Origin of the sequence: Acetobacter persici (assembly GCF_018256955.1) — a bacterium.
GTDB classification, from domain to species: domain Bacteria; phylum Pseudomonadota; class Alphaproteobacteria; order Acetobacterales; family Acetobacteraceae; genus Acetobacter; species Acetobacter persici.
In genome coordinates, this window is sequence record NZ_JAERKU010000002.1 from 401,540 (window position 1) to 458,030 (window position 56,491).

At 59.2% G+C, this 56,491-nt stretch carries 54 protein-coding genes (2 of these 54 cut by a window edge); 39 read left to right on the forward strand and 15 right to left on the reverse strand.

The window, feature by feature from the left end; all coding sequences use genetic code 11:
- From JK199_RS03945 to JK199_RS03955, 3 genes are all read left to right on the forward strand, one after another.
- A protein-coding gene (locus tag JK199_RS03945; RefSeq protein WP_086655402.1) for a dicarboxylate/amino acid:cation symporter crosses the window boundary here: on the forward strand, positions 1–148 show its 3' portion. The gene continues 1,109 nt to the left of window position 1, outside the view; 148 of the gene's 1,257 nt are visible here — the last part of the coding sequence; the start codon falls outside the window, past its left edge; the stop codon is at positions 146–148.
- 93 nt (positions 149–241) lie between these two features.
- Positions 242–883: a LysE family translocator gene (locus JK199_RS03950; protein WP_179194554.1), complete on the forward strand. Its 642-nt coding sequence runs from the start codon at positions 242–244 to the stop codon at positions 881–883.
- A gap of 126 nt (positions 884–1,009) precedes the next feature.
- Positions 1,010–1,708, forward strand: a complete 699-nt coding sequence (locus JK199_RS03955) for an aspartate/glutamate racemase family protein (protein ID WP_212373985.1) — start codon at positions 1,010–1,012, stop codon at positions 1,706–1,708.
- Positions 1,709–1,758: 50 nt separating this feature from the next.
- Here the strand turns inward: JK199_RS03955 and ccmI are convergent, their stop codons facing one another.
- From ccmI to JK199_RS03990, 7 genes are all read right to left on the reverse strand, one after another.
- A complete protein-coding gene (gene ccmI, locus JK199_RS03960; protein WP_025827052.1) occupies positions 1,759–2,490 on the reverse strand; it encodes a c-type cytochrome biogenesis protein CcmI in 732 nt (243 codons plus the stop codon).
- Positions 2,491–2,494: 4 nt separating this feature from the next.
- Positions 2,495–2,971, reverse strand: a complete 477-nt coding sequence (locus tag JK199_RS03965) for a cytochrome c-type biogenesis protein (RefSeq protein ID WP_212360137.1) — start codon at positions 2,969–2,971, stop codon at positions 2,495–2,497.
- The gene (locus JK199_RS03970) at positions 2,965–3,540 is read right to left on the reverse strand and encodes a DsbE family thiol:disulfide interchange protein (RefSeq protein ID WP_077930155.1); all 576 of its coding nucleotides are present in this window, start codon (positions 3,538–3,540) and stop codon (positions 2,965–2,967) included. Before JK199_RS03970 ends, JK199_RS03965 begins: the two co-directional genes overlap by 7 nt.
- Positions 3,537–5,522, reverse strand: a complete 1,986-nt coding sequence (locus tag JK199_RS03975) for a heme lyase CcmF/NrfE family subunit (RefSeq protein ID WP_212373987.1) — start codon at positions 5,520–5,522, stop codon at positions 3,537–3,539. The genes JK199_RS03970 and JK199_RS03975 overlap by 4 nt, the downstream gene beginning before the upstream one ends.
- Before the next feature lie 121 nt (positions 5,523–5,643).
- Positions 5,644–6,204: a cytochrome c maturation protein CcmE gene (gene ccmE, locus JK199_RS03980; RefSeq protein ID WP_212373988.1), complete on the reverse strand. Its 561-nt coding sequence runs from the start codon at positions 6,202–6,204 to the stop codon at positions 5,644–5,646.
- Complete coding sequence (locus JK199_RS03985) at positions 6,201–6,362, reverse strand: hypothetical protein (protein WP_212373989.1); 162 nt, start codon at positions 6,360–6,362, stop codon at positions 6,201–6,203. Before JK199_RS03985 ends, ccmE begins: the two co-directional genes overlap by 4 nt.
- On the reverse strand, positions 6,359–7,147 hold the full coding sequence (locus JK199_RS03990) for a heme ABC transporter permease (RefSeq protein ID WP_077930152.1): 789 nt from the start codon (positions 7,145–7,147) through the stop codon (positions 6,359–6,361). The genes JK199_RS03985 and JK199_RS03990 overlap by 4 nt, the downstream gene beginning before the upstream one ends.
- Positions 7,148–7,313: 166 nt before the next feature.
- Between JK199_RS03990 and JK199_RS03995 the strand changes: the two genes are divergently transcribed.
- Positions 7,314–7,607, forward strand: a complete 294-nt coding sequence (locus JK199_RS03995) for a YciI family protein (RefSeq protein WP_077930151.1) — start codon at positions 7,314–7,316, stop codon at positions 7,605–7,607.
- A 2-nt stretch (positions 7,608–7,609) separates the two neighbouring features.
- A complete protein-coding gene (locus tag JK199_RS04000) occupies positions 7,610–8,026 on the forward strand; it encodes an EVE domain-containing protein (protein WP_212360020.1) in 417 nt (138 codons plus the stop codon).
- Positions 8,027–8,235: 209 nt separating this feature from the next.
- Here JK199_RS04000 and JK199_RS04005 read toward each other — a convergent pair whose 3' ends face one another.
- Entirely contained in the window at positions 8,236–8,571 is a 336-nt protein-coding gene (locus JK199_RS04005; protein ID WP_077930149.1) for a TIGR01244 family sulfur transferase, read from the reverse strand.
- 158 nt (positions 8,572–8,729) lie between these two features.
- Here JK199_RS04005 and JK199_RS04010 point away from each other — a divergent pair, with 158 nt between their 5' ends.
- The 3 genes from JK199_RS04010 to JK199_RS04020 all read left to right on the forward strand — a co-directional run bounded on the left by JK199_RS04010 (position 8,730) and on the right by JK199_RS04020 (position 11,393).
- A complete protein-coding gene (locus JK199_RS04010; protein WP_212373990.1) occupies positions 8,730–9,695 on the forward strand; it encodes a threo-3-hydroxy-L-aspartate ammonia-lyase in 966 nt (321 codons plus the stop codon).
- 247 nt (positions 9,696–9,942) lie between these two features.
- Positions 9,943–10,347, forward strand: coding sequence for a hypothetical protein (locus tag JK199_RS04015; protein ID WP_212373991.1), 405 nt, complete (start codon positions 9,943–9,945; stop codon positions 10,345–10,347).
- A gap of 206 nt (positions 10,348–10,553) precedes the next feature.
- Positions 10,554–11,393, forward strand: coding sequence for a sulfotransferase family protein (locus JK199_RS04020; RefSeq protein ID WP_244285064.1), 840 nt, complete (start codon positions 10,554–10,556; stop codon positions 11,391–11,393).
- A gap of 89 nt (positions 11,394–11,482) precedes the next feature.
- Here JK199_RS04020 and JK199_RS04025 read toward each other — a convergent pair whose 3' ends face one another.
- Positions 11,483–12,187, reverse strand: coding sequence for a hypothetical protein (locus JK199_RS04025; RefSeq protein ID WP_086655394.1), 705 nt, complete (start codon positions 12,185–12,187; stop codon positions 11,483–11,485).
- A 356-nt stretch (positions 12,188–12,543) separates the two neighbouring features.
- On the opposite strand from JK199_RS04025, the gene JK199_RS04030 reads away from it, so the two are divergent.
- Entirely contained in the window at positions 12,544–13,380 is an 837-nt protein-coding gene (locus tag JK199_RS04030; RefSeq protein WP_212373992.1) for an EcsC family protein, read from the forward strand.
- 53 nt (positions 13,381–13,433) lie between these two features.
- Here the strand turns inward: JK199_RS04030 and JK199_RS04035 are convergent, their stop codons facing one another.
- Entirely contained in the window at positions 13,434–13,646 is a 213-nt protein-coding gene (locus JK199_RS04035; RefSeq protein ID WP_212373993.1) for a hypothetical protein, read from the reverse strand.
- A gap of 22 nt (positions 13,647–13,668) precedes the next feature.
- Positions 13,669–14,643, reverse strand: a complete 975-nt coding sequence (locus tag JK199_RS04040; RefSeq protein WP_212373995.1) for a 2-hydroxyacid dehydrogenase — start codon at positions 14,641–14,643, stop codon at positions 13,669–13,671.
- 172 nt (positions 14,644–14,815) lie between these two features.
- Between JK199_RS04040 and aat the strand changes: the two genes are divergently transcribed.
- The 4 genes from aat to JK199_RS04060 all read left to right on the forward strand — a co-directional run bounded on the left by aat (position 14,816) and on the right by JK199_RS04060 (position 18,062).
- Positions 14,816–15,526: a leucyl/phenylalanyl-tRNA--protein transferase gene (gene aat / locus JK199_RS04045; RefSeq protein WP_212373997.1), complete on the forward strand. Its 711-nt coding sequence runs from the start codon at positions 14,816–14,818 to the stop codon at positions 15,524–15,526.
- A 22-nt stretch (positions 15,527–15,548) separates the two neighbouring features.
- On the forward strand, positions 15,549–16,451 hold the full coding sequence (locus JK199_RS04050; RefSeq protein WP_212373999.1) for a DUF4412 domain-containing protein: 903 nt from the start codon (positions 15,549–15,551) through the stop codon (positions 16,449–16,451).
- Between the two features lie 125 nt (positions 16,452–16,576).
- Positions 16,577–17,233: a hypothetical protein gene (locus JK199_RS04055; RefSeq protein ID WP_237591196.1), complete on the forward strand. Its 657-nt coding sequence runs from the start codon at positions 16,577–16,579 to the stop codon at positions 17,231–17,233.
- Between the two features lie 34 nt (positions 17,234–17,267).
- Positions 17,268–18,062 (forward strand): hypothetical protein, encoded by a 795-nt coding sequence (locus tag JK199_RS04060; protein ID WP_212374001.1) that lies wholly within the window; start codon positions 17,268–17,270, stop codon positions 18,060–18,062.
- On the opposite strand, the gene JK199_RS04065 is transcribed toward JK199_RS04060, so the two are convergent.
- On the reverse strand, positions 18,020–21,274 hold the full coding sequence (locus JK199_RS04065; RefSeq protein WP_244984871.1) for a DUF3971 domain-containing protein: 3,255 nt from the start codon (positions 21,272–21,274) through the stop codon (positions 18,020–18,022). The genes JK199_RS04060 and JK199_RS04065 overlap by 43 nt on opposite strands.
- A gap of 38 nt (positions 21,275–21,312) precedes the next feature.
- On the opposite strand from JK199_RS04065, the gene JK199_RS04070 reads away from it, so the two are divergent.
- Both JK199_RS04070 and bcp read left to right on the forward strand, forming a co-directional pair.
- A complete protein-coding gene (locus JK199_RS04070; RefSeq protein WP_212374003.1) occupies positions 21,313–24,453 on the forward strand; it encodes a bifunctional [glutamine synthetase] adenylyltransferase/[glutamine synthetase]-adenylyl-L-tyrosine phosphorylase in 3,141 nt (1,046 codons plus the stop codon).
- 56 nt (positions 24,454–24,509) lie between these two features.
- A complete protein-coding gene (gene bcp / locus JK199_RS04075) occupies positions 24,510–25,007 on the forward strand; it encodes a thioredoxin-dependent thiol peroxidase (protein WP_212374006.1) in 498 nt (165 codons plus the stop codon).
- Positions 25,008–25,256: 249 nt separating this feature from the next.
- On the opposite strand, the gene JK199_RS04080 is transcribed toward bcp, so the two are convergent.
- The 3 genes from JK199_RS04080 to JK199_RS04090 all read right to left on the reverse strand — a co-directional run bounded on the left by JK199_RS04080 (position 25,257) and on the right by JK199_RS04090 (position 28,424).
- Positions 25,257–25,658 (reverse strand): hypothetical protein, encoded by a 402-nt coding sequence (locus JK199_RS04080; protein WP_212374007.1) that lies wholly within the window; start codon positions 25,656–25,658, stop codon positions 25,257–25,259.
- 136 nt (positions 25,659–25,794) lie between these two features.
- Positions 25,795–27,057 (reverse strand): MFS transporter, encoded by a 1,263-nt coding sequence (locus JK199_RS04085; protein ID WP_077930135.1) that lies wholly within the window; start codon positions 27,055–27,057, stop codon positions 25,795–25,797.
- Between the two features lie 71 nt (positions 27,058–27,128).
- Complete coding sequence (locus tag JK199_RS04090) at positions 27,129–28,424, reverse strand: dicarboxylate/amino acid:cation symporter (RefSeq protein WP_237388700.1); 1,296 nt, start codon at positions 28,422–28,424, stop codon at positions 27,129–27,131.
- A gap of 171 nt (positions 28,425–28,595) precedes the next feature.
- Here JK199_RS04090 and JK199_RS04095 point away from each other — a divergent pair, with 171 nt between their 5' ends.
- The 24 genes from JK199_RS04095 to rplP all read left to right on the forward strand — a co-directional run.
- Entirely contained in the window at positions 28,596–29,876 is a 1,281-nt protein-coding gene (locus tag JK199_RS04095) for a DNA recombination protein RmuC (protein ID WP_212374009.1), read from the forward strand.
- A 41-nt stretch (positions 29,877–29,917) separates the two neighbouring features.
- Positions 29,918–30,616: a response regulator transcription factor gene (locus JK199_RS04100; RefSeq protein WP_077931631.1), complete on the forward strand. Its 699-nt coding sequence runs from the start codon at positions 29,918–29,920 to the stop codon at positions 30,614–30,616.
- Complete coding sequence (locus JK199_RS04105; RefSeq protein WP_212374011.1) at positions 30,603–31,988, forward strand: sensor histidine kinase; 1,386 nt, start codon at positions 30,603–30,605, stop codon at positions 31,986–31,988. Before JK199_RS04100 ends, JK199_RS04105 begins: the two co-directional genes overlap by 14 nt.
- 103 nt (positions 31,989–32,091) lie before the next feature.
- Positions 32,092–35,265, forward strand: coding sequence for an efflux RND transporter permease subunit (locus JK199_RS04110; protein ID WP_077930132.1), 3,174 nt, complete (start codon positions 32,092–32,094; stop codon positions 35,263–35,265).
- Complete coding sequence (locus tag JK199_RS04115) at positions 35,262–36,608, forward strand: efflux RND transporter periplasmic adaptor subunit (RefSeq protein WP_086655382.1); 1,347 nt, start codon at positions 35,262–35,264, stop codon at positions 36,606–36,608. Before JK199_RS04110 ends, JK199_RS04115 begins: the two co-directional genes overlap by 4 nt.
- 74 nt (positions 36,609–36,682) lie before the next feature.
- Positions 36,683–38,233 (forward strand): efflux transporter outer membrane subunit, encoded by a 1,551-nt coding sequence (locus JK199_RS04120; RefSeq protein ID WP_408736691.1) that lies wholly within the window; start codon positions 36,683–36,685, stop codon positions 38,231–38,233.
- 105 nt (positions 38,234–38,338) lie between these two features.
- Positions 38,339–38,770, forward strand: a complete 432-nt coding sequence (gene rplK, locus JK199_RS04125; protein ID WP_025826428.1) for a 50S ribosomal protein L11 — start codon at positions 38,339–38,341, stop codon at positions 38,768–38,770.
- A 4-nt stretch (positions 38,771–38,774) separates the two neighbouring features.
- The gene (gene rplA, locus JK199_RS04130) at positions 38,775–39,467 is read left to right on the forward strand and encodes a 50S ribosomal protein L1 (protein WP_077930129.1); all 693 of its coding nucleotides are present in this window, start codon (positions 38,775–38,777) and stop codon (positions 39,465–39,467) included.
- A gap of 285 nt (positions 39,468–39,752) precedes the next feature.
- Positions 39,753–40,277: a 50S ribosomal protein L10 gene (gene rplJ / locus JK199_RS04135; protein WP_077930128.1), complete on the forward strand. Its 525-nt coding sequence runs from the start codon at positions 39,753–39,755 to the stop codon at positions 40,275–40,277.
- A gap of 98 nt (positions 40,278–40,375) precedes the next feature.
- Positions 40,376–40,750, forward strand: coding sequence for a 50S ribosomal protein L7/L12 (gene rplL, locus JK199_RS04140; RefSeq protein ID WP_077930127.1), 375 nt, complete (start codon positions 40,376–40,378; stop codon positions 40,748–40,750).
- 228 nt (positions 40,751–40,978) lie between these two features.
- Entirely contained in the window at positions 40,979–45,151 is a 4,173-nt protein-coding gene (rpoB, locus tag JK199_RS04145; RefSeq protein WP_077930126.1) for a DNA-directed RNA polymerase subunit beta, read from the forward strand.
- Positions 45,152–45,244: 93 nt separating this feature from the next.
- On the forward strand, positions 45,245–49,420 hold the full coding sequence (rpoC, locus tag JK199_RS04150) for a DNA-directed RNA polymerase subunit beta' (RefSeq protein ID WP_212374013.1): 4,176 nt from the start codon (positions 45,245–45,247) through the stop codon (positions 49,418–49,420).
- A 348-nt stretch (positions 49,421–49,768) separates the two neighbouring features.
- Positions 49,769–50,140 (forward strand): 30S ribosomal protein S12, encoded by a 372-nt coding sequence (rpsL, locus tag JK199_RS04155; protein ID WP_025826436.1) that lies wholly within the window; start codon positions 49,769–49,771, stop codon positions 50,138–50,140.
- Between the two features lie 14 nt (positions 50,141–50,154).
- Positions 50,155–50,631, forward strand: a complete 477-nt coding sequence (gene rpsG, locus JK199_RS04160) for a 30S ribosomal protein S7 (RefSeq protein ID WP_025826438.1) — start codon at positions 50,155–50,157, stop codon at positions 50,629–50,631.
- Between the two features lie 91 nt (positions 50,632–50,722).
- Positions 50,723–51,913 carry an elongation factor Tu gene (gene tuf, locus JK199_RS04165; protein WP_025826440.1) on the forward strand — a complete coding sequence of 397 codons (1,191 nt, stop codon included), beginning with the start codon at positions 50,723–50,725 and terminating at the stop codon, positions 51,911–51,913.
- Positions 51,914–52,017: 104 nt separating this feature from the next.
- Positions 52,018–52,326 (forward strand): 30S ribosomal protein S10, encoded by a 309-nt coding sequence (gene rpsJ / locus JK199_RS04170; RefSeq protein ID WP_007282720.1) that lies wholly within the window; start codon positions 52,018–52,020, stop codon positions 52,324–52,326.
- 10 nt (positions 52,327–52,336) lie between these two features.
- Positions 52,337–53,020 carry a 50S ribosomal protein L3 gene (rplC, locus tag JK199_RS04175; protein ID WP_035373726.1) on the forward strand — a complete coding sequence of 228 codons (684 nt, stop codon included), beginning with the start codon at positions 52,337–52,339 and terminating at the stop codon, positions 53,018–53,020.
- 4 nt (positions 53,021–53,024) lie between these two features.
- On the forward strand, positions 53,025–53,639 hold the full coding sequence (gene rplD / locus JK199_RS04180) for a 50S ribosomal protein L4 (RefSeq protein WP_077930124.1): 615 nt from the start codon (positions 53,025–53,027) through the stop codon (positions 53,637–53,639).
- Positions 53,636–53,971 carry a 50S ribosomal protein L23 gene (locus JK199_RS04185; RefSeq protein WP_025826444.1) on the forward strand — a complete coding sequence of 112 codons (336 nt, stop codon included), beginning with the start codon at positions 53,636–53,638 and terminating at the stop codon, positions 53,969–53,971. The genes rplD and JK199_RS04185 overlap by 4 nt, the downstream gene beginning before the upstream one ends.
- Positions 53,972–53,987: 16 nt before the next feature.
- On the forward strand, positions 53,988–54,818 hold the full coding sequence (gene rplB / locus JK199_RS04190) for a 50S ribosomal protein L2 (protein WP_025826446.1): 831 nt from the start codon (positions 53,988–53,990) through the stop codon (positions 54,816–54,818).
- Positions 54,819–54,831: 13 nt separating this feature from the next.
- Positions 54,832–55,110: a 30S ribosomal protein S19 gene (gene rpsS / locus JK199_RS04195; RefSeq protein WP_025826448.1), complete on the forward strand. Its 279-nt coding sequence runs from the start codon at positions 54,832–54,834 to the stop codon at positions 55,108–55,110.
- Position 55,111: 1 nt separating this feature from the next.
- The gene (gene rplV / locus JK199_RS04200; RefSeq protein ID WP_025826450.1) at positions 55,112–55,522 is read left to right on the forward strand and encodes a 50S ribosomal protein L22; all 411 of its coding nucleotides are present in this window, start codon (positions 55,112–55,114) and stop codon (positions 55,520–55,522) included.
- A 3-nt stretch (positions 55,523–55,525) separates the two neighbouring features.
- The gene (gene rpsC, locus JK199_RS04205; protein ID WP_035373729.1) at positions 55,526–56,203 is read left to right on the forward strand and encodes a 30S ribosomal protein S3; all 678 of its coding nucleotides are present in this window, start codon (positions 55,526–55,528) and stop codon (positions 56,201–56,203) included.
- Positions 56,204–56,221: 18 nt separating this feature from the next.
- Positions 56,222–56,491, forward strand: the 5' portion of a protein-coding gene (gene rplP, locus JK199_RS04210) for a 50S ribosomal protein L16 (protein WP_025826454.1). 147 nt of this gene lie beyond the right edge of the window; only the first 270 of its 417 coding nucleotides appear in the window; its start codon is at positions 56,222–56,224; its stop codon lies beyond the right edge, outside the window.

The following is a 56,491-nucleotide window of genomic DNA, read 5'->3' on the forward strand; positions in this document are numbered from 1 at the left end:
AGCCGGGATTACCCTGATCCTCGGCATCGACCACTTCCTCGACATGGCCCGCACAGCCACCAACGTGCTGGGCAACGGCTACGCCGCCGCCATTTCGGCCAAGTGGGAAGGCGTGCTGTCGGACGGCCCGACGGAGGACAGGCTGTAAGAGGCAGGCGTCTGGTATTGCCTGCGCCCTGCTTCTCCGGCAGGTCTTATAGTCAGGCTAAGAGTGGACAATGGATTATTGGGGGGAGCGCTTATGACACTGACACAGGATTTCTCCGTCATTGCTGCCATTACCGCGTTCTGGCTGGTGGCCATGATTGTGCCCGGATTGGACTTCCTGCTCGTGACACGTCTTGCCGTCATGAAGGGGCGGCCAGCCGCCTTGCAGGCCACCTTCGGGATAGCCTCAGGCGTTGCTGTCTGGGGTGTTGCGGGGTTTTTTGGTATTCGCGCGCTCTTTATTGCCGCCCCATGGCTTTATCTGGCGCTTAAAATTGGCGGCGGACTGTACCTGATGACAGTCGGGGCAAAATTGCTGATGAGTAGCTGGAAAAATGAGGGGGAAGCTGGCACGGCGTCTCTCACCACGGACCAGCGCTCTAACAGCTTTTTTGCAGGGTTTCTGACAAACCTGCTTAACCCAAAAGCGCCAATTTTTGTCTCAAGTCTGTTTGCAGCCTCCATGCCTCAGCATGCGTCAATTTATCTTGGGCTGACCTGCGTGGCAGCAATGTTTGTTGTTGCAGTGGTCTGGTTTGCGTTTGTGACGCTGCTGCTCAGTCTTGACCGGGTTTCAGCAGTTTTCCTCAGATGCCGCCGCTGGATTGACCGCTGTGCCGGGGTTGCGTTCATGGCGCTTGGATTGCGGTTTGTAACGGAACGCTCACCGACCTGAAGCTCAGAAGCAAAGCGTGGGTTTTGCAGGAAAGCCGTCACGAAAGCTGGCTGGCGGATGGAGCGTTTTCAGTCCGCGTCTGAGTGTTTAGAAAAGACTATTTTTGCAGCCTAAGAAAGTATTGAGATGAAAAAACTCGGCTTGATCGGCGGAACAGGGCCAGAGTCTACCCTGATTTATTATAAAAAAATTGTGTATGGTGCGAATAAAATTGTGGGAAAAGAATTTTTCCCGAATATCACCATAGAAAGCCTGAATGTTTTTAACGTCCTGAACTTCTGCTCAGAAAAGAAATATGATGATCTTGCACACTACATTCTCAATGGCATTGAGAACCTCGTAGCCGCAGGGTGTGACGTTGTTTCCCTGACGGGGAATACACCGCATATTGTGTTTGATGTGCTGGAAGAAAAATCTCCTGTTCCCGTCGTCAGTATTATCAAGGCGACGTGTGAAGAGGCCAGCAGGCAGGGATTAAAAAAGGTTGGACTGCTGGGCACGCGGTTCACGATGGAAGGGGATTTTTTCAAAAAACCATTCCGGGAAAAAGGAATAGAGGTTTTTGCTCCTGACGCAAAAGATCTGGACTATATCGCGGAAAAAATCGCGCATGAGCTGGAACATGGAATTGTTACGGAAGAAACCCGGTCCGGCTTTTTACAGGTTATTCAAAACCTGATCGCTAAAGAAGGGATAGAGGCTGTGGTGCTGGGCTGCACGGAACTTCCTCTTTTGTTCGACGGTCTTGCTCTTCCTGTTGCGTGTCTTGATACGCTTGAAATCCATGCCAGAGCCCTCCTTGCCGCCATGGATTTATCAGCCTGATTTATAAAAGCTGAGAACGATCAGGAAGAAAGATCCGTCCGCCTCACAGCTTACGGATTATCCTGCTCATGCTCGCCCTCAGCAATGCGCGCCTGCACGGGGCCGCGCCATGAGGCATCTTTGGGGGCGGCGTCCAGTGCCTTGCGGAACAGGTCCAGCGCCTGCGGGGTGACGTGGCTTGCAGCGCGGGTCAGGGCTTCGCCCGTGCGGGCTGCAAGTTCAGGGTCAAAGCTGAGGGAGAGCGCATGGTTCCATGCCTCGGCGGCCTCCGCATAGTGTTCTCGTGTGGCCTCGGCCTGCCCGAGCAGCAGATAGCCCTGCCGCAGGTTGGGGTCTCCTGCCGGGATCATGGCCAGTGCGGCTTTCAGGCGCTGGATAACAGCATCTCCGCGCGTATTCTGCTCATGCTGGGCCACCAGACGCGGGCCGAGTGGCTGCGCGGGCAGGGAGGGCACGCCGTTGGTCAGATACAGGCCGACCGCGGCAACGGGAATCAGCGCAAGCGCACCCCACACGGCCACGGGCGGCAGAACGTCATTCGCCTGCGCGGGGGCCGTATCCGCCACCAGAATACGGCGCTGGATTTCCAGCCGGGCAATATCATGCTCTGCCGGGGCAATCAGGCCGATATCCAGATCGCGGTCAATTTCAGAAAGCTGAGCTTCATGCAGCGCGAGCGCAGCACTCCGTTCATCCCGCACCTGCCGGGTGCGCCGCCAGAGGGGGAGTGCCGCCGGAGCCAGAGCCAGACAGCTTAACAGCACAATGGAAAGCCAGATCATGCGCTCAGTCCTTTGTCAGGTCGGCCAGACGGGCCTTTTCTTCCGCTGTCAGCGGCGGGGGGGCAACGGGGGCCGTGCGTCGGCGGCGATAGGAGAAAAACGCAATGGTCAGGCCCAGCAGCAGGGCCAGCGCAGGCATGCTCCACAGGAGCAGCGTGCCAATGGAAAGCGGCGGGCTGAGGCGGATAAAATTGCCGTAGCGGTTGACCATCCAGTCCATAATCTGGCGGTTGCTCTCGCCTTTGGCCACATGCTCCCGCACAACGCGGCGCAGGTCTCGCGCAAGCCCTGCGCTGCTGTCCTCAATGGATTCATTCTGGCAGACCAGACAGCGAAGCTGAGAGCCAATAGCTTCGGCCCGTGCTTCTTCTTGCGGGTTGGGCAGCATTTCGGACGGATCATCCACTGCGAGAACCAGAACCGGCGCCAGCAGCAGCGCACAGCCAAGAAACAGGGCGGAGAGGCGGCGCAGCATCATGATTTTTTCAGGCTTTCCAGCAGGGGCGCCAGCGTTCCGCGGATGGTGTCCACATCCAGCGGGGCCGCACTATGCCAGCGGATAATACCGCCGGGGCCAATCAGGAAGGTTTCCGGCACCCCGGAGATACCCCAGTCAATCCCCACGCGGCCATCCCGGTCGCTCCCCAGGCGGGTGAAGGGATTGCCGGAATGTTTCAGGAACCCTGCGGCGTTTTCCGGACGATCCTTGTAGGCAATGCCCCACATTGGCAGATCATCCTTCAGGCCCATCAGGGTTGGCATTTCCGCAAGGCAGGGGATGCACCATGAGGCAAAGAAATTGACCAGAACCGGCTGTGTGAGCGCCCGCAGATCCTGCGCGCTGAACCCCTGACCGGGGGCCTGATCCGGCACGCTGAAGTCCGGTACCGGGCGGTTGAGCACCGGGGCATTGATATCATGCGGGTTGAAGGACCCGTGCTGCATGCCGGACAGCATTTTCCAGAATCCCACGCCAATCACGGCAGCGCCAGCCAGTGGGGCGGCCATCAGCAGCCGTCTGCGGGTTATGTTTTCAGGAGGGGTGCTCATACTGCCGTCACCGTATTGGGGGTGGGTTTTGCGCGGCGCGGTGCGCCGACGCGCATCCGCCGGTCGGAAAGGGAGAGCACACCGCCAATCGCCATGATCAGCGCGCCCAGCCACATCCACGGGGCCAGCGGGTTGTAATGCAGGCGCAGCACATAGGTGGGGGCGGCGTCCGTCCCGTGCTTGTCACCCAGCACACCATACAGATCGGCCAGCAGATTGGTGTGGATGGAGACTTCCGTCGTCGTCTGGTTCTGGCTGTTAAAACTGCGCTTGGACGGGTGCATGATAGTGACGATTTTGCCGTTGTGCCGTACCTCAAGAGTGGCAACCAGAGCGGAATAGTTCGGGCCCGGCTCCTGTGTCACGTTGGTCAGCGTCCAGTCGTACCCGGCCAGATGCTCCGTCGTGCCAACCGGCACTTCCACAATTTTATGCTGCGCCTGAGACATTGCCGCCAGCCCCAGAACCGTCACGCCCACGCCAGCATGGGCAATGGCCGTGCCAAAAATGGAGCGGGGCAGCATGCGGGCGCGCTGAAAGCTGCCGGAAAGCGGCATGCGGAACAGACGCACACGTTCCGTCAGGTCCAGCACGGACGAGGCAATGACCCACACCGCCAGCGCGCTGCACAGGATGGGCAGAATGCCGGACATGCCAAACGTAAAGACAGCAAACGCCACACCGGCCAGCAGGGCCGCAATCCACAGCCGTTGCAGTACCGGCCAGAGCTGTGCGCGCTTCCAAGGCAGCATCGGGCCAAAGCCCATGAAGATGAAGAGCGGAATGGCCAGCGGAATGGTCGTGGCGTCAAAGAACGGTTTGCCGACGGAAATGGTGCGGTCAAACAGCAGGGACATGAACGGTGGATACATGGTGCCCGTCAGCACCACGGCGCAGAGGGAGCACAACAGAATGTTGTTCAGCACCAGTGCGCCCTCGCGCGAGATGGGGGCAAACAGGCCACCGGCCGTCAGCGTGGGGGCGCGGTAGGCGAACAGCGCCAGAGAACCGCCAATGACCAGCGCGAGCAGACCAAGAATGAAGATGCCGCGGGCGGGGTCATTCGCAAAAGCATGCACGGAGTTGAGAATGCCGGAGCGAACAAGGAATGTGCCGGAAAGCGAGAAGGAGAACGTGGCAATGGCCAGCAGCACCGTCCAGATTTTCAGGCTTTCCCGCTTTTCCACCACAATGGCGGAATGGATCAGCGCCGTGCCGGTCAGCCAGGGAATGAGGGAGGCGTTTTCAACCGGGTCCCAGAACCAGTAGCCCCCCCAGCCCAGCACGTAATAGGACCACCATGAGCCCAGCGCGATGCCGCACGTCAGGAAGCACCATGCTGCAACCGCCCACGGGCGGACCCAGCGGCCCCATGCGGCATCCACCCGGCCTTCTATCAGTGCCGCAATGGCAAAGGCGAAGGGCACCGCAAAACCCACATACCCTGTGTAGAGAATAGGCGGATGGAAGGCGAGGCCGGGGTCCTGTAGCAGCGGGTTCATGCCCTGCCCATCCATGGGGGCGGGCCAGACACGGGCAAACGGGTCTGATGTGGTCAGGCAGAACAACTCAAACCCGGCGGCAACAGCCCCCAGCACGGCAATAACCCGCGCCCGCAGAGCAGACGGAAGATTGCGCCCGAAGGCCGCCACGGCTGCCCCGCAGATGCCCAGAATAAGCGCCCAGAGCAGAATGGAGCCTTCATGATTGCCCCAGACGCCGGTGATTTTATACAGCAGCGGCTTGGTGACGGCACTGTTGGCCGCAATGTTCTGGACGGAGAAATCATCCGTGACGGCGGCGTTCACCAGACAGAGAAAAGCCGTCAGCAACGCCAGAAGCTGCCCCACGGCCAGCCCCGGCGCGAGCATCATGACCCGTCTGTCGCGCCGTTGCGCGCCGATAAGAGGCAGAATGCCCTGCGCGACGGCAAGGATGCAGGCAAGGGCCAGCGCATAATGTCCGAGTTCAGGGCTCAGCATATCAGAGGAATGTCTCCGGGTGGCGGGCTGTCGGGACAGCGTAAAGGAGTCTGGCAGGGCAGAAGTCCTGCCAGACAGAGGCTAAAGACGCAAAAGACACAACGGGGCGTGGCACAGGAGGTTAGTTGCCAGCCGGGGCAGACGTCGGAGCGGATGTTGCAGGCGCGGCGGAAGGGGCGAGGTCCTTTTTAGCATCCTGCACGGTCATGCTGTTCCAGCTTGCGGCACTGGGCGGGGCACCAAAGCGTGGGTCCCACTTCCCGGATTTTTTCAGGGCTTCCGCGACTTCTTTCGGCATGTAGGTTTCATCATGCTTGGCCAGCACTTCACTGGCGACAAACCCGTCTTTCTGCATGGTGCCAACAGCCACAACACTCTGCCCCTCACGGAACAGGTCGGGCAGAATGCCTTCATACCGCACCGTCACAGCGGCCTGACCGTCCGTCACATCAAAGCGGGCAATGGGGGTTTCCCCCTGTTTTTCCCGCTTGACGGAGCCTGCCACCACCATGCCGCCCAGCCGCACCGTGCGGTCCGCCGGGGGCGCGGACGCCATGACCTGCGAGGGCGTGACAAAGAAAACGATATCTGAGGAAAACGCCTTGAGCATGAGGGCCGCGGCAGCCCCCAGACAGGCAACGCAGGCGATAACGAGCCAGAGGCGACGTGTCTTGCGGGTCATAGAGACGAAGTGGCTCCTGTGGTGCGGTCGGAGGGGCGTTCCAGAACGGCCAGCCGCATCCGGGCCTTTTTCAGGCGAAGGGCTGCCCCGATGGAAAGTGTCAGGGTGATAACGGTGGCCAGACCGTAGCTGGCCAGAATGTAGGGCAGGTGCGTCATGCGGCGTCTCCCGATGCGGAACCGCCCCGGCGGCGCGGGCTGGAGAGCAGGCTGCGGATGCGGCTTTCCATCACGGCGGCCCGGGTGCGGGCCAGCACAATGGCAGCAAATCCCAGCGAGAAGCCCAGAGTGGACAGGGCCAGCGGCCACAGCATGGAGGAGGACATGGTGGGCGCGCCTGTCAGCGTGATGCTGTCCGGCTGATGCAGGGTGTTCCACCACTGCACGCTGAATTTGATCACCGGCAGATCAACAGCACCTGCCAGAGCAAGAATGGCGGCGGCTTTGTAGCCACGCTGCGGATCATCAAACGCGCGGATCAGCGCAATATGGCCGAGATACAGGAAGAACAGGACCAGCACGGAGGTCAGCCGGGCGTCCCACACCCACCATGTGCCCCACATTGGCTTGCCCCACAGGGAGCCGGTGGCCAGACACAGGGCGGTAATGCAGGCTCCCACCGGGCCGATTTCCACCGCGGCCAGATCCGCCAGCGGATGCCGCCAGACGAGGGACAGCACAGCGCAGACGGCAAGCCCCGCATAGCCAGCGGAGGCCAGCATGGCGGCAGGCACATGCACATACATGATGCGGACGGAATCCCCCTGCTGCCAGTCGGCAGGTGAGAAAAACAGTCCCCAGCCCAGCCCGGCAAGGGTGAGCAGCAGGGCCGGCCATGTCAGCCAGGGTTGCAGGCGTGCGCCCAGCTTGAGAAACCGGCCGGGATTGGCATACCGATGGAAGAATGTCCCGGCACGCGCGACGAGGGTCGGTGTGGCGCTCAAATGTCAGTCCGTTCCGTGTCTCAACAATCAGAAGAGCTTGCAGTGGTCTGCGTGCGGGTTCCCGCCCCAGACATGCGCTCGCGCACCTTTTACATCATTCGGCGCATCTTGACACGAGGCAGTTATTCATGGGCGTCCTGTCCCGACAACACAGCGGAGAAAGAACATGTTGTTTGCCATTATTTGCACAGACCGCCCGGGTGCGCTGGAATTACGCAAGGCTACGCGTGAAAAGCATCTGGCTTTTCTGGAACAGTATAAGACGGCGATTCTGTTCGGCGGACCTCAACTTGACGTGAACGGCGCGCCCTGTGGCAGCCTCATCCTGCTGGATGTGCCCGACCGCGCTGCGGCGGAAGGCTTTGCGGCGGCAGACCCGTATGCTGCGGTCAATCTGTTTGAAAGCGTGGTGGTGCGCCCGCTGCGCCCGGTATTCCGTGATGGCGCGCTGGTGGAATAGCCATGGCTTTCTGGTTGATCAAAAGCGAGCCGGATGCCTTTAGCTGGGATGAGCAGGTTGCGAATGATGTCGAGCCCTGGACGGGGGTGCGGAATCATCAGGCCAAAAAAAATCTGGCCGCGATGAAGGTGGGAGACCGTGCCTTTTTCTACCATTCCAACGTGCAGCGCGCGATTGTGGGGGTGGTGGAAATTGTGCGGGAAGCCTACCCGGACCCGACGGCGGAAAGCGGCAACTGGGTCTGTGTGGACGTAAAAGCTGTCGGCCCGATGCCTGAGCCTGTCACTCTGGCGGATATCAAGCAGGATGAGGCGCTGACGGATCTCGCTCTGGTCCGGCAGTCCCGCCTTTCAGTCTGCCCGGTTTCGGCGGAGCACTGGACGCATCTGTGCAAAATGGGCGGCTGGACCGGCAACTGAGGCCTGACTAGCTTGTCGGATGCTGGCCCGAGTGATCAGGCGACGAATTTCCGGACGCACCTGCAGCCGGATGCCCGGCTAGCAAGGGCGGGTTGCTTGGCGGGTACTCTGAAGGCGGGAATAAATCTGAGGACGGCAATAAAAAAGGGAGCATGCCCGTTTGGGGCTGCTCCCTTTTTTTACCGGCTGCTGCCGTGTGTCAGCGCCGTTCAGCCCTGCGTGGCAAGAGCCCAGAGCTGGCCTGCGCGGTTGCCGGAGCGGCAATAGGCGAAAATCGGGCCGGGCAGCGTGTTGAGCGTTTCCTGCATAATGATCACAGCGTCAGAAGACGGGCCCTGACCACCCACCACGGGGATGGACATAAAGGACAGGCCTTCTTTCTGAGCGGCTTCCCCAATGGTTTCAGCCGTCGGCTGGCCGGGGTCTTCACCGTCCGGGCGGGTGCAGAGAATAGTTTTGAACCCGGCGGCTTTAATGGCCGGGATGTCACTGACGGCAATCTGCGGTGCAACAACAAAATCGGGGGACAGGCTGCGATAGTTCATGGTCAATTAGTCCTTTCAGACAGCACTCTGCTCACAAGCGTCCTGACCTTGTAGGCCCGGACACGGCATGCGGGAAGAGGGGGCTGCAATGTCCTGACTGTATGCCTGCCCTGAGGGCTGATAGAGTGCGGGCCAGCAGAGCAGAAGAGGGAAGCGAGATGCAGACGGCACCGGATTTTTCAGACGTTGTGGCAGCCTCTGTCCGGCTGAAAGGGCAGGCGCACCGGACGCCGGTTCTGACCTCCCGTTACCTCAATGCGCTGAGCGGGGCTGAACTGTTCTTCAAGGCGGAAAATTTTCAGCGTGTCGGGGCCTTCAAATTTCGCGGTGCATTGAATGCAATTTTGTCTCTGCCAGAGGCTGTGCGGAGCAAGGGGGTTGTGGCCTATTCCTCCGGCAACCACGCGCAGGGCGTCGCCTGTGCGGCGCAACTGGTCGGGATTCCGGCTGTTATTGTCATGCCCCAAGATGCCCCGGCTATGAAGATTGCCGCCACCCGTGATTATGGCGCTCAGGTAGTGCTGTATGACCGGTACACGCAGGACCGGCAGGCGATTGGGGAAGCCCTTGCCGCAGAACGCGGCGCGACTGTGCTGCCGCCGTTTGACCACCCGGACATTATTGCCGGGCAAGGTACGGCAGCACTTGAACTGTTTGAAGAAACCGGCCCGCTGGATGCGCTGTTTGTGCCGGTGGGCGGAGGTGGTCTGGCGTCTGGCTGTGGACTGGTGGCGCAGGCGGTCTCGCCCGGTTGCGCGGTGATTGGTGTGGAACCTGCCGCGGGGGATGATGCGCGGCAGTCTCTGGCAGCCGGGCGGATTGTGCAGATTGCCGTTCCCAGGACGCTGGCCGATGGCGCACAGACAACCGCGCTCAGCCCGCTGACGTTCGGCCTTGTGAGCCGCCTGCTGCGTGAGATTGTTACCGTGGAGGACGCGACGCTTGTCGCAACCATGCGGACTCTGGCGGAACGGATGAAAATTATTGTCGAGCCAACAGGGTGCCTCGGGGTGGCAGCGGCTCTGGCTGCGGCACCGAGGTGGCAGGGGAAGCGCGTTGGCGTCATAATTTCTGGCGGGAATGTCGATATGGAGCGATTTTCCCGTCTGATACAGACGTATTAGGCCAGACGATTGTTGAAGCCAGTCTGCGGCAGCTAAGGACAATCCCTTAAAACTATACGATCATAGTAGGGAAAAGGCTTGGTTAACCCTCTATTTTAGGAGTAAAAATAAATTTTTGTAACAGCGCGATACGGAGTTTTATGAGTATAGTTTTATTTAATCGCTATATGTGGCTTTAATGTGACAGAGGCGAAGCTGCCTGAATTTCTTCTCGCACTGCATCACAGAACATAAAAGATGGTTTGTGATGATGCCTCCAAAACGCGAAAAAATCCATATAGCGTCCCATATTATTAAGGCGTTGTGCGTGGTGTTGCCAGAAGCGGGCTATGCACAGTCTCCGCAAACGGGCGCTTTGAAGGTCAGTGCACCCCTGACAGCATCATTCTACAAAAAAGCGCCTGATCCTCATTTGTATGATCGGTTCCGTATAGCGGACTCATGGACGCATCTGGGGGTGTTTTCTGTCGAACACAGCACGGAGACCCCGATGTCTTTCGAGCAGGGAACAACCGTGACGCTGGCTTATCCGATTAAGGCTGTGTCGGGGCTGGATTTGGTCGTCAATACTTTTGGCGGGCACAGGCAGACCAGCACCGGGAGCCATGTTGGCTCAGCCGCCGTGACGGCAGGGGTGCGGCTAAAATGGTAAGGGTCTCAGAGCCTTTTATCGTCCGTGCGCGTCCGTTTTGAGTAGACGCGCCGCACGTTAACGATCAGGCGCAGAATGCCGCCTGTTTTCTTTCCAGACACTTGAAATGATCCGCACGTCTTCGCAAAAGCCTCAACGCAGGCTGAAAAAAGCGAATGGACGGACGTTTTTTTAATGAACTGAACAGCCAGTAAAGGTTGCCATTTGTGCCAACATCGTCTGTGCATTTTATGTCCGGTCTGCCGCGCTCCGGCTCCACGCTTCTCAGCGCAATTCTGCAACAAAACCCTGCTGTCCGGCATGCCGGAATCATCACGCCCGTTGCACCCATGATGGTTAAACTCTCCTCTCTGATGGTGGAGGGGGACTATGTAACCGAGTTTGATGAAAATACGCGCAAGCGCCTTCTGAGAGGTGTTTTTTCGCATTATTATTTTGAAAAAAGTTCCGCAGATCCACGCCCGTCCGGGATGATTATTGATAACCACCGGATGTGGTGCACACGGCTGGGGTTGATTGACTATCTTTTCCCTGAATCACGCATCATCTGCTGCGTGCGCAATCCTGTCTGGATTATCGATTCTTTTGAACGTCTTATTCAGAAAGACCCTGCTCTGGGCTCAAAACTTGTGCCGATAGAACAGCGTGGAACATTATATGAGCGTGTTGAGGCCTTAACTGCGCCCAATGGTGTGTTCGGCTATTGCTGGCGTGCGTTGCAGGAGGCGTTTTACAGTACTCTGGCGCATAAGCTGATTGTGGTGGAGTATGACCGGCTCGTGACGGACCCTGAAAGAACAGTGGCCCATATTGCTCGCCTTCTGAAACTGCCTGAGTGGCGATACAATTTTGAGGCAGTGGAATTCAAGGGCGCTTCAGGGTTTGATCAGGCTCTCAATACGCCGGGTCTGCATGAGGTGCGGCGAAAGGTGGCTTATACGCCGCGCAGGCCAATCCTGCCACCGGATGTTGTCGCCCGTTTATCTGGCGAACTTTTCTGGCGCAACCCGGAAAGAAATCCGGGGCGTGCTACCGTTCTGTCCTGAAAATTATCCATGCGCAAAAGGATTTCCGGAACAGCCAATGATCATCATGGCAGTTCCGGAGCCCTGTTCTGGGTGATGTGATCCTGATGTCAGCGATGGATGAAATACAGGTCTGAATACAGGTCTTTCAGCGCGGCTTTGTTGGCCAGACAGCGGCGGACCAGATGCGCGCGGAGGTCCAGCGCCCCCTGCTGCACAATCGGGTCTTTAGACGGTGCATCAAAGGCCGGATAACGCTGGATGCAGGATTTCAGGTCCGGATTGTTCATATCCAGCCCGGCTTCAATCTGCTTCATGGTTGCGTCATATTCCTGCGTGACTTCCGCATCGGAATACCATTCCGTCAGGGCGGACTGCACCTTGTTCTCACGGATGAGGTAGGTGAAGGTCAGGAACCCGTTTTCCGTTTTGCCGTCCGGCAGTTTTGTGCTCAGGCGGCAGACGCGATGGAAGTAGGGCGGCAGGCTGAGGTCCGGCATGGCCGTGGCCCCGGTGACGCTGATGGCCATCGTCGGCTGGAAAGAGGAATCCGGCTTGTCATCCCTGTCCGGCGTTTTGCTGGATTGCAGGCTGTGGTCACGCTGCATGGCTTCCGCCAGAAGCGTGTCATACTGGTGGGAATAACAGAAGGACGGGTCCGTCCGCGCATGTTCCAGCGCGGAGTGATACGCCTGCTGCTGCGGCGTCTGGGCGCACCCTGTGGCGGCCAGAACAGCAGAGACGGAGGCGAGGCGCAGCAGATTTTGCCAGCGGGCACTGCGGGCCGGGCGGGAGGAACGTGGTGTGTGCGACATGGAAAACTCCTGTTGGCGCACAGTCTGCGCCGCAATGGTCTCACGTCCGGGTGTGTAAGATGTTCCGGAGTGTGTGACAACCATTGTCGGGCCCGCAACAGCCGCACGGATGCACGCAGCACCGCTCCGGGTTGCTGGGTGAGACAGGCAACTTTTCCGCCGTTCAGGCTTTTGGGGCAGAGAGGAACATCGCCGTTCAGGAGATGGGAGGCATATGCCCGGCGGGGGGCGGCCTGTGTCGCTTTTCAGGCGGGCTATGCTACACTCTCCGTTACAAAACAGACTTTTAAGGGCGCTGCAATGCGTCCCGTTCCCGTCTTTTATGAGCCGGGAAATGCAGGCAGAGAGGGCGCTAAATGAGTACGCAGGACATGACGGGCAGCGAGATGGTAACGCTCAGGCTCAGTGGTCAGGATCTGGTCGAGCTGGAACAGGCGCTCGTACAGGTTGAGTCCGGCAAGGGCGTTCTGGTGCGGCTGGCGGACCTGATGGGCGGTGCTGTAGGCCATGCCACACGGCTCGGCCTGCGCGGGCTCGGTATGGCGCCGGGGGTGGAAGACAAGCTCCGCGGTCTGGCTGAAACCGCCATTACCCGCGCGTTTGATGTGGCTATTCTTGGCATGCGTAGCCCCGGTGATGCCTTGGCGGAGCCGCAGCCCTGGCGTGGCCCGGCGTTGCAGGCCGCTGTGGCGGTCTCCGGTGCGGTCGGGGGTTTTGCTGGTCTTGCGGGTCTTGCCCCGGATATTGGTTTTACGACGCTGACCATCATGCGGGAAATTGGCCGGATTGCGCGTGAGGAAGGGGAGGATCTGTCTGACCCGGATGCGCGCCTTGCCTGTCTGGAAGTTTTTGCCCTGCGGGCCTTCCCCAATGCGCGTAAGGCGGATGAAAGCGAACTCGGCTATTTCTCCGCCCGTGCGCTGCTGCGGGGCCGCCCGGTGGTGATGCTGATTGCTGAAGTCGCGTCCCATTACGGTCTGGCGCTGGGGCAGAAAGTGTCCGTGCAGCTTATGCCGGTTGCCGGGGCGCTATGCGGGGCATCTCTCAACACCGCGTTCCTGAACCATTATCGCGCATTGGCGCGGGCGCACTTTACCATTCGCCGGCTGGAGCGTGAGCATGGTCCGGTCGTGCGGGATACGGCGGAAGCGCTGCGGGATCAGGTTTCAGCGCGGGGTGGTCGCGTCGCCTGACGCGGCGTCGCGCCGTATAAAAAAAGCCGGAGGGTTTGCCTCCGGCTAGTCTGTCAGGCCGTTTTTTCAGAGTCGGTTCCCTGTGCGGGAGCTGGCTTTTTCTGTTTTTTGGCCGGCGGCGGCTCTTCATCAATCAGCGTGCCGATCAGGGCTACAAAAAGCATCGCCCCACCCACAATCAGACACGTCTGCTGATAGTGGAAGTCGATCAGTCTCACGATAACGCAGACAAGAATGCCGAGCAGGCAGGCCAGTCGTAAGGTCATAGGGCTCTCCGGTTGTGCGGTCTTAGTGCGTGACGGGTGTCACAAGGGGTTTGCCTGCGGCAAGGGCGGCCACGTTATCCAGTGAGAGCATACCCATGGCGGTGCGGGTTTCCACTGTGGCGCTGCCGGTATGAGGAGTCATGAAAATTTTTGGCAGGGCCAGCAGGCTCGGATTGGGGTTGGGTTCATTCTGATACACGTCCAGCCCGGCATTAAACAGATGCCCGGAGCGCAGGGCGTCCAGCAAAGCTGTTTCATCCACCAGTGCGCCACGGGCGGCATTGACCAGCACGCTGCCACGCGGCAGCAGGCCGAATAGGCGGGCCGTCATGAGCGGTGGGGCACCGGGAGTTGCAGGCATATGCAGGCTGAGAATGTTGCAGTGGGGCAGCATCTCTTCCAGATTTTCAAAATAGGTCGCGCCTTCTTCCTGCGCGGGGTCCAGCCTGCGGCGGTTGTGGTAAATCACTTTCATGTCAAACCCACGCGCACGCCGGGCCAGCGCCTGCCCGATGCGCCCCATGCCGACAATACCCAGCGTTTTTCCGGTGACGCGGATACCAAGCATCTCATCCATTTCCAGCGTGCGCCCCCAGCCCTGCTTCATCAGGGTATAATATTCCGCAGCGCGGCGGCAGGCGGCCAGAATCAGCATCATGGTAAGGTCCGCGTTGCAGTCCGTCAGCACATCCGGCGTATTGCAGACCTTGATGCCGCGGGCCAGCAGGGCAGGCACATCCAGATGATCCAGCCCGACGCTGACGGTTGCAACCAGCTTCACGCAATCCGGAATGGCCGCCACATCCGCCCCTTTCAGCGGGCAGTGATGCGTGACCAGCATGGCAAAGGCTGTCTGCTCTTCCGCAAGGGCGAGCATGGCGGCGGTATCCAGCGGCGCATCGGGCGGAGGGGGGGCGATAAAATCACTCTCAATCCGCTTTTCAACAGCGGCTGGCAGCCGGACAGAACGGATCAGGCGAGGGGCTTCGGAAGGCATGGGCGTTCCTTTATTCTGTGTGACAGACTGAGTTCCCGTAGCGGGCAAAGCAGGGCAGACTAGCATGGCCCTTTAGAAAAGCCATGGCGGGCCTATAACGGTGCAGAGGGCTCGGGGATCAGACCGGATTGGAAAAAAGACGCAGGATTGCGGGCGGATTAAAGGAGCAGGCATGACGGAGGCGCTGACACCGGAACTGATTTTAGGCGCGTATGCCGCAGGCATTTTTCCAATGGCGGCGGACGCGGAGGATGAGGAGCTGCAATGGTATGACCCGGACCCGCGGGGCATTCTGCCATTGCAGGGCTTCCATCTGTCCCGGCGCCTGATGCGTACGGTGCTGTCCGGGCGGTTTGAGGTCTCGGTTGATCAGGATTTTCCCGGCGTGATGAAGGCCTGCGCCGCCCCTGCGCCGGGGCGGGAGGAGACGTGGATCAACGGCGAGATTTTTCGGCTTTTCTGTGCGCTGCATGACATGGGTTACGCGCATAGTGTGGAATGCCGGAAGGAGGGCGTTCTGGTGGGCGGGCTGTATGGCGTCGCCCTCGGCGGGGCGTTTTTTGGAGAAAGTATGTTCAGCCGTGCGACCGATGCCTCCAAGGTTGCGTTAGTGCATCTGGTGGCGCGGTTGCGGCTGGGCGGGTTTGTGGTGCTTGACACACAGTTTGGAACAGACCATCTCGCCCGCTTTGGCGGGCAGGAAATCCCGGCCGCAGAGTATAAGTCCAGACTGGAACAGGCTGTCCAGATGATGCCATGTTGGCAGCCTACATTGCCCGCTGATGTGCTGGAGGCTGAAATCCGCGCCCTGCGCGCAGAAACACAGGCGGCGGAAGCCCGGCATGAGGAACGGCCAGCCAACCGGACGGCTGGTCTGGATTGAAAAACAGGAAAGACGAAGACGTATGACACACTGCCAGCCGGCCCGGACGCGCCGTAAGCTGACCTTTTACAGCCTTCTGGCGACGGCCCCGCTGGCGGCAGGATTGCTGATCAGCCAGCCGGTGCAGGCAGCGGACAGTGCCTCTGCGTCCACAGTGGCTCAGGCTCCGCAGGCGGACCATCCGCGCCTGATGCCCGCGCGGGATGCCACCATTGATTATGTTTTTCAGCCTCGTCCGCCGGCAGGCAGTGCGCCCGCTGCTGCTGTCCCGGTCAAGGACCGGCATGTGCAGGTGCTGTTCTCCGGGGATGGCGGGCTGATGCGCATTAACTACATGCTCAGCATGGACGGCCCGGAAAGCCGGGGCGCTGTGATTATCAACCGCGCGGCGCAGGAAGTGATGATTATCCTGAATGACCGCAAGGTTTACACCCGGCTGGTCCAGCAGGAAGTGGCGCGCAGTCCGTTCCTGCTGGATATGTCCATGACGTTTACCCGCAAGGGCAAATCCGAGGTGATCGGCCAGCCCTGCACGCTCTGGGGCGTGCAGTCGGCAGAGGGGAACGGCACAGCCTGCGTGACGGATGACGGCTTTATTCTGGAGCAGGATGGCGTGGATGTGGATGGTCTGAACGGCCATCTGAAAGCGATGAAAATCTCTTATGATGATGTGCCCGCTTCATCCTTTCAGCCGCCCACGGGGTTTCAGGAAGTCACACCGCACGCTCCGGGCGCGCAGCCGGGCAGTCCTGAGGAGGGCAGTGGGGCGCAGCCTTCTTCCGTTGTCAGAGGCACGGGGGCCGTGCCGCAGCAGGACCATTCCAGCCTGCCCGCCGCCACAGGCGCCGTGCCCGGTGTCGGCCCCATGACAACACTCCCCGCTACGGAAACCGGCATGCATGATGCATCAGGAAATACGCCATGAGTTTTGCGCCGAGCCGAGCCGGGAGACAGCTCGTGGTCCAGACCAGCCGCTGCAGCAATAAACGGACACGAAGCAGACCGGGCTTATGGTCTGGCGCCTTTCTGTGTCTTGCCGTGGGTGCGTCTTTGCCCCAGCTGTCAGCGCAGGCGGCACAGGGAACACAGACAGCATCCCCGTCCGCTCAGGTTGCTCAGGGCGCTGGCAATTCCATCGCCACCGGCGGGACAGGCGGGACAGGCGCGGGCGCAGATGCCGGAAACCCCGCTGTCGCGCCGCAGGATGCGCCGTTTATTACGCCCTCCGTGGATGCCGATGTTCTGTATGAACTGACATCGCCCACCGGAGAGACGGTGATGAAGCAGCGGATGCGCTGGCAGGTTGCCACGCTCCGCCAGCGGCTGGACCCCGGCGGGTCTGACCTGTTTATGGTTACCTCATGGCCTGAGCATACGCTGACGGTGGTGGACCCGGACCGTAAGACGGAAAGTGTCATGCCTGCCCCCAGTCAGGGCCTCACGCCACCCGGCCATCCTGCTCTGGTTGGCTCCTATGCACGATTGGGTGGTTCCGTGGTGGCGGGGGAACGCTGCATTATCTGGCGCACCAGAGATGCCGACGGACATGCGAGTGATGTCTGTTACACGGCAGATGGTCTGCTGTTGCAGGTCGCACAGCAGGGACAGATTACCGTCCGGGCGCTGCATGTCAGCCGGGTGGCCCAGCCTGATGCGGTGTTCGCCATTCCATCGGGCCTGAAAAAGGTGGCCCCCGCCAGACCATAATCCGCCCGGACCGTTACGACGGGAAGGAAAGAGGATGCGGCTGTGTACGCCTCTCACGGTGTGCCCTGTTCTGCTGGCTCTGGCGCTCAGCGGGCTGACCGGAGCAGGACAGACTGTGTCTGCCCATGCTGCGGCCGGGCCTCAGACTGTGCGGGGCAGTCAGAACGGTGGCGCCAGGACGGGTGCTGACAGCAGTGCCAGTGGCAATACCGGGGATGCCGGATTGGGTAATGCCGGACTGGGGACTGCCGGGCTGACAGATGGCGGAGCCGGAGCCGGAGCCTCTTCCGGGGGGCAGGCGGTAGCCATCTGTTTCAGGCCGCAGCCCGGCGCGGCGCGGGATACGCTGCTGGTCATCCCGTCCGGGACGGTTCTGGTGGGCCAGACGGTGCCCGCAGGCCGTAAAAGCGCACGGCAGATGGAGGCCGTTGTCACGACCGAAACCGTGACGCTCACGGATATGCAGCCCTGTAGCGGGGCAGATGCCTCAACGCTGGTTTCCCGCACGCGGCACTGGCTGGTGGACCCGGTGCGCCCGCAGGCGGCTGTTGAGTTACGTCCGGTGGGCGAGGTTAGCGGGAATGGCGTGGATACGACGTTTGAGGAAGAAAGCGACGGATTCCGCAACGCTATTAAAAGCGGTGCCGTGACCGCCCATGTGCAGGGCACGCTGAAAGAAACTGTCGCGCTGACGGAAACGCAGGCCGATATTCCGGACACGCCAGATGATCAGTCCGGCCCCGACTGGGTCCACAGCACCGGCTGGGACCAGAAGGGAAAGACCAGTCAGAACAGCTTACGCAAAACTCCGGGCAGCAGGATGGAATAGGGGTTCACGCTCAGATCCGGGTCTTCCAGCTTGCCGGCAATGCCGAAGGTCATGGCGACGAGACCGCCCTCTTTTTCCGGGCTGAACAGTTTGCCAATGCCCGGCAGCTTGCCGGGAAGTTTATTGAGCGCGAAGGCCGGAACGACCGTTCCGTTCAGGTCCAGTTTGCTGTGGTCCAGGTCAATCTTGCCTTCCAGCGTGGCCCCCAGCGCATCATTGCCCATATGGCCGTTCTGGATGGTCAGCACACCCTCGGAAAACGTGACCGGCAGGTTGAGGGTGGAGACTTCAAACTCCGGGGATTTGCGGGCGTTGAGCCAGCCGTAAAGAGACAGGTTGCGGGCCAAAAGCACGGTCGCCGGAGCTTTCTTCAGCACAAACGGGCTGACACGCACGGTCCCTTTAAACGGAGCGGAGGCCTGTGTGTCGTCAAACGCGCCGGTCAGCGTGGCGTGGCCTCCCTGCACGTTAGGCAGAATATTGAGTGCTGCCAGAAAACCGCCCATGTCCGGAATGGTGACATGCAGGGTACGGACCGCACCTTTGGGTTCCAGCGTCATTGTCACGGGGGATGGCCCGCGCATGGCAAAACGCATGCGTTCCAGCCGCTGGCCGTTATCTTCAAAATGCCCTGTCACGTCCCGCAACGGCTGTTTGGTCTGGCTGTAATACAGAGCGTTGGCCGTCATATCGATGGTCCACGCATTCCCCGGTGGGCCGTGCAGCTTGCCTGTGGCGGCTTCCGGCACATGGTAGCCTGAGGAGGCCTGTTTAGGCGCGTTCGGGTCCCCTTCCATCAGTGGCGCAAGGTCCAGCGTATCAGCATACACTCCGACCTGAATGGTTTTGTCCTGCGAGGCATAGGGAAGAACAAGGCGGGCATGGCCGGTTGAACGGGCGATACGGAAGGAGGACACCAGCACTTCCGGCGCGGCTTTTTCCCGCAGCAGGGCATGGCCCCGCACATCCAGATCCGGCCCGGTGGCAAAAATATTCTCCACCGAGGTAATGCGCCCGTCCAGCAGAGCAAGGGTGGCGGAAACCTGCGCGGCGCGGCCTGCGGCCTTGTGCCAGAGCGGAATGACAATGCCTGACCGCTTGAGGTCAAGACTGATGTCCACGCTGCCGTGCTTGTTCCCGAGCCGCGCATAGTCAACACCCAGATCAGCACTGCCGTAAAAATGGGTGCTGGTATCAATACCCGCAGCGGAAGCTGTGTCGGGCGTAATGCGGGTGAACAGATGTGCCTTTTCCGCCGTATCCTGCGGGCGGAGGGAGCGGAAGTTCATGAAATAAGTGATGTCGGAGGGCAGGCCGCCCAGCACGCCGTGGCCGCTCAGGTCCATCTGTTGTGTGGTGGCGGCAATCTGGAATGTGCCATCGGTAATGGCGCGTCCGGCTACAACATTCCCCAGATGGGTGTGGCTGACCTGCGCATGCGCATCCACAACCATCTGGTCTGTGGTGACATCACTTTCCAGCGGCAGCGTCAGGGAAAATTTCGCGCTGGCCTCGCCGGAAGGTTTGGTGAAGCTGATGGGGTGGCGGGAGAGGAGATGCAGCCGTGGCTCAGCCAGCATGGCCAGCATGTCCCGTAGGTTGCCGCGCAGTTCCGTCACAATGGTGCCCATCTGGTCTTTTTTGGAAAGACCGGTGATCTCCATGGTGCCGGGGCCAGCCGCCACGCGGCCCACGCCGGTGGCCCCCACATTTTTGTCGCCACGGTCAATAAGCTGGTAAGCATGGTCAAAATGAATGGTCAGCTTATCAAGATCATTCACCTCAAGATGCGCATCCAGATGATGCAGCGGTGAGATGGGGCGGAGCCAGTGGACCGTCAGGTCCGAGCCCTCCACGCTGCCTTTGACGGAGGTCAGCTTGATGCCGTTCCAGCCTTTATCGCTATGCAGCGTAATGGCGGTATGCAGATCATGCGCTGTGCCGTCCGTAATGTTGGTATCAACCCATTTCCGGCCACCTTTTGCGGCTCTGGCGGGCCAGTAATTGGCAATATCGCCAAACGGAATAGTGGGAATATCCAGCGCGGCCTGTCCAGAGAGCACTGTCGGGCTGAACAGGTCTGACGCGTTTAACTGGCCGGTCAGGGTGACGGTAATGCCGTTCTGCGGGTCTTCCGGATGTTCAGGGTTCAGCAGGTCCAGCGTCAGGCCTTGCAGCGTAATGGTGGCGGGGGTGTGCGTGGGGGACTGATGGTTGAGGTCCAGATGCGCGGCCAGCGCGCCGTGATGCAGCAGGTAGATTGAACCACCGCCCTGAATTTCTCCGGCACCGAAATCAGTTTTCAGATCCACCCCCTGCGGCAGCAGCCAGGTGCTCTTGGGGGCCGGAGCGAAGGTCGTATCCGCTGTCAGGCTGACGGGCACATCCAGCATTTTCAGGGCCGGGGCCAGACTGGCGAATGTTTCCGGGCGCACAGGGGCCAGAGCCATGTGCCACTGGATGGTGCCCTGATCAGTCTGTGTGCCCTGCGCCGTGATGCTCAGCCGTTCCGTGCTGTCCTGCTGGGCCTGAAACGTGAGCGCGACGGAGCCGGTCAGGCCGTTGCCGCCGCGCAGGCTCACGGCGCGCAGGGTGGAGGTGATGGGGGAGGCAATCCATTGCGTATGCGTCAGCCGGTCATCAATCGTGACCTGTGCATCCGTCAGCCCGATGCGGTGCAGGGCGCTGGGGTCCAGTGAGCCATTGGTGTCGGACGCCGTGGCCGGGGCGGGGGGCGCGTCCACATCAAGCCCGACGGTACCGTCCGTCCCGCGCCGCAGCGCCATCCGTACGCCGGTGAGGTCCACGGTATTGAGGGCGATGCTGCCGTGCATTAGCGCCAGCGGGTTAAGCGTGACATGCGCGGCTTTGATGGTGTCCGCCGTTGTTCTGTCTGCTTTGAGAATACGCACGTCATGCAGTGAGAGCATGACAGGCACGCTCAATCCATCCCGCAGACCATTCCATTGCAGTTCCGCCTGCCGCAGCGTGAGGGTGGCGGCCGCAGGCTGGCCGGGCTGCCCATTGAGCACCGCAACGGGGAGGAAGGGCCGCACCACAGCGGTCACGTTCACAGGGCCGAACAGCATCCGCACCAGCAGGGCCGCCACACACAGCACCGGCAGAACCAGCACGGCAGCCGCCATAACAGTCAGAACGCGCAGGGCCCGCTTATGCAGCGGGCGCGGGAGGTCTTGACCAGCGGAAGTCAACACAGCAAGCCTTTGCGTTCCATCAGAATGGTCAGGTTATGACGGCAGGTTTTTCTTCCTATTTCCGAGATGTTCGCGCCCCGAGGGGTGCCCCCACGCGCCTCTGGCCAGATGCAGGCTGGCCCGCCCCGGCGGACAGACAGGCTGCTACGCATTTTGCAGAGGATATGGCTGGGGCGTTGCAGGAAGCCGGTGTGGCTGACGTGCTGAGCCTGCAAGGCGCTGCGGGGCTGCTGGCCTGCCTTGGGGGGAACAGCCCGTATCTGTCTGACCTGGCGCGGCAGGACCCGGCTTTTTTTGCGGCTCTGGTACGGAGCGGGCCGGAACCCTGTGCGAAGGACGTGTTTGCAGCATTTGCCGAGTTTGACATCACATCGGGGCGAGAGTGTGTTGCCCGCTTCCTGCGGCAGGCCAAAAAACGCACAGCCCTGATATGCGCTGTGGCGGATCTGGGCGGCTTCTGGCCGCTGGAGGATGTCACGCAGACCCTCAGCAGACTGGCGGATGCGGCGCTGGAAGTGGCTGTCAGACATCTGCTGTGGAGCGCCCATCAGGCAGGACAGCTTCAGCTTCGTGACCCTCAGCGTGCGGCGCATGCCAGTGGTTTTGTTGTGCTGGCAATGGGAAAGCTTGGGGCACGGGAACTGAACTTCTCCTCGGATATTGATCTGATGGTGCTGTACGACCCGTCCATGCAGACCCAGCCTGACGCCGTGCGGCGCGTGTTCATTCGTATGACTAGCGATCTTGTGGGCCTCATGGAAGCACGGGATGCAGATGGCTACGTTTTTCGGACAGATTTACGCCTGCGGCCGGACCCGTCCTCAACACCTCCCGCGGTTTCTGTGCAGGCCGCCATCCAGTATTATGAAAGTCTGGGCCAGACGTGGGAACGCGCCGCCATGATCAAGGCGCGGCCTGTGGCGGGGGATATTGCTCTGGGCCGGAAATTTCTGGCGGCCATTCGTCCGTTTGTCTGGCGGCGGCACCTCGATTTTGCGCTGATTGACGATATTCATGACATGAAGGCCCGCATCGACCGCTACCGCAAGGCCGGGCGCACAGGGCTTGCTGAGCTACCGGATTCCGTGCTGGCGGACCCGGCGGCCAGCCGGGACTGGCTGCTGGGCCATAACGTTAAGCTGGGGCAGGGCGGTATCCGGGAAATTGAATTTCTGGCGCAGGCCATGCAACTGGTCTGGGGTGGCCGCGTGCCCGCACTGCGGGACCGCACGACATTTGGTGCACTGAAAAAGCTGGTAGGGTCTGCCTACCTGCCGCGGGAGGAGGCTGAAGTGCTGGCCCGGACCTACCGCTTCCTGCGGGATGCGGAACACCGGTTGCAGATGCGGGCCGACCACCAGACGCATGACCTGCCGGACCGGCCGGAAGCGTTCGACGCCTTTGCCGTCTTTATGAACTATTCGGACGGTGAGGCTCTGGCGCTGGATATGCTGCCGCGTATGCGGGAAGCCCGGCGTATTTTTGAACGGCATTTTGCTTCGCCTCAGGTGGCAGCACCAGAGCAGGATACCACGCTGCTGGCTGTGGCCCCGGATGATGACCAGTCACCCTCCGTGCTGGAACAGCTTGGTTTTCCGGCCAGTCAGACAGAAGAGGCCGTGCATGTGCTGGCCCGCTGGCAGACCGGCAGCCTGCGCGCCCTGAGGTCTGAACGGGCACGGGCACTGCTGCGCGCCCTGTTGCCCGCGCTGCTGGCCAGTTTTGCCGCCCGCAGTAACCCGCTGGCCTGCCTGCGGCGGTTTGATGCCCTGCTGGCGCGGCAGCATGCGGGTGTTCAGCTCCTCTCACTGTTTGAGCGTAACCCGGCGCTGATTGACCGGATTGCGGTGCTGTTTGATGCCTCGGCGTTTCTGTCCAACCATCTGGCTGATACGCCCTCCGCGCTGGAAGGGTTGCTGGAGCCGGAACCGGAAGAGGGCCGCAATGTGCTGGACCGCCTGCGGCATCTGGCGACAGAGGTGGATTCCGCGGAATTACTGGTGACAGCCCTGCGGCCCTTGCTGCGCGGCGAGGAATTTCGTCTTTCTGTGGCCGTGCTGGAAGGGCGGCTGGGGGAAAACGACGCTGAAAAACAGCGGACGGCTCTGGCCGACACCATCATGACGGTGCTGATGCGGGCCGTGGAGGTGGAGCACCGGCAGCGTTATGGCCGCGTGCCCGGCGGGGGCATGGCGGTGCTGGCGCTGGGCAAGGCAGGCTCCCGCGAGATGATGCCCGGCTCGGATCTGGACCTGCTGCTGGTGTTTGACCATCCGGAGGATGTGCACGCCAGTGAGGTGCCCGAGCGTGCGCCAAAACATCAGGGCGGGCTGCCAGTGCGTGCCCCGCGTTCTCTGGCCGTGGCGCAATATTATACCCGGCTGGCGCACGCCTTTATTGCCGCCCTGACGGCTCCCGGACCGGAAGGCCCGCTTTACGCCGTGGATATGCGGTTGCGGCCGTCCGGCGCGGCCGGGCCGGTCGCGGTCTTTCGCACCGCGTTCCTCAAATATCATGAAGACGCCGCATGGACGTGGGAACGCATGGCGCTGACCCGTGCACGGCTGATTACCGCCCCCACAGCGCTCAAGGCGCGTTTGCAGGCTGATCTGGCGCATGTTCTGAATGGAGACCTGCGGAAGCCCCGGCCGTCCACAGAGACATTGCTGGCGGATGCCCGGAAGATGCGCGCGCGTCTCGCGCGGGATCTTCCGGCGGCCAGCCCGTGGGATATCAAGCGCCGGGGGGGCGGGTTGATGGAAGTGGAGTTTATTGCCCAGATCCTGCAACTGGTGGCGGGCACAAAGGAGGCCAGAAACCCCTGCACCCGGCGCGCGCTGAGCCTGCTGAAAAAACACGGGTTTCTGGACGCCGCTGAGGCAAAAATACTGATAGACGCCGATGCCGTCTGGCGACAGATGCAATGCCTGCTTCGCCTGCTGTGCGGCCCGGTTCCGCCGGTTGATCTGGAGCGGGAACTGGCCCCGGGTGCGCTGAAAATCCTGTTGCGCGTGATGGGCGAGGCAAGTCTGCCGGACCTGATGGTGCGCACGGCGGCGCTGGCGCAGTCTGTGCGGCAGATTTTTGAACGCCGTGTTGGCAGCATGGAGGCAGAAGAAGGCGGCGGAGCAGAGCAGGCCGGAGAACGCTCAGCGTCCTCAGCCGTTTCTCCATAGGAACTGCCCAGAGCGCAGCGTTGTTTTTAGTAACTTTGCAAGGAAGGAACCGGATTATGGCAGACACCCACACCACGCCTGACGTTGACCTGAAAGAAGGAGACAACGCTCCGGATTTCCAGATGGACGCCAGCCGGGGCCGCACAGTGAGCCTTGCGGCCCTTAAGGGAAAGCCGTTTGTGCTGTATTTCTACCCCAAAGCGGATACGCCCGGCTGTACGAAAGAAGCCTGTGGCTTCAATGAGGCTCTCGGCCAGTTTGAGGGGGCCGGGTTGACGATTATCGGCGTCTCGCGTGACCCGGTGAAAAAGCTGGATAAATTCGCGGAGAAATATGACCTCACCTTCCCGCTGGCGTCTGACGAGGCGGGGCGCGTGACGGAAGCCTACGGCGTATGGGTGGAAAAATCCCTGTATGGCAAAACCTATATGGGGATTGACCGCACTACGTTCCTGATTGGCGCAGACGGCAAAATTGTCCGGATCTGGAAAAAGGTGAAAGTGCCCGGCCATGTGGACGCCGTGCTGGAGGCCGCAAAAGATCTTGCGGCGTAAGCCGAAGCAGAAGACCGTGACCCGGTGACCCGGTGACCCGGTGACCCGGTGACCCGGTGACCCGGTGACCCGGTGAGACCCACGCGATGGGTAGACACAACACACCGGCGTTGTGCCACCCGGCCTGAAAACGGGCTTTAGCCAGCAGGTCTGGTCATGCGGGGACTGCTGGCCTCTGACGCCAGAACGGAAGCCGAAGCCTTGCCTGTTCTGGCCATAAGTGTTGCCCGAAAAATGCTCTGGCTGAGGTTACCAGCCAGAATAGTAGCTCCCCGGTGCGTAGTAGCCCGGCGCAACCGGAGCGACGGGCACAGCCGGCACTACCGGTATCGCATATCCCATGGCCGGAGGCGGCGGAGGGGGCGGTGCGTAGGCTACCGGCGGCGGTGCGCCGCCACCCATCGCAGCACCCGCAAGGGCCCCAACGGCCAGACCGCCAATCAGCGCACCGGCAATGGCGCCCCCACCGGGGCCACGGTGCCAGCCTCTGCGCGGGCCACCGCCCCAGTAACCACGCGGAGGCGGCGGCGGACCGCCCCAGCCCGGACGGCCCCATCCGCCGCCCGGATGCGCCTCGGCAGCGGGCAGGGTGGCCAGTGTTGTCCCCGCAATAAGGGGCAGAGCGAGAAGAAGTTTTGTTATGCGGCGCATCGTGTGCCTCCTCGAAACTGTGGGAGGAAACACCGGAGTGTTCCCTCTCTGAGGCTTAGTAACGCGCCGCCTCATGGCAATTTCAAGGCCGCTTCCGGGCGATTTGTGTCCGGCAGGGTGTGACGGAGCTGCCGCCTCAGTTCTGGTCAATCTCCGTCGTTTTGCGGAGAGACAGGACGGTAAGCAGCGTTACGAGGGCGCAGGCTGAGACGTAATAGGCAAACCACATCTCATGCCCCATCTGCTTGCACCACAGGGCGACATATTCCGTCGTGCCGCCAAAAACGGAGACTGTTACGGCGTAAGGCAGCGCCACACCCAGCGCGCGGATACGGGTGGGGAACAGTTCCGCCTTTACCACCGCGTTGATGGAGGTATAGCCTGAGGCGATGAACAAGGCGCCGGTAATCAGTCCAAACGCGGCCCATGGTGAGGAAACGCCAGAAAGCAGCGTCAGCAGCGGCACGGTGCCCAGCGTGGCGCAGACGCCAAAATATAGCAGCAGCGGGCGGCGGCCGATGCGGTCAGACAACGCGCCGAAGGCGGGCTGTATGGCGGCAAAGACCAGCAGAGAGGCGGAAGAGACCAGCGTGGCCGTCTCTTTTGGAAAACCAAGGCTGTTTGCAAGATATTTCTGCATATAGATGGTGTAGGTGTAGAAAATAACGGTGCCACCCAGCGTCATGCCACAGACGGTCAGCACTGCGCGGGGATACTGGAGGAGCGCGCGCACGCCGCCTTTTTCTTTTTGTGTGCTGGCTTTTTGAAAACGCTCACTTTCTTCCATATGCCGGCGCAGCCAGAACACCAGCAAGGCCCCCAGCGCGCCGATAAAGAAGGGAACGCGCCAGCCCCATGCGCCGATCTGTTCCGGTGTCAGCAGCACGTATTGCATCAGCAGCAGGATCAGCAGCGCCAGCAACTGCCCCATCACAAGCGTGACGTAGAGAAACCCCGACCAGAAACCACGGTGTTCCGGGGTGGACATTTCTGCCAGATAGGTGGCGGAGGCCCCATATTCCCCACCAAGGCTGAGGCCCTGCACCAGCCGGGCAAGCAGCAGTACAGCGGGTGCCGCAAGACCAATCTGCTCATAGGTCGGGCAGACAGCAATCGCCAGTGATCCAACACACATGGCGGTGACGGATAACGTCAGCGCCGCCCGGCGGCCGTAGCGGTCCGCCGCTGCGCCCAGCAGCCAGCCACCCACCGGACGCATGAAAAACCCGACCGCGAAAATTGCAGCCGCATTCAGCAGTTCTGCGGTCTGGTTCCCGCGCGGGAAGAAGGCATGCGCGAAGTAAATGGTAAAAGAGGAATAGACATACCAGTCATAATATTCCAGCAGGTTTCCGGCTGAGCCTGCCAGAATACCGCGAAGGCGCTGTGCTGTTGTCATTCCGGTTTGCATGTAAACTCTCGCATCTGATCAGGAGGCTTTTAAAAGCTGAAAGAAAGGGGGATGGCCGCTCAGGCGTGAGGTCTATCGTTTAAGGCGGCGTGGAGTTGCTCCTCGTCCAGCGCATTTTCCCAGCGGGAAATAACGAGCGCGGCCACAGCATTCCCGACAAGATTGGTCAGGGAACGACATTCGGACATAAAGCGGTCAATACCCAGAATAAGGGCCATCCCCCCCACAGGCACGCTGGGCACAACGGAAAGCGTTGCCGCAAGCGTGATAAAGCCCGCGCCTGTCACGCCCGCAGCGCCTTTTGAACTCACCATGGCCACCAGCAGCAGAGCAAGCTGCTCCCCAAGGCCCAGATGTACGTCCGTTGCCTGAGCAATGAACAGGGCCGCGAGGGTCATGTAAATATTGGTGCCATCCAGATTGAAGGAATAGCCCATAGGCACCACCAGCCCGACAATCCCCTGCGGGCAACCGGCTTTTTCCAGTTTGGAGATTAGTCCCGGCAGAGCGGATTCTGAGGAACTGGTGCCCAGAACAATCAGCAGTTCTTCCTTGATGTAGCCCAGCAGCCGGAAAATGCTGATGCCCATCATGCGCGTGACTACGCCCAGAACCCCGCAGACAAACAGAATGGCGGTGAGATAAAACGCCAGAACCAGTGCGAGCAGATGCCCGATGGAGGCCACGCCGAATTTGCCGACCGTAAAGGCCATGGCCCCGAAGGCGCCGATGGGGGCGACGTACATCACCAGTCGCACCACGCCAAAAACCAGCTCTGTCAGATTACGGAAGAGTGACAGCACTTTCTGCCCGCTTTCCCCCATCTGGGCGAGGCTGATGCCAAACAGGATGGCAATCAGCAGTACCTGCAAAATCTCGCCGGATGTAAACGCCCCTGCCGTGGTGCTGGGGATGATACGCATCAGGAATTCGGTAAAGGAGTGGGAGTGCGCCTCGCTCACAAACGTCGCGACGGCGCCGCTGTCCAGTGAGGCAGGCTTGATATGCAGCCCCGCACCCGGACGGGCGATGTTGGCCACCAGCATGCCCACAATCAGCGCCAGTGTTGAAAAACACAGGAAATAGGCCATCGCCTTGCCTGCGACGCGCCCTGTCTGCTTCAGGTCCGCCATGCCTGCAATGCCGGTGCAGACGGTCAGAAAAATGACTGGCGCGATCACCATCTTGATGAGTTTGACAAATCCATCCCCCAGCGGCCGCAGGGAGGCGCCGAGATTGGGGAAGAAATAGCCCACAAGAATGCCCGCAATAACGGCAATGATCACCTGAATGTAAAACAGGTGGGCACGAGAGGAGCCGGAATGGGCGGAGGAGGTTGGGTCAGGTAAGGCCAAAAGGGTATTTTCCCGGTTTGTTCATTATTCTTGTCAACGCTCTGGCAGCGCGGCAAACCTTGCGCGATGTTGTATACAGGCTTGTCATTGCATTGGCGTCATAAATTATTATTTGGTGTCAGCTCAGCACGAACCGGCCTCCCTGCCGAGAGAAAATGAGACAGATCACGGATGGATGATGGAATAATGCTGGCTGTTGTGGCTTTGGGGGCACTTGCGCTGGGGGCTGTGCTGGCGTGGCTGCTGGGTGCTGGCGGCCGGGGGCAGGGCGGCGCGGACGCGGATCTGCTGGCCCGGCTTTACGTGCTGATGGAGCAGGAAACTGCCGCGGCCAGGACGGAAGCCGCGCATCAGAGAACCCATCTGGCCGAGATGGAACGGGTGATGACCGGGCGGATTGAGCAGGTGCGCTCCGAGCTGGCTGAACGTCTGGCCGGCATGGCGGGCAGTATGGGGCGCGAGCAGGCGGAGGTGCGGGCGGCACAGGCCGAGGCCCTGCGGGACATGGCGGAAGCGTCCGCCCGTCAGCTTTCCGCTATCCGCGTGGCCGTGACGGACCAGTTGCATGAGGCCGTGGAGCGGCAGATGCAGACGTCCTTCCAGCGGGTGCTGGAGCAGTTCAGCGCCATGCAGAAAGCCATGGGGGAAGTGCGGGCCATGACAGCGCAGATCAGTGATCTCAAGCGCCTGTTCGGCAACGTAAAAACCCGCGGCGGCTGGGGTGAGGCTCAGTTGAAAGCCATTCTGGATGATGTGCTGCCTGAAGGCTCTTACGAATCGAATGTCCGGCTGGGGCCGGGGAATGATGTGGTGGAATTTGCAATCCGCATGCCGGTCCGCGCCAGCACACCGCCAGTCCTGCCGGTGGACAGCAAGTTCCCGACGGAGGCGTATGAACGCCTGCTGAACGCGGTGGAGGAGGGTGATGCGGTGGCCGAGAAGGCTGCCCGTAAATCTCTGGAAAGCACATTGCGGCTGGAATCACGGAAAATTGCGACCAAATATATCCACCCGCCGCGCACGGTGGAATTTGCCGTGCTGTATCTGCCAACCGACGGACTTTACGCGGAGGCCGCGCGTATTCCGGGCCTGATTGATGAAATTGGCCGCACCTGCCGGGTGATGATCATGGGTCCGGCTTTGATGCCCGCTCTGCTGCGCACGGTGCATCTGGGATACGTAACTCTGGCGCTGGAAGACCGGACGGAAACCATTGCCCGCCTGCTGGGCGCCACCCGGCAGGAAATGATCCGTATGGATGGCGTGCTGGAAAAACTGGCGCGTAATGCACAGGCCATGTCAACATCCATTGAGGAAGCCCGGAGGCGGACCCGTGTGGTGAGCCGCCGCCTGCGGGAACTGGACGCCCCGGAGACGGAAGATGTGGCGCTTAATCCTGAAATGGAATTTACTGGCTCTGAACCGGGGAACACAGCATCAGGACAGTTATGACGGACGAGACAGGAACCAACACAAACCCGGATGACGCACACATGGCTCTGCCGGGCCACTCCAGAGGCGTGGTGCTGCTGATAGAAGATGACAGCGCCATTGCTGAGGAAATTGTGGGAGAACTGATGGGTCACGGCTTTGAGGTGCGGCATGAGGAGACGGGTGATGCCGGTCTGACCTCCGCTCTCACGGGTGAGGCGCATGTGATGGTGGTGGATCGCCTGCTGCCGGGCATGGACGGGCTGAGCGTGATTGAGGCTGTGCGCCAGCATGGCATCCGTACGCCGGTGCTGGTGCTGTCCGCCCTTTCCGCCGTGGATGACCGCGTGACCGGGCTGAAGGCGGGCGGGGATGACTATCTGACCAAGCCCTTCGCGATGGAAGAGCTGATGGCGCGGGTCGAGGCCCTGCTGCGCCGCCCGGATGATACGCGCAGCACCACGCTGCGGGTCGGACCGCTTTCCATGGACCTTATTGAACGCCGTGTCTGGCGGGACGGGCGGGAGATTGAACTCCTGCCGCGAGAATTCCGCCTGCTGGAATATCTCATGCGCAGGCCGGGGCAGGTGCTGACGCGCTCCATGATGCTGGAAGATGTCTGGCAATATCGCTTTATCCCGCGCACCAATCTGGTGGATGTGCATATCGGCAAGCTCCGCCGGAAGGTGGATGCCCCCGGAGAAGAGCCGCTGATCCGCAGTATTCGCGGCACAGGGTTCCTGCTGCGTGTTCCTGACTGAACTTTTCCGCACCGCGACCTTCCGCCTGACCCTCGCCGCTCTGGCTGCCATGGCGGGCGTGATGGTGATGCAGTTCGGGCTGGTCTACACCCAGATGGAAGCGGTGGAATCCCGCCGCTCGACCGAACTGCTACGCGGAGAGTCGCGTCTGCTGGCGCAGATGACGCCGGAACATCTGGAATATGTCATTCGTAAACGCGCCACGGATGACATGCGGCTGGTGATCAGCAGCGCCGGACTGTTTGACGCAAGCCATGCCCTGATTGCCGGGGACCTGCACGTCTGGCCCAGAGGGCTGGTGGCGGACGGCAAGCCCCATAATGTGGAAATCTACCCGGAGGAAGGGGCGGCTTACCCGCTGCGCCTGCTGGCTGAAACCCTGCCGGACGGGAACATTCTGGTTCTGGGTCGCAGTTTTCATCTGCTCGCGGAGCAGAAGCTTATGCTGCGGCACGCAACGCTGGTTGCGGCCATCCCGACCCTTCTGTTCGCCCTGCTGCTGGGTATGGTGCTGAGCCGCCGTGCCCTGTTCCGGGTCAAGCAGATGCATGAGGCGATTGATCTGATCATGGCCGGGGATATCCATGAACGCCTCCCGGCGGGGAAGGAGCGGGATGATCTGGAGCGGCTGGCGGGCAGTGTAAACCGCATGCTGGACCGGCTGGAGCGGCTGATGGACGGCATGCGTGAAGTGGGGAACGATATCGCGCATGACCTGCGCACACCGCTCTCCCGCGTGCGGGCCAGACTGGAACGCGCTCTGGCCTCTGGCGGGGAGCGCGAGGCGCTGGAAGATGCCGTGAGCGGGGCGGTGGATAATCTGGACCAGTGCCTTGGCATCATCACCGCGCTGCTACGGATTGCGGAACTGGAAAGCAGCCGCCGCCGCGCGGGGTTTGAGACAGTCAATCTGAATGACCTTGGCGCGGATGTGGTTGACCTCTATGAGCCGATTGCCGAGACGGAAGGTGTCACACTGGTCATGCAGCCGACGGCTGTTCCGGTCTGTCTGGACGGAGACCGGCATCTGCTGATCGAACTGCTGGTCAATCTGGTGGATAACGCCATCAAGTTCACGCCGGAGGGCGGGCAGGTGGCGGTGAGTATCGGCCGTCAGGTCGGGTCTGTGTCTCTGGAGGTGACAGACACCGGGATCGGGATTGCGCCGGAAGAGCGCGGGGCCGTGCTCTCCCGGTTTTACCGGTCTGACAAAAGCCGGCATGTGCCGGGGAGCGGGCTGGGGCTGAGCCTTGTGTCCGCCATTGCGCACCTGCATGACGCCACGGTGCAGATTGATGCCGGGCCAGATGGGCGTGGAACACGCTTCAGTGTTATATTTGTATTACAACATGGCCTGAGACCCCCAGATTAAAAGCATTTTTATTGGCGCTCAGGGGGGATATCTGTATCTCAGTTAGGTATGAGCGATTTATCTGGATGCTGGCGTTTAGACGTGTCGGCAGGGGCTGCCACGTATGAATGAGATTGTCGTAACGGCGCTTAAAAAGCCGTATACCTTTGTGGTACTCTCCATTCTTATTCTGGTGTTTGGCATCAGAGGTGTCTTCACGACACCGACTGACGTCTTCCCCAGTATCAAGATCCCGGTTGTGGCCGTGGTCTGGACCTATACCGGCCTGATGCCCGAAGATATGTCCGGCCGCGTGGTGTATTACTATGAACGCGCGCTGACAGCGACGGTTAACAATATTGAGCATATTGAAAGCCAGTCCTATTACGGGCGCGGGATTGTAAAAATCTTCTTCCAGCCCGGAACGGATACGGCAGTCGCGCAGACGCAGATCACCTCGGTCTCCCAGACCGTGATCAAGCAGATGCCCACAGGCTCCACTCCGCCGCTGGTGCTGGCCTATAACGCGTCCTCTGTGCCGGTGATTACGTTGCAGGTCTCCTCGACCTCCATGACGGCCTCACAGATCTACGATATGTCCTCCAACCTTATCCGGCCTGCACTGGTTTCCGTCGCAGGGGCGGCAATCCCGAACCCCTATGGCGGCCAGCCCGGCAACGTGATGGTCGATCTGGACCCGGTGAAACTGCTGGCGCACCGGCTCTCCCCCGTGGATGTTTCCAAAGCTCTGAACAGTCAGAACATCGTGCTGCCCGCGGGTGATCAGCGAATTGGCGCGTTTGACTGGATGGTGCAGACCAACGCCTCCCCGCGGGATATGAATGACCTCAACATGCTGCCCATCAAACAGGTGGGGAATGCTGTGGTCCGCCTGCAGGACGTGGCGTGGGTGCATCAGGGTGGCCCGCCGCAGACCAACCTTGTGCTGGTTAAAGGCCAGCAGGGCGTTCTGATTGTGGTCATGAAGAGCGGTGATGCCTCGACACTGGATGTTGTGGCCGGGGTGAAGAAGCTGCTCCCCGGTATTATCAGCACCCTGCCGGAGGGCGTGAGCATCAAGGTCCTTAACGATGCCTCAACCTTCGTGAAAGAGTCTGTTGAGGACGTGCTGCGGGAAATGCTGACTGCCGCCTGCCTGACCGGGCTTGTGGTGCTGCTCTTCCTCGGCTCATGGCGTTCAACCGTTATTATTGCCACCTCTATTCCGCTGGCGATGCTCTGCTCCATTATCGGGCTGGGCTGGGCCGGGCAGACCATCAACGTCATGACACTTGGCGGGCTGGCGCTGGCCGTTGGTATTCTGGTGGATGATGCCACCGTGATGATTGAAAACATCGACGCGCATCTTGAGATGGATAAGGATCTTGAGACCGCGATTATCGATGCCGCCAATCAGATCGTGATCCCGACATTTGTCTCCACGCTTTGTATCTGTATCGTCTGGATGCCGCTGTTCCAGCTTACGGGTGTTGCGGGCTGGCTGTTCATGCCAATGGCTGAAGCCATCATCTTCGCGATGATTGCGTCCTTCATTCTCTCCCGGACCCTCGTGCCGACCATGGCGAAATATATGCTGGCGGCGCAGGTCGCGGCGCATGCGCACGGTCCGGTCGCACCCAAGACCATTTTTGGCCGGTTCCAGAAAGGGTTTGAGCGCAAGTTTGAGCAGTTCCGGCAAAACTACCAGAACCTGCTGAAGCATCTGGTAGCGACGCGCGCGACGTTTATTCCGGTGTTTGTCCTGTGCTCGCTGGGGTCTCTGGGTCTGTTGTTTTTTGTCGGGCAGGATTTCTTTCCCGAAATCAATTCTGACACCATGGCCATTCACATGCGCGCGCCTCTGGGCACCAAGCTCTCGGAAGCTGGCAAGATTTCCCAGCTTGTGAATGATGAGATTGAACGCACGCTGCCGGGGCAGGTGGAAAGTATTGTCGATAACTGCGGCCTGCCGTTCAGTCCGCTTAATCAGGCTTATATTCCCACACCCACAGTCGGCACGCAGGATTGCGATCTGACGGTCTCTCTGAAAGACCCGAATTCTCCTGTGGCGGAATATCGCAGGATGATCCGCCGTAATCTGGGCGAAAAGTTCCCCGGCACGCAGATTTCCTTCCTGCCGGGGGATCTGACCGCCAAGATCCTGAACTTCGGCCTGCCATCCCCGATTGATGTGCAGATTACGGGCCGCAATCTTGCGGATAACTTCCGCTTTGCAAACCGTCTGGCGGACCGCCTGCGCCACGTAACTGGCCTCACGGACGTATCCGTCCAGCAGCCAATGACAACACCCACCCTGCGGGTGAATACACGCCGGACATACGCGCTGGGCACGGGTATTACGGAATCAGACGTGGCGAACAACGCGCTGGTCTCTCTGTCCGGCAGTTCACAGGTTGGGCAGGTTTACTGGCTGGATACCAAAACAGGTGTGTCGCATCTGATTGATATCCAGACCCCGGCGACCTTCCTGCAAACCATGAATGATCTGGAAATCACCCCGGTTGATAAAGGGGACGGTAATCCGTCCGGCCAGACCCCGCAGATTCTGGGTGGCCTGAGCCAGATTGTGCAGACAGGCACCCCCGGCGAGGTCGCGCACTATAACATCCTGCCGGTGTTCGATATCTACGCCTCCAATGAGGGCATTGATCTTGGCCGCGTCTCCCGCGAGGTTGGCCGGATTGTGGATGAAATCCGGCCCGATCTGCCGCATGGCTCCGCACTGGAAGTGCGCGGGCAGGCTGTGACCATGAACAGCGCCTATGTGCAGTTGCTCGGTGGTCTCGCCATGTCGGTGCTGCTGGTCTACCTGCTGATTGTGGTCAACTTTCAGTCCTGGCTGGACCCGTTCATCATCATCACGGCCCTTCCGGGCGCGCTGGCCGGGATTTCCTGGAGCCTGTTCCTCACGCACACCACGCTCTCCGTGCCTGCGCTCACAGGGGCGATCATGTGCATGGGGACGGCAACGGCCAACGCCATTCTGGTGGTGTCCTTTGCGCGGGAGCGGCTGGAAGAACATGGGGATGCGATTGCCGCAGCCATCGAGGCCGGGTTTGAGCGTATCCGCCCGGTGCTGATGACGGCCTCCGCCATGATCATCGGGATGTTGCCCATGTCCCTCAGTAATTCTCAGAATGCGCCACTGGGTAAAGCCGTCATGGGCGGCCTGCTGGTGGCAACAGTTGCAACCTTGCTGTTTGTGCCATGTGTTTTCGCCATGCTGCATAATCGTAAAAAGCCGACCAGTACGACGGAAGAGGGAGAAGGCGCATGAGCGGGTATCATGAAGACGGTGGCCAGCCGCAGCAGACCACACAGCATGATGCGGCGTCTTCCCGCAAGCGGACGATCGGCATTGCCGTTGTTGCTCTGGTCGCCATAATTCTGGCGGTCATCGGCATTGTGCAGCGGCAGGCGCATTTCATGCATCTGGCCAAGGAAACGCAGGAAAATGCGACACCGGCTGTGCAGGTCATTTATCCGCAGCCGGGGCCTTCCGTCCGCACGCTCTCTCTGCCCGCCAATATTGCCGCATGGTATCAGGCGCCGATTTACGCGCAGGTCTCTGGCTACGTGAAAATGTGGTACAAAGACTTTGGCGCGGTGGTGAAAACCGGCGACGTTCTGGCGGAAATCGACACGCCGGGACTGGATGCGCAATATGCAGCCGCCAAAGCCAATCTGGACGTAGCACAGGCACGCTACAAACTGGCTCAGATCACAGCACGACGCTGGAAGGCCCTGCAGGGCACGCAGGCTGTCTCACAACAGGAAGTGGATGTGCAGGCGGCCAATGCCGAGGCCCAGCAGGCGCAGGTTGAAGCCGCCCGGCATGATGTGGAGCGGTTTGCTGCCCTTGAAGGCTTCAAGAAAATTGTCGCCCCTTTTGATGGGATCGTGACATCGCGTTTTGCGGACGTTGGGGATTACGTCAATGCGGGCCGGGGAGATGTCGACTCCCATGGCAACGCCACGGAATTGTTCAGCGTGGCGGATGTGCATGCTATGCGTGTGTTTGTGGCGGTGCCGCAGGATTATGCGGATATCATCTCGCCCCGACTGGAGGCCGATCTCAGCATCCCGCAATATCCGGACCGCACCTTCAAAGCGAAGTTTCTGGCAACGGCGACGGCCTTCAACGCCTCCACCCGTACCGTGACGACCGAACTCACGCTGGATAACAAATCTGGCGAACTCTGGCCCAATTCCTACGCAACCGCCAATTTCAAGGCACCGGGTGACCCGGATATGCTGATCCTGCCGGAAGGCGCGATTATCTTCCGGGCGGAAGGCACGCAGGTCGCCCTAGTGGATGATTCCAACCATGTGCATCTGGTGGGCGTGACGGTCGGCACCAATCTGGGCACCACTGTGCAGATCCTGCGTGGCGTCAAGAAAACGGACCGCGTTGTGAACAGCCCCTCTGCCGGGCTGCTTGACGGGCAGAGTGTGCGGATTGTCAAAGGCACCCCCGGCTACAATATGCCCTCTAAAAAGCCTGCTGCTCCTAAGGCTGAGCAAAAGACACCCGCCGGGAGCACCGAGCAGGGCAAGGATGATATCCGCGCCATGCCGGAAGATAATCAACCCGCAACGGAAGCCGGGGGCCGCCCATGACAGGGCGGGCCGCACCCTTGCGACTGAACTTGAGACTGAAGCGGAGTTTTCTGGTCGGTCTGTCTCTCGCCACCATGCTGTCGGGGTGTGACATGGCCCCGCGCTACAACCCTACAAAGCTGACCATGCCAGCGGAGTGGGAGGGGCAGAGTCATGGTGTGCTCCAGTCTGCACGTCCGGCGGACGACGCCATTCGCCCGGACTGGTGGACCATGCTGGGTGACCCGGAGCTGAACCGGCTGGAAGAGCAGGCCATGCGCCTCAATCCGGACCTTCAGGCGCGGGCAGAAGCGTTTATGCAGGCGCGTGATGTGGCGATGGAGGCCAAATCGCACCTGTATCCGCAGGTTACTGGCGGCGCAGGGGGCGAAAAATACAAAGGCTCCCGGCACAGGCTGTGGCGTGGGGCAGGCTCGCAGGGGCCGGTTTATATGTCGTCCGAGCAGTATTCGGGCACAGCAACGTGGGAGCCGGATTTCTGGTCCGCCATTCGCAACAAGGTGCGGATGGCCAAGCAGGGCACACAGGCGGAAGCAGCCGCCTATGCGCTGGCGAAGCTGAGCCTTCAGGCGGAACTTGCGAGTGATTATGTGACGCTGCGTGGCCTGGACGCGCAGGACGCGGTCTATCGGGATTCTATCCGGTATTATCAGACCGCCGTGCAGGTCACTAAAATGCGTCTGGCAGGGGCGATTGCGCCGGGGATGGACGTCTCCCGCGCGGAAACCCAGCTCTACACCACACAGGCGCAGGAAACCGAAGTCCGCGCCCAGCGTGACGTGATGGAGCACGCCATTGCCGTGCTGGTGAATGAGGCCCCGGCATCATTCCATATTGCGCCTGTCACCCGTCTGTCCTTTGCCGAAATCCAGCCGCCGGTCGCTCTGCCGTCCACGTTGCTGGAGCGCAGGCCGGATATTGCGGAGGCCGAACGGCGCATGGCGCAGGCCAACCGGGCCATTGGTGTCTCGCGGGCGGCGTTTTATCCGCACATTACCTTCAACGCCATGACGGGCTTCATGGATAACGGGTTTGACCTCGCGTCTCTCTCCAACTCCATGTACCAGTTCGGCGTGCAGGCTCTGATGCCGCTTTTTCAGGGTGGTTTGCGGCGCGCGGAACTCCAGCGCAACTGGTCGCAATACCGGGAGAAGGAAGACCTGTATCGCAGCACCGTGCTGGATGCGTTTCAGGAGGTGGAAGATAACCTCACACGCACCAGTCGCCTGAAAACGGAATCGCAGCAGCAGAGCAATGCGGTTGCCGCAGCCCTGCACACCCAGACCATGACGATGGCGCTCTACACAGGCGGCCTGACCAACTATCTGGATGTGGTTGTGGCGCAGGTGGCAGCCCTGAACGCGCGCATTGCGCTTGTGCAGGTGCAGACGCGGGCCGTGGATGCGCGTGTGGAGCTGATTCGCGCGCTGGGCGGCGGCTGGTCCCGCGCCGAGCTTCCGCAGTCTGATAAAATCATGCCGTTCCAGCCGTTGCAGTATGGCAATCTGCGCCATGCAGCCCCCCTTGGCGGCATCACGACGCAGCCCGATCCGGCTGCATCAGACCTCACGTCAGGCGGCGCAAATATGCGTCAGCCTCTTGACACAACCGGCGCGCACCGGTAAGCGCGCCTTTCCTATCGGAACGCGGGAGGCTCGTCCTGTGCCATCACCATGGCTCAGGCAGTCGTGAGAACCGCGGTCCGGGTTCAACAATGAGGAGTCCCGGATATGGCCAAAAAAGTTGTTGGCTACATCAAGCTTCAGATTCCCGCTGGTAAGGCGAATCCTTCGCCGCCGGTTGGTCCCGCGCTCGGTCAGCGTGGTCTGAACATCATGCAGTTCTGTAAAGAGTTCAACGCCAAGACCCAGGGTCTTGAGCCCGGTATGCCGATCCCGGTCGTCATCACCGCTTATGCAGACCGCACGTTCAGCTTCATCACCAAAACCCCGCCGAACACGCACTTCCTGCTCAAAGCTGCCAAAATCTCCAAAGGTAGCCAGACAGTCGGTAAGTCTGCTGCGGTTGGTAAAGTGACCATGGGTCAGCTGCGCGAAATCGCGGAGCAGAAATTCCAGGACATGAACGCCAATGATATCGATGGTGCCGTGCGGATGCTGGTTGGCTCTGCCCGTTCCATGGGTCTGACGGTGGAGGGCTGAGAGCATGGCTAAGAATAAGCGTATTGCCGCTGCACGCAGCAAAGTCACACACGGTCAGGTCTACGGGCTGGACGAAGCTCTTGCTCTGGTAAAGGGCAACGCGACCGCCAAGTTTGACGAAACGGTTGAAATCTCCCTCAATCTGGGCATTGACCCGCGTCATGCTGACCAGATGGTCCGTGGCTTTGTTTCCCTGCCGAACGGCACGGGTAAGACGCTGCGCGTTGGTGTGTTTGCTCGTGGCGCGAAAGCTGAAGAAGCAACCGCTGCCGGTGCCGACGTTGTTGGCGCTGAAGACCTGATGGAAAAAGTGCAGGCTGGCGAAATCGAATTCGACCGCTGCATTGCAACCCCGGACATGATGGCTCTGGTCGGTCGTCTGGGTAAGATCCTCGGTCCGCGTGGTCTGATGCCGAACCCGAAGCTGGGCACCGTGACCATGGACGTTAAGGGTGCTATCACGGCAGCCAAGTCCGGTCAGGTCGAATATCGTGCTGAAAAAGCCGGTATCGTGCATGCTGGTATCGGCAAGGCGTCCTTCGATGAAGCAAAGCTGGCTGAAAATGCCCGTGCGTTCATTGATGCCGTGCAGAAAGCTCGTCCGTCCGGTGCGAAGGGCACGTATCTGAAAAAGATCGCTCTTGCTTCCACCATGGGCCCGGGCGTTCAGGTCGATACCTCAGCCTTCTCTGGCTGAGTTTGAAATGCTGCTGCGCGGGACTTCGGTCCGGTGTGGCACATTATGGGAAGCGCCTTAGGGCTGCTTCCCGATCCTGTCCGAGATCACACGTGGCCCAGTGCCGTAAAAAGCCTTTATGGCTTGCGCGTGTAAGACGGGGATGCTGGTTGCAGGCTGTTTTTCGGCAGGCTCCGGGTATTCCGTTTGAAGGACAGGCGAGCGGGTTTCACGCTTCTTCGTGAAATCCTGAGGGCAACCCGCTTTGTTCAGCTTGCGCTGGATGAAGCAAGACGGAGACGGGATTTGAACCGTACGGAAAAGCAGGCCTCTGTTGCCGCCCTTGCCGCCGTGTTCGCTGAAACGTCCATGGTTGTGGTCACCCAGAATGCTGGTCTGACCGTAGCTGATGTGACGGATCTGCGACGCAAAGTGCGTGCAGCGGGTGCAACTTACAAGGTCGCAAAAAACCGGCTGGCAACTCTCGCCCTGGATGGGACCCAGTTCGACGGCATTAAGCCGATGCTTAAAGGACCGACTGCTCTTGCATGGGCAGCTGATCCGGTAGCAGTGGCGAAGGTGATCGTCGAGTTCGCCAAAACCAATGACAAGCTTGTGCTGGTCGGGGGTTCTCTTGGTTCGCAGGTGCTTGACGCCAACGGACTGAAGGCTCTGGCCGAACTGCCGTCTCTGGATGCACTGCGCGCGCAGCTCGTGGGTCTTATCTCCACGCCCGCTACGCGTATCGCAGGTGTTGTTCAGGCACCGGCAGGGCAGCTTGCCCGGGTTTTTGGGGCCTATGCCAAAACGGGTGAGGCGGAAGCCGCCTAAAGCACGCCTTCACCTGAAGACGTGTTCAAGAAATCGCATGGCCTTCCATCGGGGAGGTTGTGCTTTGCAAACCAGTGTTTATATTAGGAAGTCTAATCATGGCTGATCTTAACAAGCTCGTTGACGAACTGTCCGCTCTGACCGTTCTGGAAGCTGCTGAACTCTCCAAGCTGCTGGAAGAAAAGTGGGGCGTTTCCGCTGCTGCTCCGGTTGCTGTTGCTGCTGCTGGTCCGGCTGCTGCCGCTGCTCCGGCTGAAGAAAAGACCGAATTTGACGTCGTTCTGACCAAAGCTGGCGACAAGAAAATCAACGTCATTAAGGAAATCCGTGCGATCACGGGTCTGGGCCTGAAAGAAGCCAAGGACCTGGTTGAAGGCGCACCGAAGACCATTAAAGAAGGCGCAAGCAAAGACGAAGCCGAAAAAATCAAGAAGACTCTTGAAGACAACGGCGCAAGCGTCGAAATTAAATAAGTTTTCCAGTCTCCCGCTGTCTCCGGGCAGCGGGGTGATGGAAGGGTTTTCGGGTGGAGGTGTGTTGCCTCTGCCCGTTTGCCTGTTTCGGATCCGGTTCGGAGCAGGTATAGATGCCGGGATTTCCCGGTATTCAGTGAAGGCCGGTTACTACAGATCGGACCATCAGGCTCGCGGTAGAGCGCGGCGGGCCTGATGGTCCGAGACAAGGGCGGGGCAGGAGCGAAGATGAACGCAATCACCAAATCGTTCACAGGACGGAAGCGGATTCGCAAGAGTTTCGGGCGGATCCCCGAAATCGCTCCGATGCCGAACCTGATTGATGTGCAGCGCGCGTCTTATGAGACGTTTCTTCAGGCGAATGTGTCGCCTGATGCGCGCACACCGACGGGTTTGCAGGAGGTTTTCCGGTCTGTTTTCCCGATTAACGACTTTGCAGGTCGTGGGCGGCTTGAATTCGTAAGCTACGAATTTGAAGAGCCGAAATATGATGTTGAAGAATGCATTCAGCGCGGGCTGACCTATTCCGCCCCGCTGAAAGTGATCCTGCGTCTCATTGTATGGGATGTGGATGAAGATACGGGTTCCCGCTCCATCCGGGATATCAAGGAGCAGCCGGTCTATATGGGCGACATGCCCCTGATGACCGACAACGGCACCTTTATCGTTAACGGCACCGAGCGAGTTATCGTCAGCCAGATGCACCGCTCTCCGGGTGTGTTCTTTGATCACGATAAAGGCAAGACGCACTCTTCCGGCAAATATCTGTTTGCCGCGCGCGTCATTCCGTATCGTGGTTCATGGCTCGATTTTGAATTTGACGCCAAAGATCTGATCTATGTGCGTATCGACCGTAAGCGTAAGCTGCCTGTCACCACGCTGCTGTATGCGCTGGAAGGTGAGGCCTCTGCCGCTGCCCGTAAGGCAAAAGCAGCAGAAGGTGGTGACGTTGATGCTCTGGATATCAAGGGGATGGATGATAATGAAATCCTCTCCTATTTCTATGACACCGTTACCTTCACCAAGACGGCTAAAGGCTGGGCCCGCCCGTTTGATGCGGATTCTTTCCGTGGCATGAAGCTGCTTGCACCGCTGGTGGATGCTGAAACCGGGGAAGTGGTTGCCGAGGCAGAAGCTAAGCTGACGGCCCGTACCGTCCGTAAGATTGCCGAAAAAACCCGTGAAGTGCTGGTGGGCGAGATCGACCTGCTGGGCCGCTTTATTGCCCGGGATATGGTCAATCTGGACACGGGTGAGATCTACGCGGAAGCTGGCGACGAAATCACGGAAGCCACGCTGACCGGGCTTGAAGAAGCTGGTGTGACGGAAATGCCGGTGCTGGCAATTGACGCCGCCAAGGGTCCGTGGATCCGCAACACGCTGGTTGTTGATAAAAACACGGCGCGTGATGAAGCGCTGATTGATATCTACCGCGTGATGCGTCCGGGTGAGCCGCCGACGGCTGAAACCGCCGACGCCATGTTCCACGGGCTGTTCTTTGATCCCGATCGCTATGACTTGTCTTCGGTCGGTCGTGTGAAGATGAACATGCGCCTTGATATTGATGTGCCGGATACCGTGCGCGTTCTGCGTAAGGAAGATATCCTGCGTACCATCAAGGTGATGTGTGAACTCAAGGACGGCCGCGGTCAGGTCGATGATATTGATAACCTTGGTAACCGCCGCGTTCGCTCGGTTGGCGAATTGATGGAAAACCAGTATCGCGTCGGTCTGCTGCGGATGGAACGCGCCATTCGTGAACGGATGGGCTCTGTCGATATTGATACGGTCATGCCGCATGACCTGATCAACGCGAAGCCTGCCGCTGCTGCTGTGCGTGAGTTCTTCGGGTCTTCCCAGCTCAGCCAGTTCATGGATCAGACAAACCCGCTGTCTGAAGTCACGCATAAGCGTCGTCTCTCAGCGCTTGGTCCGGGTGGTCTGACGCGTGAACGCGCAGGCTTTGAAGTCCGTGACGTTCACCCGACCCATTATGGCCGTATCTGCCCGATTGAAACGCCGGAAGGCCCGAACATCGGTCTGATCAACTCCCTGTCCACCTACGCCAAGGTGAACAAATACGGCTTTATCGAAACGCCGTATCGTCTGGTGAAAGACGGCGTTCTTCAGGATGGCTGGAAATATCTTTCCGCCATGGAAGAAGAAAAGCTGGTCGTCGCCCAGGCCGATGCCGAGCAGAGTGCCGATGGTACGCTGACGGGGGATCTGGTGTCCGTGCGTCGTGGCGGGGACTTCCGTCTCGTGCCGCCGACGGAAGTGACGGCCTGTGACGTTTCTCCGAAGCAGCTCGTGTCTGTCGCGGCCGCGCTCATTCCGTTCCTTGAGAACGATGACGCGAACCGCGCACTGATGGGTTCCAACATGCAGCGTCAGGCTGTGCCGCTGGTGCGCTCTGATGCGCCGCTGGTTGGCACAGGGATGGAAGCCGCAGTGGCTCATGACTCCGGTGCGACAATTGTTGCCCGTCGTCAGGGGATTGTGGACCAGATCGACGGTGCGCGTATCGTTGTCCGGGCAACAGATGCCAATGGCTCGACGCAGGGTGTCGATATCTATCGTCTGCGGAAATACTCCCGCTCCAACCAGTCGACCTGCATCAACCAGCGCCCGCTGGTGCATGTGGGTGACACTGTTCTTGCTGGCGATATCATTGCGGATGGTCCGTCAACCGAACTGGGTGAACTGGCTCTGGGCCGGAACACGCTCGTCGCGTTCATGCCCTGGAACGGTTACAACTTCGAAGATTCCATCCTGATTTCCGAACGTATCGCGAAAGATGACGTGTTTACCTCGATCCATATCGAGGAATTCGAAGTCATGGCGCGTGATACCAAGCTGGGTCAGGAAGAAATCACGCGTGATATCCCCAATGTGGGTGAAGAAGCGCTGCGGAATCTGGACGAAGCTGGCATCGTTTACGTTGGCGCTGAAGTGAACCCTGGTGATATCCTTATCGGTAAGGTCACGCCGAAGGGCGAAAGCCCGATGACGCCGGAAGAAAAACTTCTGCGCGCTATCTTCGGCGAAAAAGCGTCTGACGTGCGGGATACCTCTCTGCGTCTGCCGCCCGGCACAACCGGCACCATTGTCGATGTCCGCGTGTTCTCACGTCGCGGCGTGGACAAGGACGAACGTGCGATGGCGATTGAACGCGCCGAAATCGAACGGCTGTCCAAGGACCGTGATGACGAGCGCGCCATTCAGGAACGCTCTTTCTACAGCCGTCTGCGTGAAAAGCTGCTCGACCAGACCGCAGGGGCCGGATTCAAGGGTATCCGCTCCGGTACCGTGATTACGGACGAAGTTCTGGATGAAAATCCCCGTGGTGCATGGCGCAACATCGTCGTCGCATCTGATGAGGTGATGGCTGAGCTGGAAACGCTGCGTCGTGAATTTGATGCCTCTGTGGCAAAAATTCAGGCCCGCTTTGAAAGCAAGGTTGAAAAGCTTCAGCGTGGTGATGAACTGCCGCCCGGCGTGATGAAAATGGTCAAGGTGTTTGTCGCCGTGAAGCGTAAGCTTCAACCCGGTGACAAAATGGCCGGTCGTCACGGAAATAAGGGTGTTGTCTCCCGCGTGGTGCCTGTTGAAGACATGCCCTTCCTGGAAGATGGCACGTCTGTTGACATCGTGCTGAACCCGCTGGGTGTGCCGTCCCGTATGAACGTGGGGCAGATTCTGGAAACGCATCTGGGCTGGGCCTGTGCCAACCTTGGTCGTGGCATTGGTGATCTGGTGGATGAATACCAGCGCACGGGTGAAAAGCGTCAGGAGCTGCTGGACCGTCTGAAAGACGTTTACGGGCAGAACATTTATGACGATGCCATTGCCAACATGGACAACCGTGAACTGACTGAGCTGTGCAACAATCTGCGCAAAGGCGTGCCGATTGCAACGCCGGTGTTCGATGGTGCTTCCATTCCGGATATTGAAGCCATGCTTGAAAAGGCAGGGGTGGATAAATCTGGTCAGTCTCAGCTGATTGATGGGCGCACTGGCGAGCCGTTCGAGCGTAAAACCACGGTTGGCTACATTTACATGCTCAAGCTGCATCACCTTGTTGATGACAAGATCCATGCACGCTCCATCGGTCCGTACTCTCTTGTGACTCAGCAGCCGCTAGGTGGTAAGGCGCAGTTCGGTGGTCAGCGCTTCGGTGAAATGGAAGTCTGGGCTCTGGAAGCCTACGGTGCTGCATATACGCTGCAGGAAATGCTGACGGTGAAATCGGATGACGTGTCCGGTCGAACCAAGGTCTATGAAGCCATTGTGCGTGAGCAGGATGACTTTGAAGCCGGTATTCCGGAAAGCTTTAACGTTCTGATCAAGGAACTGAAGTCCCTTGGCCTGAATGTTGAGCTGGAGCAGGGGGCCAAATAAGAGTGACCCTTAGCAGCACGATCCGTTCTTATTTTGAGGGGGAGGCCGGAATGACGATTCCGGCTCCTCATTTCCCTTTGGGGGCTTCGGCACATGAATGAACTCATGAAAATTCTTGGCCAGACCGGCCAGGCGATGACCTTCGACCAGATCAAGATTCAGCTTGCATCGCCTGAGCAGATCCGGTCCTGGTCGTTTGGTGAAATCAAGAAGCCCGAGACGATCAACTACCGGACATTTAAGCCGGAGCGTGATGGTCTGTTCTGCGCGCGTATTTTTGGCCCGATCAAGGACTATGAATGCCTGTGCGGCAAATACAAGCGGATGAAGTTCCGCGGTATTGTCTGTGAAAAATGCGGCGTTGAAGTCACCCTGGCAAAAGTGCGGCGCGAGCGGATGGGTCACATCCAGCTTGCCAGCCCCGTTGCCCATATCTGGTTTCTGAAGTCTCTTCCGAGCCGTATCGGCCTGATGGTCGATATGACGCTGAAAGACCTCGAAAAAGTGCTGTATTTCGAGAACTATCTCGTTCTTGAACCCGGCACGTCTCCGCTCAAGCAGTATTCTCTGCTGACGGAAGAACAGTACCTCGACGCCATGGATGAATATGGCGAAGAAGGGATTGAAGTCGGGATCGGCGCTGAAGCTATCAAGAAGGTGCTGGAACGCATCGACTGTGATGCCGAAAAAGTGGAACTGCGTCAGGCTCTGAAAGAGACGACGTCTGAAGCCAAGCGCAAGAAGCTTGTCAAACGCCTGAAGCTGATTGAGGCCTTCTCAGAAAGCGGCTCTCGCCCTGAGTGGATGATCCTTGATCTGGTTCCCGTCATTCCGCCGGAACTCCGTCCGCTGGTGCCGCTTGATGGGGGTCGTTTCGCAACGTCTGATCTGAATGATCTGTATCGTCGCGTTATCAACCGTAACAACCGTCTCAAGCGCCTGATGGAACTGCGTGCGCCCGATATTATCGTGCGTAACGAAAAGCGTATGCTTCAGGAAGCTGTTGACGCCCTGTTTGACAACGGCCGCCGTGGCCGTGCCATTACCGGTGCCAACAAGCGTCCGCTGAAGTCCCTGTCTGATATGCTGAAAGGCAAGCAGGGCCGCTTCCGTCAGAACCTTCTTGGTAAGCGTGTTGACTACTCTGGCCGTTCGGTCATCGTGGTTGGCCCGGAAATGAAGCTGCACCAGTGCGGCCTGCCCAAGAAGATGGCGCTGGAACTGTTCAAGCCGTTCATCTACTCTAAGCTGGAAAAATACGGCCACGCCACAACCATTAAAGCTGCAAAGCGGATGGTTGAAAAAGAACGTCCGGAAGTCTGGGATATTCTGGAAGAGGTCATTCGCGAGCATCCCGTGATGCTGAACCGCGCACCGACCCTCCATCGTCTCGGCATTCAGGCGTTTGAACCTGTGCTGGTTGAAGGCAAAGCGATCCAGCTGCATCCGCTCGTCTGTACCGCGTTCAACGCGGACTTCGACGGTGACCAGATGGCCGTGCACGTGCCGCTGAGCCTTGAGGCCCAGCTTGAAGCACGCGTGCTGATGATGTCCACCAACAACATCCTTAGCCCGGCAAACGGTAAGCCGATCATCGTGCCGTCTCAGGATATCGTTCTTGGCCTGTATTACCTCAGCCTTGAAACGCCTGAATTTGGCGCAACCCCTGACCGGAATGAGTATGACGACACCACGGGTGAACTCACCAAAAAGGGTGCTCCGTCCTTCTCGTCTATCGGTGAAGTGGAATACGCGCTTAACGCGGGTGTCCTGAAACTGCATGACAAAATCCGTGCCCGTTTCGAGACCATTGATGCGGACGGCAAGAAGCAGCATGAAACGATCGTCACGACGCCGGGACGTGTGCTGATTGCGCAGATCCTGCCGAAGAGCGACGCTATTCCGTTCTCGCTGATCAACAAGCAGCTGACCAAGAAAGCCGTGTCTGACGTTATTGATACGGTTTATCGTCACTGTGGTCAGAAAGAAGCGGTGATCTTCTGTGACCGTCTGATGGCCCTTGGTTTCCGTCACGCTGCAAAGGCCGGTATTTCCTTCGGTAAGGATGACATGATCATCCCGGCTGAAAAGAAAGTGCTGGTTGACCGCACTGCGGCTGAAGTCAAGGAATTTGAACAGCAGTATCAGGATGGTCTGATCACGGCAGGCGAACGCTACAACAAGGTGGTTGATGCCTGGTCACGCTGCACGGACGAAGTGCAGGCCGCTATGACCAAAGAGATTTCCCGTCAGGAAATCGGCAAGCCCATTAACTCCGTGTGGATGATGAGCCACTCCGGGGCTCGTGGGTCACCGGCTCAGATGAAGCAGCTTGCCGGTATGCGTGGTCTGATGGCCAAGCCGTCTGGTGAGATTATTGAACAGCCGATTATTGCGAACTTTAAAGAAGGTCTGTCGGTTCTCGATTACTTTACGTCTACCCACGGTGCACGTAAGGGTCTGGCCGATACCGCTCTGAAGACTGCAAACTCCGGGTATCTGACGCGTCGTCTGGTTGACGTGGCACAGGACTGCATCATCGTTGAAAACGATTGCGGCACCGAGCGCGGCCTGACCATTCGTGCCGTGATGGACGGCGGTGAAGTTGTTTCTTCTCTGTCCGAGCGGATCCTTGGTCGTACACTGGCGGCTGATGTGATCGATCCGGCTTCCGGTAAGGTTGTTGCCCCGCGCAACTGCCTGATTGATGAAGCCGATGCGGAACGCATTGAAAGCTCAGGCGTGGAAACGGTGCAGATCCGGTCTGTGCTGACCTGTGACAGCCGTGTTGGTGTGTGTGGTCACTGCTATGGCCGTGATCTGGCACGCGGCACGCCGGTCAACATTGGTGAAGCTGTTGGCGTTATTGCCGCACAGTCCATCGGTGAACCGGGTACACAGCTGACCATGCGTACCTTCCATATCGGTGGTGCGGCGCAGCGTGGTGCTGAGCAGTCAATGATCGAAGCGTCTCGTGATGGTAAAGTGGTTATCCGTAACCGCAACGTCGTGCAGAACAGTCAGGGCGTGCCGGTTGTCATGGCCCGTAACTGTGAAATTCTGCTGACCGACGAAGCCGGGGTTGAAAAAGCCCGTTATCGTGTGCCGTATGGTGCGCGACTGCTTACGACGGAAGGTGCGGAAGTCACACGGGCTCAGAAGCTGGCCGAGTGGGACCCCTACACCCTGCCGATCATTACCGAGAAAGCCGGTAAGGTTGAGTATCTGGACCTGATTGACTCCATCACGCTTGTTGAGCGTATGGATGAGGTGACAGGCCTGACAGCAAAAACCGTGGTGGACTACAAGCAGGCAGGGAAGGGCGTTGATCTGCGTCCGCGCCTGCAGCTGAAGGACGCCAAGGGTGAGGTGATCAAGCTGGATAACGGGAATGACGCCCGTTACTTCCTCCCGCCTGAATCCCTGCTGTCTGTCGAAAACGGTGCCGAAGTTCATGCGGGTGACGTGCTGGCACGTCTGCCGCGTGAAGGGTCCAAGACCCGTGATATTACCGGTGGTCTGCCGCGTGTTGCCGAGCTTTTTGAGGCTCGTCGCCCGAAGGACCATGCGATTATCGCGGAAATGGAAGGCCGTGTTGAATTTGGGAAAGATTACAAGTCCAAGCGTCGTGTCATCGTGAAGAATGATGAGACAGGCGAAGAGACGGAATATCTGATCCCCAAAGGCAAGCACGTGTCCGTTCAGGAAGGCGACTTCGTCGAAAAGGGCGATCCGCTGGTCGATGGTCCTCGCGTGCCGCATGATATTCTGAAGGTCATGGGGGTTGAGGCTCTGTCCGATTACCTCGTGAACGAAATTCAGGATGTCTATCGTCTTCAGGGTGTGAAGATTAACGATAAGCATATTGAGGTTATCGTGCGTCAGATGCTCCAGAAGGTCGAAATTCTGGAGCCGGGTGACACGACGTACCTCATTGGTGAAACCGTTGACCGGATTGAGTACGAGACCGAAAATACCAAGCGTATGAATGCTGGTGAGCGCCCTGCGGTGGCGATGCCGGTGTTGCAGGGTATTACCAAGGCCTCTCTGCAGACGCAGTCCTTCATCTCTGCCGCATCCTTCCAGGAGACCACGCGTGTCCTGACAGAGGCTGCTACCGCAGGGAAGGTGGATACTCTGAACGGTCTGAAAGAGAACGTCATTGTCGGCCGTCTGATCCCGGCAGGGACGGGCAGCGTCATGAACCGTCTGCGTGCAATCGCCGCGTCTCAGGACCGGCAGCGTGTCGGGCGCTCCGCTGCGGAGTAACGCAGCGCGCGTCGCTCAGGCATAAGAAGAAGAGGGATCAGAGTTATGCTCTGGTCCCTTTTTTTATGTGAGGGCTTCTTTTCATTTTCGTGGTTAAGAATCGCGTACCGCGCTTGACTTAAGGGGGGGGGAGAGGTAGTTAGCAGCCCTCAGCTTCTGCTCCCGTGCCGGAGCGGAGGTAAATTCGTAATTCTTGTGTAAGCATGCGGCTGGCTTCCGGTTGGAAGTAAAAGCCGGATGCCTAGATAGCCCCACACGGGTGTTGTTGCCTGGTGGGTTTTTCAAATGACAGTCGGCAGCCGATAAAAAGGCTAGCCGGCCGAACTGTGTAAGGATCGGGAAAGGCGCATGCCGACCATCAACCAGCTCATTGCCAAGGGGCGCAAGCCTGCAGTCAAGCGCAACAAAGTGCCCGCACTGCAGAGCTGCCCCCAGAAACGTGGTGTTTGCACCCGTGTTTATACGACGACGCCGAAAAAGCCGAACTCCGCACTGCGTAAAGTTGCAAAGGTGCGTCTGACGAACGGCTATGAGGTGGTGAGTTATATTCCGGGTGAAGGTCACAACCTTCAGGAACATAGCGTCGTGCTTATCCGTGGGGGTCGTGTAAAGGATCTTCCGGGTGTGCGTTATCACATCCTTCGCGGTGTCCTGGATACCCAGGGTATTGCTAAGCGTCGTCAGCGGCGTTCGCTCTACGGCGCGAAGCGTCCGAAGTAAGAGGAAGTTAAGGTATGAGCCGCCGTCACCGCGCTGTTAAGCGTGAGATTCTTCCTGATCCGAAGTTCGGAGATATTGTCATTACGCGTTTCATGAACGCTCTGATGTATGATGGCAAAAAATCCACTGCGGAGAGGATTGTTTATGGAGCTCTCGAGGCGATGGTTCGCCGGAGTGGAGCTTCTGCGGATCCGATCGCATTGTTCCACAATGCTCTGGATAACGTTAAGCCTGCAGTAGAAGTTCGCTCTCGCCGCGTTGGTGGTGCGACCTATCAGGTGCCTGTTGAAGTTCGCGCTGAACGCCGTCAGGCGCTGGCCATTCGCTGGGTGATCGACGCTTCCCGCAAGCGGGGCGAAAACACCATGCAGGACCGGTTGTCTAACGAGCTGATGGATGCCGTGAACAACCGTGGCGCTGCTGTTAAGAAGCGTGAAGATACCCACCGTATGGCCGAAGCCAACAAGGCATTCAGCCACTATCGCTGGTAATCTTTTGAGTATGGCATTCACTCCTTGTGGAGTGGGGGCGGACTTATTAAAAACTGCATCCCGATAAATTTTCGGGGTATGGAGTAGAGAAATGGCTAAGGCTAAATTTGAGCGGAATAAACCGCACTGCAACATCGGCACCATCGGCCACGTTGACCATGGTAAAACGTCTCTGACGGCCGCCATCACCAAGACGCTGGCGAAAGCCGGTGGCGCTGAGTTCAAGGCGTATGACCAGATTGACGCTGCTCCTGAAGAGCGCGCTCGTGGCATCACCATCTCCACGGCTCACGTGGAATATGAAACGGCCAACCGTCACTACGCACACGTCGACTGCCCCGGACATGCTGACTACGTGAAGAACATGATCACGGGTGCAGCGCAGATGGACGGCGCTATCCTCGTGGTTTCCGCAGCTGATGGCCCGATGCCGCAGACCCGTGAGCACATCCTGCTTGCTCGTCAGGTCGGTGTGCCGGCTCTGGTTGTCTTCCTGAATAAAGTTGACCAGGTTGATGATCCGGAACTGCTTGAGCTGGTTGAAATGGAAGTTCGTGAACTTCTGTCTTCCTACCAGTTCCCGGGCGACGAAATCCCCATCATCAAGGGTTCCGCTCTGGTTACTCTGGAAGATGGTGATCCGGAAATCGGCGAAAACCGCGTTCGTGACCTGATGGATGCAGTTGACTCCTACATCCCGCAGCCGGAGCGTCCGGTTGACCGTCCGTTCCTGATGCCGATCGAAGACGTGTTCTCCATCTCCGGTCGTGGCACCGTGGTGACGGGCCGTGTCGAACGTGGTGTTGTGAACGTGGGTGACGAAGTTGAAATCGTCGGCCTGAAGGACACCGTTAAGACGACCGTTACGGGCGTTGAAATGTTCCGTAAGTTGCTTGATCGCGGTGAAGCTGGTGACAACATCGGTGCGCTGGTGCGTGGCACGAAGCGTGAAGACGTTGAGCGTGGCCAGGTTCTGGCTAAGCCGGGTTCCATCACCCCGCACAAGAAGTTTAAAGCTGAAGCGTACATCCTGACGAAGGATGAAGGTGGCCGTCATACGCCGTTCTTCACCAACTATCGTCCGCAGTTCTATTTCCGCACGACCGACGTCACTGGCGTTGTTCACCTGCCGGAAGGCACGGAAATGATCATGCCGGGCGATAACTGCGCCATGGATGTTGAGCTGATCGCTCCGATCGCCATGGATGAAGGCCTGCGCTTCGCTATTCGTGAAGGTGGCCGCACCGTTGGTGCCGGCGTGGTTGCTTCTATCACCGACTAATCGGTTAGAAGCCTAGGACTGGATGGCCCCGGCCGAGTCTTCGGTCGGGGTCTTACTTGGCGGCCGGGTTACCCCGGACCAGTAAAGTGTTGGACTAAGAAACAATGGACAACCAGAACATCCGCATTCGCCTGAAGGCGTACGATCATCGTGTTCTCGATAACAGCACGAAAGAGATCGTCAATACGGCGAAGCGTACGGGTGCGCGGGTTCGGGGTCCTATCCCGCTGCCGACGCATATCGAGCGGTTTACAGTGAACCGTTCTCCCCACGTGGATAAGAAAAGTCGCGAGCAGTTCGAAATTCGGACTCATCGCCGCCTGCTCGACATCGTCGAGCCGACTCCGCAGACCGTGGACGCTCTCATGAAACTCGACCTCGCCGCTGGCGTGGATGTCGAGATCAAACTTTAAGGTCCAGACGATGCGCACCGGATTGATCGCAAAAAAGTTGGGTATGTCCCGACTGTTCAAGGAAGATGGCACACATGTGCCCGTTACCGTCCTGCATGTGGATTCCGTGCAGGTGGTGGACGTCCGTACTCAGGAGCGGGATGGCTATACGGCCCTTCAGCTTGGTATGGGCAAAGCCAAGGTAAAAAATGTCTCTAAACCTAACCGTGGCCATTTTGCCCGCACGCAGGTTGAGCCGAAGAAGAAGCTGGTTGAATTCCGCGTAGCTGATGATGCTACGCTGGATATCGGCGCTTCTCTTTCCGCAGCTCACTTTGTTGTGGGCCAGAAAGTCGACGTGACGGGTACCAGCAAAGGTAAAGGGTTCGCAGGCGCCATGAAGCGCTGGAACTTTGCCGGTCTGGAAGCCTCCCACGGCGTGTCCATCTCTCACCGTTCACATGGTTCTACCGGTAACCGTCAGGATCCGGGCAAGACCTTCAAGAACAAGAAGATGGCCGGTCACCTTGGCGATGAGCGTATTACCACGCTGAATCTTGAAATTGCTGCGATCGATCCGGAAAAGAACCTGATCATGATCCGTGGTTCCGTTCCCGGAGCTAAAAACGGTGTCGTTCTGGTCCGTGATGCAATTAAAAAAGCCCGCCATGTCGATGCGCCGTATCCGGCCGCTCTCGTGACGGCGGAGGGCTGAGGTCATGGAAATCGAAATCAAAACGCTTGATAACGGCACCGCAGGTTCTGCAACGCTTCCCGAAGCGCTGTTTGCTGTCGCGCCGCGCAATGACATCATGGCGCGCGTTGTTCACTGGCAGCTGGCCAAGCGCCGCGCTGGTACGCACAAGGTCAAAGGCATGGGCGAAGTGTCCGGCACGACCAAGAAGCCGTACCGCCAGAAAGGCACAGGTAGCGCCCGTCAGGGTTCTCTTCGTGCACCGCAGTATCGTACCGGTGGCGCAGTCCATGGTCCGGTTGTGCGTGACCACGGATATGACCTTCCCAAGAAGGTTCGCCGTCTGGGTCTGATCTCTGCGCTGTCCCAGAAAGCAAAAGAAGGCAAGCTGGTTGTCCTTCAGTCTGCTTCTGGTGTGGCCCGCACGAGCGAACTGGCTGCAAAGCTGAAAACGCTTGGCTGGAAATCTGCCCTGATTGTTGATGCCTCTGTTGACGAAGGCTTTCTGCGCGCTGCAAGCAACCTGCCGCGCATTGATATCCTGCCGACAATTGGCGCCAATGTTTATGACATTCTTAATCACGAGGTCCTGGCGATTACGCAGGCTGGCCTCGAGGGTCTGAAGGAGCGCCTGGCATGACGAACATTCTTGCTCTGCGCAAGAAAGCCGAGCGTCTTTCCCGGGAAGCGATGTACGACATTGTTCGTTCTCCGCTGATCACCGAGAAAGCAACCGCGCTTTCAGAGAAGAATCAGGTTGTTTTCAAGGTTGCGATCTCTGCAACCAAGCCTGAAATCAAAGTGGCTGTGGAAACACTGTTCGGCGTCAAGGTTGTTGGCGTTAACACGCTTGTCCAGAAGGGCAAGACCAAGCGCTTCAAGGGGCGTCTGGGGCAGCGTTCTGATATCAAGAAGGCGTTCGTCCAGCTTGCGGAAGGTCAGTCCATTGACCTTACCGCTAAACTGGCGTGACGTGGGGTAGGAACAAATGGCACTGAAGCACTTTAATCCCGTCACGCCGAGCCTTCGTGGTACGGTTCTGATTGATCGTTCCGACCTCTGGAAGGGCAAGCCGGTCAAGCAGCTGACGGAAGGTAAAAACAAGACGGGCGGTCGTAACAACAACGGTCGCACAACGTCTCGTTTCCGTGGCGGCGGGCACAAGCAGTCTTACCGTTATGTCGACTTCAAACGTCGCAAATTTGACGTGCTGGGCACGGTTGAGCGTCTGGAATATGACCCCAACCGTACCGCCTTCATTGCGCTGGTGAAGTACGAAGATGGTGAGCTGGCTTACATCCTGGCTCCGCAGCGTCTGAAAGTGGGTGACAATGTCATCGCTGGCGCTCGCGTTGACATCAAGCCGGGTAACGCCATGCCGCTGGCAGCGATTCCGGTTGGTACGATCGTGCATAACATCGAACTGAAGCAGGGTGCCGGTGGCAAGCTGGCCCGCTCTGCCGGGACGTATGCGCAGCTGGTCGGTAAAGATGCCGGCTATGCGCAGATCAAGCTGCAGTCTGGTGAACTGCGTGTTGTGCGTGGTGAGTGCATGGCAACGGTTGGGGCTGTCTCCAACCCGGACAACATGAACCAGCACATTGGTAAGGCTGGCCGTGCGCGCTGGCTGGGTCGTCGCCCGCATAACCGCGGCGTTGTGATGAACCCGGTCGACCATCCGCATGGTGGTGGTGAAGGCCGCACCTCTGGTGGCCGTCATCCGGTTACGCCGTGGGGCAAGCCGACCAAAGGTTACAAAACTCGGGTCAACAAGCGTACGGACAGTCTGATTATCCGTCGTCGAAAGACCGGCAAGTAAGGGGCAATAGAAGATGGCACGTTCCGTCTGGAAAGGCCCGTTCGTCGACGGGTATCTGCTGAGCAAAGCTGAAACGTCCCGCGCGTCGGGTCGTAACGAAGTGATCAAGATCTGGTCACGTCGTTCTACGATCCTTCCGCAGTTCGTTGGTCTGACGTTCGGTGTTTATAATGGTCAGAAGTTCCTGCCTGTACAGGTGACGGAGAATATGGTCGGACACAAGTTCGGTGAATTTTCTCCCACCCGTACGTTCCACGGGCATGGGGCCGATAAGAAGTCGAAGCGGGGCTAAGATGAGCAAGCCGAAGCATCCGCGCACGCTCGCGGAAACAGAAGCGCAGGCGATCACGCGCAACATCCGGGTTAGTCCCCGCAAGTTGAACCTTGTTGCCGGTCTGATCCGCAACAAGCCCGCGTCTCAGGCTGTTGCAACCCTGACGTTCTCCAAGCGTCGCATTGCCCAGGAAGTCAAAAAGACTCTGGAAAGCGCGATTGCAAATGCTGAGAACAATCACCAGCTGGACGTTGACCAGCTGGTTGTGAAGACGGCTGAGGTCGGGAAGTCCATTGTCATGCGTCGCTTCCATGCGCGTGGCCGTGGTCGTTCCGCCCGTGTGGAAAAATTCTTCAGCCATCTGAAGATTGTTGTTGCAGAACGGGCTCCGCAGCCCGAAGCAGCTTCTCCTGAGCAGAAGGCAGCCTGACGTATGGGACATAAAGTCAATCCAATCGGGCTGCGGCTCGGAATCAATCGCACCTGGGATAGCCGTTGGTACGCTGACTCCGACTATTCTCGTCTGCTGCACGCTGACCTGAAGCTGCGCGCTTTCCTGCGTCGCAAGCTGTCTGGTGCTGGTGTGTCCCGCGTTGTGATCGAACGTCCGGCCAAAAAGCCGCGCGTTACGATTTATGCAGCACGTCCGGGCGTTGTGATCGGTAAAAAAGGTCAGGACATTGACGCTCTGCGTAAAGAGCTGACCAAAATGGCCGGTACGGAAGTGGCTCTCAACATTGTTGAGATCCGCAAGCCGGAAATCGACGCCACGCTGGTTGCTGACAACATTGCGCAGCAGCTCGAACGCCGTGTGGCCTTCCGTCGCGCCATGAAGCGCGCCGTGCAGTCCGCTATGCGTCTTGGCGCACAGGGTATCCGGATCAACTGCTCCGGCCGTCTTGGCGGTGCAGAAATCGCCCGTATCGAATGGTATCGTGAAGGACGTGTGCCCCTGCATACGCTCCGTGCAGATATCGATTACGGGACGGCGACTGCACAGACCACGTATGGTGCTTGCGGTGTGAAGGTGTGGATCTTCAAAGGTGAGATCCTGGCCCATGACCCACTGGCTCAGGACCGCCGGGCGGCCGAGCAGGCCCCTCAGCGCTGAGGCGAAGGATAGAAGACAATGCTCTCTCCGAAGCGAACTAAATTCCGTAAGGCTCACAAAGGTCGTATTCACGGCCTGGCCAAAAGCGGCACGACGCTCAACTTCGGTACGTTTGGTCTGAAGGCTCTTCAGCCCGAACGTATCACCGCACGGCAGATTGAAGCCTCTCGTCGGGCTATCACCAGAGCGATGAAACGTGCAGGTCGCGTGTGGATTCGTATTTTTCCTGACCTTCCGGTCTCGACAAAGCCTGCAGAAGTGCGTATGGGCTCGGGCAAGGGATCTCCC

What these genes read in the sequence shown, in the direction of transcription:
- JK199_RS03950 (WP_179194554.1), top strand. Translation starts at nt 242, where the DNA reads ATGACACTGACACAGGATTTCTCCGTCATTGCTGCCATTACCGCGTTC.
- JK199_RS03955 (WP_212373985.1), top strand. Translation starts at nt 1,010, where the DNA reads ATGAAAAAACTCGGCTTGATCGGCGGAACAGGGCCAGAGTCTACCCTG.
- ccmI (WP_025827052.1), bottom strand. Translation starts at nt 2,490, where the DNA reads ATGATCTGGCTTTCCATTGTGCTGTTAAGCTGTCTGGCTCTGGCTCCG.
- JK199_RS03970 (WP_077930155.1), bottom strand. Translation starts at nt 3,540, where the DNA reads ATGAGCACCCCTCCTGAAAACATAACCCGCAGACGGCTGCTGATGGCC.
- JK199_RS03975 (WP_212373987.1), bottom strand. Translation starts at nt 5,522, where the DNA reads ATGCTGAGCCCTGAACTCGGACATTATGCGCTGGCCCTTGCCTGCATC.
- ccmE (WP_212373988.1), bottom strand. Translation starts at nt 6,204, where the DNA reads ATGACCCGCAAGACACGTCGCCTCTGGCTCGTTATCGCCTGCGTTGCC.
- JK199_RS03985 (WP_212373989.1), bottom strand. Translation starts at nt 6,362, where the DNA reads ATGACGCACCTGCCCTACATTCTGGCCAGCTACGGTCTGGCCACCGTT.
- JK199_RS03995 (WP_077930151.1), top strand. Translation starts at nt 7,314, where the DNA reads ATGTTGTTTGCCATTATTTGCACAGACCGCCCGGGTGCGCTGGAATTA.
- JK199_RS04000 (WP_212360020.1), top strand. Translation starts at nt 7,610, where the DNA reads ATGGCTTTCTGGTTGATCAAAAGCGAGCCGGATGCCTTTAGCTGGGAT.
- JK199_RS04005 (WP_077930149.1), bottom strand. Translation starts at nt 8,571, where the DNA reads ATGAACTATCGCAGCCTGTCCCCCGATTTTGTTGTTGCACCGCAGATT.
- JK199_RS04010 (WP_212373990.1), top strand. Translation starts at nt 8,730, where the DNA reads ATGCAGACGGCACCGGATTTTTCAGACGTTGTGGCAGCCTCTGTCCGG.
- JK199_RS04015 (WP_212373991.1), top strand. Translation starts at nt 9,943, where the DNA reads ATGATGCCTCCAAAACGCGAAAAAATCCATATAGCGTCCCATATTATT.
- JK199_RS04025 (WP_086655394.1), bottom strand. Translation starts at nt 12,187, where the DNA reads ATGTCGCACACACCACGTTCCTCCCGCCCGGCCCGCAGTGCCCGCTGG.
- JK199_RS04030 (WP_212373992.1), top strand. Translation starts at nt 12,544, where the DNA reads ATGAGTACGCAGGACATGACGGGCAGCGAGATGGTAACGCTCAGGCTC.
- JK199_RS04035 (WP_212373993.1), bottom strand. Translation starts at nt 13,646, where the DNA reads ATGACCTTACGACTGGCCTGCCTGCTCGGCATTCTTGTCTGCGTTATC.
- JK199_RS04040 (WP_212373995.1), bottom strand. Translation starts at nt 14,643, where the DNA reads ATGCCTTCCGAAGCCCCTCGCCTGATCCGTTCTGTCCGGCTGCCAGCC.
- aat (WP_212373997.1), top strand. Translation starts at nt 14,816, where the DNA reads ATGACGGAGGCGCTGACACCGGAACTGATTTTAGGCGCGTATGCCGCA.
- JK199_RS04050 (WP_212373999.1), top strand. Translation starts at nt 15,549, where the DNA reads ATGACACACTGCCAGCCGGCCCGGACGCGCCGTAAGCTGACCTTTTAC.
- JK199_RS04060 (WP_212374001.1), top strand. Translation starts at nt 17,268, where the DNA reads ATGCGGCTGTGTACGCCTCTCACGGTGTGCCCTGTTCTGCTGGCTCTG.
- JK199_RS04070 (WP_212374003.1), top strand. Translation starts at nt 21,313, where the DNA reads ATGACGGCAGGTTTTTCTTCCTATTTCCGAGATGTTCGCGCCCCGAGG.
- bcp (WP_212374006.1), top strand. Translation starts at nt 24,510, where the DNA reads ATGGCAGACACCCACACCACGCCTGACGTTGACCTGAAAGAAGGAGAC.
- JK199_RS04080 (WP_212374007.1), bottom strand. Translation starts at nt 25,658, where the DNA reads ATGCGCCGCATAACAAAACTTCTTCTCGCTCTGCCCCTTATTGCGGGG.
- JK199_RS04085 (WP_077930135.1), bottom strand. Translation starts at nt 27,057, where the DNA reads ATGACAACAGCACAGCGCCTTCGCGGTATTCTGGCAGGCTCAGCCGGA.
- JK199_RS04095 (WP_212374009.1), top strand. Translation starts at nt 28,596, where the DNA reads ATGGATGATGGAATAATGCTGGCTGTTGTGGCTTTGGGGGCACTTGCG.
- JK199_RS04100 (WP_077931631.1), top strand. Translation starts at nt 29,918, where the DNA reads ATGGCTCTGCCGGGCCACTCCAGAGGCGTGGTGCTGCTGATAGAAGAT.
- JK199_RS04110 (WP_077930132.1), top strand. Translation starts at nt 32,092, where the DNA reads ATGAATGAGATTGTCGTAACGGCGCTTAAAAAGCCGTATACCTTTGTG.
- JK199_RS04115 (WP_086655382.1), top strand. Translation starts at nt 35,262, where the DNA reads ATGAGCGGGTATCATGAAGACGGTGGCCAGCCGCAGCAGACCACACAG.
- JK199_RS04120 (WP_408736691.1), top strand. Translation starts at nt 36,683, where the DNA reads ATGCTGTCGGGGTGTGACATGGCCCCGCGCTACAACCCTACAAAGCTG.
- rplK (WP_025826428.1), top strand. Translation starts at nt 38,339, where the DNA reads ATGGCCAAAAAAGTTGTTGGCTACATCAAGCTTCAGATTCCCGCTGGT.
- rplA (WP_077930129.1), top strand. Translation starts at nt 38,775, where the DNA reads ATGGCTAAGAATAAGCGTATTGCCGCTGCACGCAGCAAAGTCACACAC.
- rplL (WP_077930127.1), top strand. Translation starts at nt 40,376, where the DNA reads ATGGCTGATCTTAACAAGCTCGTTGACGAACTGTCCGCTCTGACCGTT.
- rpoB (WP_077930126.1), top strand. Translation starts at nt 40,979, where the DNA reads ATGAACGCAATCACCAAATCGTTCACAGGACGGAAGCGGATTCGCAAG.
- rpoC (WP_212374013.1), top strand. Translation starts at nt 45,245, where the DNA reads ATGAATGAACTCATGAAAATTCTTGGCCAGACCGGCCAGGCGATGACC.
- rpsL (WP_025826436.1), top strand. Translation starts at nt 49,769, where the DNA reads ATGCCGACCATCAACCAGCTCATTGCCAAGGGGCGCAAGCCTGCAGTC.
- rpsG (WP_025826438.1), top strand. Translation starts at nt 50,155, where the DNA reads ATGAGCCGCCGTCACCGCGCTGTTAAGCGTGAGATTCTTCCTGATCCG.
- tuf (WP_025826440.1), top strand. Translation starts at nt 50,723, where the DNA reads ATGGCTAAGGCTAAATTTGAGCGGAATAAACCGCACTGCAACATCGGC.
- rpsJ (WP_007282720.1), top strand. Translation starts at nt 52,018, where the DNA reads ATGGACAACCAGAACATCCGCATTCGCCTGAAGGCGTACGATCATCGT.
- rplC (WP_035373726.1), top strand. Translation starts at nt 52,337, where the DNA reads ATGCGCACCGGATTGATCGCAAAAAAGTTGGGTATGTCCCGACTGTTC.
- rplD (WP_077930124.1), top strand. Translation starts at nt 53,025, where the DNA reads ATGGAAATCGAAATCAAAACGCTTGATAACGGCACCGCAGGTTCTGCA.
- JK199_RS04185 (WP_025826444.1), top strand. Translation starts at nt 53,636, where the DNA reads ATGACGAACATTCTTGCTCTGCGCAAGAAAGCCGAGCGTCTTTCCCGG.
- rplB (WP_025826446.1), top strand. Translation starts at nt 53,988, where the DNA reads ATGGCACTGAAGCACTTTAATCCCGTCACGCCGAGCCTTCGTGGTACG.
- rpsS (WP_025826448.1), top strand. Translation starts at nt 54,832, where the DNA reads ATGGCACGTTCCGTCTGGAAAGGCCCGTTCGTCGACGGGTATCTGCTG.
- rplV (WP_025826450.1), top strand. Translation starts at nt 55,112, where the DNA reads ATGAGCAAGCCGAAGCATCCGCGCACGCTCGCGGAAACAGAAGCGCAG.
- rpsC (WP_035373729.1), top strand. Translation starts at nt 55,526, where the DNA reads ATGGGACATAAAGTCAATCCAATCGGGCTGCGGCTCGGAATCAATCGC.